The 57671-nt window shown below is 60.3% G+C and carries 47 protein-coding genes (1 of these 47 only partly in view); 30 read left to right on the top strand and 17 right to left on the bottom strand.

The genetic code is table 11. From position 1 onward, the window contains the following. Window positions 1–8 precede the first annotated feature (8 nt). The gene (locus DK871_RS08620; RefSeq protein WP_161904690.1) at window positions 9–827 is read right to left on the bottom strand and encodes a response regulator; all 819 of its coding nucleotides are present in this window, start codon (window positions 825–827) and stop codon (window positions 9–11) included. Between the two features lie 383 nt (window positions 828–1210). On the opposite strand from DK871_RS08620, the gene DK871_RS08615 reads away from it, so the two are divergent. The 9 genes from DK871_RS08615 to DK871_RS08575 all read left to right on the top strand — a co-directional run bounded on the left by DK871_RS08615 (window position 1211) and on the right by DK871_RS08575 (window position 9546). Further along, complete coding sequence (locus tag DK871_RS08615; RefSeq protein WP_161904689.1) at window positions 1211–1834, top strand: DUF1120 domain-containing protein; 624 nt, start codon at window positions 1211–1213, stop codon at window positions 1832–1834. 14 nt (window positions 1835–1848) lie between these two features. Beyond that, the gene (locus DK871_RS08610) at window positions 1849–2487 is read left to right on the top strand and encodes a DUF1120 domain-containing protein (protein WP_161904688.1); all 639 of its coding nucleotides are present in this window, start codon (window positions 1849–1851) and stop codon (window positions 2485–2487) included. A 33-nt stretch (window positions 2488–2520) separates the two neighbouring features. Continuing rightward, window positions 2521–3141 (top strand): DUF1120 domain-containing protein, encoded by a 621-nt coding sequence (locus DK871_RS08605; RefSeq protein WP_161904687.1) that lies wholly within the window; start codon window positions 2521–2523, stop codon window positions 3139–3141. Window positions 3142–3152: 11 nt separating this feature from the next. Then, window positions 3153–3779, top strand: coding sequence for a DUF1120 domain-containing protein (locus tag DK871_RS08600; RefSeq protein ID WP_161904686.1), 627 nt, complete (start codon window positions 3153–3155; stop codon window positions 3777–3779). Window positions 3780–3782: 3 nt separating this feature from the next. Next, window positions 3783–4433, top strand: a complete 651-nt coding sequence (locus DK871_RS08595; protein WP_161904685.1) for a DUF1120 domain-containing protein — start codon at window positions 3783–3785, stop codon at window positions 4431–4433. A 32-nt stretch (window positions 4434–4465) separates the two neighbouring features. After that, on the top strand, window positions 4466–5170 hold the full coding sequence (locus DK871_RS08590; RefSeq protein ID WP_161904684.1) for a fimbria/pilus chaperone family protein: 705 nt from the start codon (window positions 4466–4468) through the stop codon (window positions 5168–5170). Between the two features lie 119 nt (window positions 5171–5289). Further along, complete coding sequence (locus DK871_RS08585; protein ID WP_178116033.1) at window positions 5290–7725, top strand: fimbria/pilus outer membrane usher protein; 2436 nt, start codon at window positions 5290–5292, stop codon at window positions 7723–7725. 11 nt (window positions 7726–7736) lie between these two features. Then, entirely contained in the window at window positions 7737–8876 is a 1140-nt protein-coding gene (locus tag DK871_RS08580; protein ID WP_178116032.1) for a DUF1120 domain-containing protein, read from the top strand. A gap of 25 nt (window positions 8877–8901) precedes the next feature. After that, window positions 8902–9546, top strand: a complete 645-nt coding sequence (locus tag DK871_RS08575; protein ID WP_161904683.1) for a DUF1120 domain-containing protein — start codon at window positions 8902–8904, stop codon at window positions 9544–9546. Here the strand turns inward: DK871_RS08575 and DK871_RS08570 are convergent. Together DK871_RS08570 and DK871_RS08565 are read right to left on the bottom strand one after the other, a co-directional pair. After that, on the bottom strand, window positions 9543–10808 hold the full coding sequence (locus DK871_RS08570; RefSeq protein WP_161904682.1) for a CynX/NimT family MFS transporter: 1266 nt from the start codon (window positions 10806–10808) through the stop codon (window positions 9543–9545). The genes DK871_RS08575 and DK871_RS08570 overlap by 4 nt on opposite strands. Further along, a complete protein-coding gene (locus tag DK871_RS08565) occupies window positions 10798–11457 on the bottom strand; it encodes a FadR/GntR family transcriptional regulator (RefSeq protein ID WP_161904681.1) in 660 nt (219 codons plus the stop codon). The genes DK871_RS08570 and DK871_RS08565 overlap by 11 nt, the downstream gene beginning before the upstream one ends. Window positions 11458–11616: 159 nt before the next feature. Here DK871_RS08565 and DK871_RS08560 point away from each other — a divergent pair, with 159 nt between their 5' ends. Both DK871_RS08560 and DK871_RS08555 read left to right on the top strand, forming a co-directional pair. Further along, window positions 11617–11928 (top strand): type II toxin-antitoxin system MqsR family toxin, encoded by a 312-nt coding sequence (locus tag DK871_RS08560; protein WP_161904680.1) that lies wholly within the window; start codon window positions 11617–11619, stop codon window positions 11926–11928. Beyond that, a complete protein-coding gene (locus DK871_RS08555; protein WP_161904679.1) occupies window positions 11925–12413 on the top strand; it encodes a type II toxin-antitoxin system MqsA family antitoxin in 489 nt (162 codons plus the stop codon). Before DK871_RS08560 ends, DK871_RS08555 begins: the two co-directional genes overlap by 4 nt. Window positions 12414–12580: 167 nt before the next feature. Here DK871_RS08555 and DK871_RS08550 read toward each other — a convergent pair whose 3' ends face one another. From DK871_RS08550 to DK871_RS08535, 4 genes are all read right to left on the bottom strand, one after another. Next, complete coding sequence (locus tag DK871_RS08550; RefSeq protein WP_003188759.1) at window positions 12581–13345, bottom strand: amino acid ABC transporter ATP-binding protein; 765 nt, start codon at window positions 13343–13345, stop codon at window positions 12581–12583. Between the two features lie 10 nt (window positions 13346–13355). Continuing rightward, a complete protein-coding gene (locus DK871_RS08545) occupies window positions 13356–14453 on the bottom strand; it encodes an amino acid ABC transporter permease (protein WP_161904678.1) in 1098 nt (365 codons plus the stop codon). 10 nt (window positions 14454–14463) lie between these two features. Continuing rightward, window positions 14464–15645 carry an amino acid ABC transporter permease gene (locus tag DK871_RS08540; protein WP_161904677.1) on the bottom strand — a complete coding sequence of 394 codons (1182 nt, stop codon included), beginning with the start codon at window positions 15643–15645 and terminating at the stop codon, window positions 14464–14466. A gap of 72 nt (window positions 15646–15717) precedes the next feature. Then, on the bottom strand, window positions 15718–16749 hold the full coding sequence (locus DK871_RS08535) for an amino acid ABC transporter substrate-binding protein (protein ID WP_057701502.1): 1032 nt from the start codon (window positions 16747–16749) through the stop codon (window positions 15718–15720). Between the two features lie 346 nt (window positions 16750–17095). Here DK871_RS08535 and DK871_RS08530 point away from each other — a divergent pair, with 346 nt between their 5' ends. Both DK871_RS08530 and rhlB read left to right on the top strand, forming a co-directional pair. Then, on the top strand, window positions 17096–17752 hold the full coding sequence (locus DK871_RS08530; protein WP_161904676.1) for an alpha/beta hydrolase: 657 nt from the start codon (window positions 17096–17098) through the stop codon (window positions 17750–17752). Window positions 17753–17847: 95 nt separating this feature from the next. Beyond that, complete coding sequence (gene rhlB / locus DK871_RS08525; protein WP_161904675.1) at window positions 17848–19314, top strand: ATP-dependent RNA helicase RhlB; 1467 nt, start codon at window positions 17848–17850, stop codon at window positions 19312–19314. Window positions 19315–19374: 60 nt separating this feature from the next. Here the strand turns inward: rhlB and DK871_RS08520 are convergent, their stop codons facing one another. The 8 genes from DK871_RS08520 to DK871_RS08485 form a co-directional block, all read right to left on the bottom strand. Beyond that, window positions 19375–24123, bottom strand: coding sequence for an RHS repeat domain-containing protein (locus DK871_RS08520; RefSeq protein WP_161904674.1), 4749 nt, complete (start codon window positions 24121–24123; stop codon window positions 19375–19377). Window positions 24124–24168: 45 nt separating this feature from the next. Then, window positions 24169–26190 carry a hypothetical protein gene (locus tag DK871_RS08515; protein WP_161904673.1) on the bottom strand — a complete coding sequence of 674 codons (2022 nt, stop codon included), beginning with the start codon at window positions 26188–26190 and terminating at the stop codon, window positions 24169–24171. 131 nt (window positions 26191–26321) lie between these two features. Beyond that, complete coding sequence (gene moaE / locus DK871_RS08510) at window positions 26322–26774, bottom strand: molybdopterin synthase catalytic subunit MoaE (RefSeq protein WP_161904672.1); 453 nt, start codon at window positions 26772–26774, stop codon at window positions 26322–26324. Window positions 26775–26776: 2 nt separating this feature from the next. Beyond that, entirely contained in the window at window positions 26777–27019 is a 243-nt protein-coding gene (gene moaD / locus DK871_RS08505; RefSeq protein WP_161904671.1) for a molybdopterin converting factor subunit 1, read from the bottom strand. Beyond that, window positions 27016–27489, bottom strand: coding sequence for a cyclic pyranopterin monophosphate synthase MoaC (moaC, locus tag DK871_RS08500; RefSeq protein ID WP_003188747.1), 474 nt, complete (start codon window positions 27487–27489; stop codon window positions 27016–27018). The genes moaD and moaC overlap by 4 nt, the downstream gene beginning before the upstream one ends. Before the next feature lie 182 nt (window positions 27490–27671). Beyond that, complete coding sequence (locus DK871_RS08495; protein ID WP_161904670.1) at window positions 27672–31400, bottom strand: autotransporter domain-containing protein; 3729 nt, start codon at window positions 31398–31400, stop codon at window positions 27672–27674. Window positions 31401–31697: 297 nt separating this feature from the next. Then, on the bottom strand, window positions 31698–33092 hold the full coding sequence (locus tag DK871_RS08490) for a PhoH family protein (RefSeq protein WP_003188745.1): 1395 nt from the start codon (window positions 33090–33092) through the stop codon (window positions 31698–31700). A gap of 340 nt (window positions 33093–33432) precedes the next feature. After that, window positions 33433–34557, bottom strand: a complete 1125-nt coding sequence (locus DK871_RS08485) for a polysaccharide deacetylase family protein (protein ID WP_161904669.1) — start codon at window positions 34555–34557, stop codon at window positions 33433–33435. Window positions 34558–34799: 242 nt separating this feature from the next. Here DK871_RS08485 and yaaA point away from each other — a divergent pair, with 242 nt between their 5' ends. The 15 genes from yaaA (at window position 34800) to DK871_RS08410 (ending at window position 54515) form a co-directional block, all read left to right on the top strand. Further along, window positions 34800–35579 (top strand): peroxide stress protein YaaA, encoded by a 780-nt coding sequence (yaaA, locus tag DK871_RS08480; protein ID WP_161904668.1) that lies wholly within the window; start codon window positions 34800–34802, stop codon window positions 35577–35579. Window positions 35580–36458: 879 nt separating this feature from the next. Then, a complete protein-coding gene (locus DK871_RS08475; protein WP_032893483.1) occupies window positions 36459–37775 on the top strand; it encodes a nucleotide sugar dehydrogenase in 1317 nt (438 codons plus the stop codon). Window positions 37776–37858: 83 nt separating this feature from the next. Next, on the top strand, window positions 37859–39340 hold the full coding sequence (alg8, locus tag DK871_RS08470) for a mannuronan synthase (RefSeq protein WP_003188740.1): 1482 nt from the start codon (window positions 37859–37861) through the stop codon (window positions 39338–39340). Window positions 39341–39377: 37 nt separating this feature from the next. Next, the gene (locus DK871_RS08465; protein ID WP_161904667.1) at window positions 39378–40544 is read left to right on the top strand and encodes an alginate biosynthesis protein Alg44; all 1167 of its coding nucleotides are present in this window, start codon (window positions 39378–39380) and stop codon (window positions 40542–40544) included. Window positions 40545–40552: 8 nt separating this feature from the next. After that, window positions 40553–42073, top strand: a complete 1521-nt coding sequence (algK, locus tag DK871_RS08460) for an alginate biosynthesis TPR repeat lipoprotein AlgK (protein WP_375139732.1) — start codon at window positions 40553–40555, stop codon at window positions 42071–42073. Beyond that, entirely contained in the window at window positions 42070–43560 is a 1491-nt protein-coding gene (locus DK871_RS08455; protein WP_161904666.1) for an alginate export family protein, read from the top strand. The genes algK and DK871_RS08455 overlap by 4 nt, the downstream gene beginning before the upstream one ends. Further along, entirely contained in the window at window positions 43560–45128 is a 1569-nt protein-coding gene (algG, locus tag DK871_RS08450) for a mannuronan 5-epimerase AlgG (protein WP_161904665.1), read from the top strand. The genes DK871_RS08455 and algG overlap by 1 nt, the downstream gene beginning before the upstream one ends. A gap of 11 nt (window positions 45129–45139) precedes the next feature. Continuing rightward, on the top strand, window positions 45140–46588 hold the full coding sequence (locus tag DK871_RS08445) for an alginate O-acetyltransferase (RefSeq protein ID WP_161904664.1): 1449 nt from the start codon (window positions 45140–45142) through the stop codon (window positions 46586–46588). Window positions 46589–46596: 8 nt separating this feature from the next. Continuing rightward, window positions 46597–47706 carry a mannuronate-specific alginate lyase gene (locus DK871_RS08440; protein WP_161904663.1) on the top strand — a complete coding sequence of 370 codons (1110 nt, stop codon included), beginning with the start codon at window positions 46597–46599 and terminating at the stop codon, window positions 47704–47706. A gap of 214 nt (window positions 47707–47920) precedes the next feature. Beyond that, window positions 47921–49453 carry an MBOAT family protein gene (locus DK871_RS08435; RefSeq protein ID WP_161904662.1) on the top strand — a complete coding sequence of 511 codons (1533 nt, stop codon included), beginning with the start codon at window positions 47921–47923 and terminating at the stop codon, window positions 49451–49453. 11 nt (window positions 49454–49464) lie between these two features. Continuing rightward, complete coding sequence (locus DK871_RS08430; protein ID WP_161904661.1) at window positions 49465–50637, top strand: alginate O-acetyltransferase; 1173 nt, start codon at window positions 49465–49467, stop codon at window positions 50635–50637. Window positions 50638–50653: 16 nt separating this feature from the next. Beyond that, a complete protein-coding gene (locus tag DK871_RS08425) occupies window positions 50654–51310 on the top strand; it encodes an alginate O-acetyltransferase AlgF (RefSeq protein ID WP_003188726.1) in 657 nt (218 codons plus the stop codon). A gap of 187 nt (window positions 51311–51497) precedes the next feature. Continuing rightward, a complete protein-coding gene (locus DK871_RS08420) occupies window positions 51498–52949 on the top strand; it encodes a mannose-1-phosphate guanylyltransferase/mannose-6-phosphate isomerase (RefSeq protein WP_161904660.1) in 1452 nt (483 codons plus the stop codon). A 274-nt stretch (window positions 52950–53223) separates the two neighbouring features. Further along, complete coding sequence (locus tag DK871_RS08415; protein WP_032893495.1) at window positions 53224–53688, top strand: hypothetical protein; 465 nt, start codon at window positions 53224–53226, stop codon at window positions 53686–53688. A 14-nt stretch (window positions 53689–53702) separates the two neighbouring features. Continuing rightward, complete coding sequence (locus tag DK871_RS08410; protein WP_161904659.1) at window positions 53703–54515, top strand: SDR family oxidoreductase; 813 nt, start codon at window positions 53703–53705, stop codon at window positions 54513–54515. On the opposite strand, the gene DK871_RS08405 is transcribed toward DK871_RS08410, so the two are convergent. Continuing rightward, complete coding sequence (locus tag DK871_RS08405) at window positions 54512–55369, bottom strand: LysR family transcriptional regulator (RefSeq protein ID WP_161904658.1); 858 nt, start codon at window positions 55367–55369, stop codon at window positions 54512–54514. The genes DK871_RS08410 and DK871_RS08405 overlap by 4 nt on opposite strands. A 112-nt stretch (window positions 55370–55481) precedes the next feature. On the opposite strand from DK871_RS08405, the gene DK871_RS08400 reads away from it, so the two are divergent. Further along, window positions 55482–56669 (top strand): MFS transporter, encoded by a 1188-nt coding sequence (locus DK871_RS08400; RefSeq protein ID WP_161904657.1) that lies wholly within the window; start codon window positions 55482–55484, stop codon window positions 56667–56669. Continuing rightward, window positions 56662–57063, top strand: a complete 402-nt coding sequence (locus DK871_RS08395; RefSeq protein WP_014716994.1) for a nuclear transport factor 2 family protein — start codon at window positions 56662–56664, stop codon at window positions 57061–57063. Before DK871_RS08400 ends, DK871_RS08395 begins: the two co-directional genes overlap by 8 nt. A gap of 101 nt (window positions 57064–57164) precedes the next feature. On the opposite strand, the gene DK871_RS08390 is transcribed toward DK871_RS08395, so the two are convergent. Further along, window positions 57165–57671: the 3' portion of an HlyD family secretion protein gene (locus tag DK871_RS08390; RefSeq protein WP_044270477.1), read on the bottom strand. It continues 354 nt past the right edge of the window; 507 of the gene's 861 nt are visible here — the last part of the coding sequence; its start codon lies off the right edge, out of view; it ends in the stop codon at window positions 57165–57167.

Below are 57671 nucleotides of genomic sequence, written 5' to 3'. Positions count from 1 at the left end.
AGCATTCTTCACAACTCCGACAGATACTCCAGATAAGCGCACAGCCGTGCTTCAAAGACTTCCAGTTGCACCTTGTGCCTAGCGACACCCTCGGCCTGGACCTGCTCGATCAAGCTCACGGCACTGGATTCCAACCCCGTGCCGCCCAGAAATACCAGGCTGCCCACCAGCCGATGCAGACGCTCGGCAGTCAATGGCGCATTCAACGTCACACGGGCATGACGCAACACCCGCTGGTCTTCCCAGGCCTCCATCAACAGGGTTTCCAGCATTTGGTCGACGACCCGGTCGCTGCCAAACGTGCTCACAAGCGTGGCACGGGTGGGCCAGTTCGTCACCGCAGCAGCAGCGTATGGCTCGACATAACAGCCCTCGCCGCCCGGCAACCAGCGCACCAGCACGGCGTGCAGTTGTTCAAGGGTCAGGGGTTTGAGCAGCCAGGCATCCATGCCGGCCCGGCGGCAACGTTGGGGGCTGTCGTTTTGCAGGTTGGCGGTCAAGGCAATGATGGGCACCCGCTTCAACCCCTGCTCGCGCTCATGCTGGCGAATCGCACGAGTCATGCTGTAACCGTCCATGAAGGGCATCCGGCAATCACTGATCACCAGGTCGAAGGGCCTACTGGTAAAAGCGTCCAACCCCATGAAGCCATCGGTGACCAACGCGTGTCCGAGCCCCAGTTTTTGCAGCAGCCAACCCAGCAACAGGCGATAGGCTGAATGATCCTCCACGACCAGAACATTCAAGTACTGCCAATGAGGCGGGGGAGAAAAAGGCGGTTTGACTGTCCGGCTCGCTCCTGCGGTTGAACCTCCTGGCGAACCCATCAGTACCTCTTTGTGGTTATTAGTTCGGCAGCCATCCGGGGCACTGATACAGCAATGCCAGGCGCACCCTTTTGATTGTTATCGGCTTTAAACCTATAACCTTTTGAATGGCTTTACGCCGATACAACAACTACGAAAAATGCCGCGAAAATCTACCGTCCCGCTCTGCGCTTACACCGCAACCCGCCAATGTCGTATTAGTTGTATTTCCCCCTCGCAGCCCCCTCGCTAAATTGTGCCCACCCCAAAAGAGGGACGGATTGCCACTCCCCGGCACCGCAAAAAACACTGAGACCGCCGCCACGCCAACCACTCGCCCACACAGGGCCGAGCGCTGACCTGTACGCGTTTCTATCTGCCAGACTGCAATGGAACAATTGGAAATGAAGACCCCTGTATCCCTGTTGAGCAGTGCCCTGCTGCTCGCCATGACATCTTCGGTGTTCGCCGCCAGCAGCGTCGATCTGAGCGTCAAAGGGTTGATCACGCCCAGCGCTTGTACACCCAGCCTGCCAGGCGATGTCGACTTCGGAAAAATCGCAGCAAAAGACCTGAATCTCGACAAAACCACCTCGCTTGAGCGCAAGACCCTGCCACTGAGCGTCAACTGCGAGGCAGCAACCCTGTTCGCCATCCAGCCCATCGACAATCGAGCCGGCTCAGCCATTTACGGCAAAACCTTTGGCCTGGGCATGATCAACGAAAACCAGAAGCTGGGCATGTATCAGTTGGGCTTTGGCAACCCTGTCGCCGAAACCCCGTCCACTCTGCTGGCCATGTACGACGCCGACGGTCTGTGGCAAACGCTTTACCCGGACGACGGCATCGCGCCCAACGACCTGGTGGCCCTGGGCAGTCGCGCTGAAAGCGGTTGGGCGCCGCACCCGATCAAGGATGCGCTCATGGATGTGACGCTCTACACAGTGATTGCACCGGCAAAAGACCTGACATTGACCGACGACGTAGCGATCGACGGATCCGCGACCTTTGAAGTCAAGTACCTGTAATGGACGCTTGCATCATGAAAACCTCCCTGTCCCTGTTGAGCGGTGCCCTGTTGCTTACAATGGTGCCCTCGGTGTTTGCCGCCAGTAGCGTCGACCTGAGCGTCAAGGGCCTGATCACACCCAGTGCCTGCACCCCCACGCTGGCCCAGGGCGGCGTCGCCGACTACGGAAAGATCGCCGCCAAGGATCTGCGTGAATACCAATCCACGCCCCTGCCGGCTACCACCCTGCAACTCAATGTGAGCTGCGAGGCCGCGACGCTGTTTGCACTCAACGGTGTGGATAACCGCGCCGGTTCCTCAGACAGTCCCGACGATTACTCCTATGGCCTGGGGGTCATCAACGACACAGAGCGGGTCGGCAACTTTGTCATCATTCTCAGGGATTACCTCGCAGACAGCCTGCCAGTGAGCAAGTTGGTCTCAAGAGACAACGGCGCCACCTGGAACGAGAACAGTGAGGATGCCATCTGGATGCGCGGCCGACTCACTGCCTTCGGTAACAACGCCAACGGAAACTGGGCGCCCATCGCGATCAAGACACTGAACAGCAACCTGGTGGTACACCCCTTTATCGCCGCGTCCAGTGGGCTGACTCTTACCCAGGAACAGCCCATCGATGGCTCTGCCACCCTGGAAGTGGTGTACCTCTAACCCTTCATCTTCGCACTAAGGACGGTTCAAACGATGACTTACCTGCGCGCTGTTCCCTTGGCCGCCTTCTTGTTGGGCACCTCATCTTTCACCCTGGCCGCCAGCAGCCAGGACCTCACGGTCAAGGGCATCATCACGCCCAGCGCTTGCGCACCCACAGTCTCCAGTGGCGGCACGGTTGACTTCGGCAAGGTCTCGGTCAAAGACCTCAATACCGATACCTACACCGACCTGCCCCGGGAAACCCTGCTGCTGAGCGTGCGTTGCGAAGGCCCGACGTTTTTTACCCTGAACACCATCGACAACCGTGCCGGCACCACCGCCAGCCATTTCAGCTGGCATGGCCTGGGCATGACACCCAACGATGAAAAAGTCGGCGATGCCGGGCTTGGCCTGTACATGCCAGTGGCTGATGGTACCGCGGTACGCACCATCACCTCCCGGGATGGCGGCGTGACCTGGATGCCTTCGGTCATGCTCAGCCACACCTTGCTGACGGCGGTCGCCGACAACGACGGCCTGGCGCCGATTGCGGTGCAGGAGCTGGACGCCGAAATACGCCTGATCACCCACATCGCCCCCGCCAGCAACCTCACCCTGACCGACGAAGTGCCCATCGACGGCCACGCCACCGTGCAAGTCAATTACCTCTAAGGAGCCTCCCGATGAAAACCCGATTGACCACCCTGGCCGCCAGCGTACTGCTGCTCAACTCGGCCACCACCTTCGCCGCGTCCAGCGTAGACCTGGCCGTCAAGGGCCTGATCGTGCCCAGTGCCTGTACGCCGAGCCTGTCCGCCGGGGGCGTGATCGACCACGGCAAGATTTCCGCCAAAGATCTGAAACCGGACAACCCGACAAGCATCGGCAACCATACCCTGGTCCTGGACGTCAATTGTGACGCGCCGATCCAGTTTGCCCTGCACTCGATCGATAACCGTGCATCCTCAAGTGTCTCTACCTCTTCGAGTTACGGCCTGGGCTTTATCAACGACACCCAGAAACTCGGTGGATACCAGATCGGGTTTGCTAATCCACTTGCCGAGGATGGCGTAGTGGTGCAACCCATTGCTTCGCTTGACCAAGGGAATACTTGGTACAAAGAGAATTCCTGGGATCCGAACCTGTACATGGCGGTTGCCGCAATGGATGACGACAGCCAGCCACTGGCGGTCAAAGACCTGCGGGTAGATCTGCAGGTGAATACCTTCATCATGGGCACTGCGGGCCTGGACCTCAGCAATGAGGTAACCATCGACGGCTCCGCCACCCTTGAAGTGAAGTACCTGTAACCCATGGCAGCCCATCCCTTGAACGCCGGCAGGCATGGGCTGCGCCTGGCGTGGCCCGTGCTTTGCCTGGCCGCGATGGCCAGTGCCCACGGGGCGTCGGCCGTCGACCTCAGGGTCACCGGCCGAATTACCCCGGACGCCTGCCATATCGAGCTGGGCCATGAAGGCAACGTCGATCACGGCAAGATTCCTGCCCACAGCCTCAACGCCGACGAGTTCACCGTGCTGCCTGTCAAGGTGCTCGATCTGCGTGTGCAATGCGCCAGGCCCATGCTGTTTGCGCTGGTCGGTATCGATAACCGCGCCGACTCCTCGTCGGCACCCGATTATTTCTACGGCTTGGGCAGGAACATCCACGTCCCCGAAGAGCGCCTGGGTTCTGTGGCGTTGGCCTATCGCAACGCGGTAGGCGATGCGCAGGCCATGCAGGTCATGGCTTCCAGCGACAACGGTGAAACCTGGTCACAGGAGCCCAATGCCTACCCACGGGCCTACATGGCCTTTGCGCCAGTCGGGGACCGCCAACCGGACTTCATCGGCCAGTTGACCGTCCAGGTTCAGGTGAGCACCGCCATCAACTTTTCCCAGTACCTGACCCTGGACCAGGAAGTCCCACTCGACGGCGCCATCGTCCTGGACCTGCGCTACCTCTGACCGATCCCTTTTTTGGCTAATGGAAACCCGTCATGACGACGATATTCTCAAACACCGCTGTCGGCCTCATTGCCTTGCTCTTGGTACTCGGCGAGCGCGTAAAAGCCGATGGCATGGTCCCGGACACCTCCGTGGTGATCGTGCATGAAGCCGAAGGCGAAGCGTCCGTGTCGGTGACCAACACCGACAGCCAGCTCGCCCTGCTGCATGTCACCCTGCAGGATATTCCGGAAGACACCGAGCCGCTGTTGGTAGTGACCCCGCCACTGTCGCGGGTCGAAACGTCCAAATCCCAACTGGTGCGTTTCATCCTGCAAAACCAGAAGCCGTTACTCACCCAACGGCTTAAACGCGCAGTGTTCGAAGGCATGCCCCAGGGCCGCGCCGCCACGGCCGCCGGGCATGCCCGCGTGGGCGTGACCGTGCGCCAGAACCTGCCGGTGATCGTGCACCCCAAGGGCCTGGCACCCAACCGCACGCCCTGGACCGACCTGACCTGGACACTGCGCGACGGCCAGTTGCAAGTGCGCAACGACACGCCGTATGTGGTGCGTCTGGCGCAGGAGCTGTTACTGCTGCCAGGCGACGGCAAGGCCCTGCTGCCGCGTACGTATGTGCTGCCCGGCGAAGCCTTGAGCGTGCCGGCCAGCAGCAGCCAGGCCAAGACGGTCAGGCTGCAGCCGGCCACGGTGTACGGGTTTGCGGTCAAGGCTTACGACGCACCGATCAGCTTCTGACGGAACACCCCAGGCGGCGTACCACCCTGCGCCGCCTGAGTAATGAAGTGACGGCTTATTGATCGTCACCAGAACGCCCGGCCCACAAGGCCTGTGCGTTCACTACTCGAGTACCTTGCGTGAAAACAGTATTGAGTTACCGTGACGGCGAAGCCGTGCCCGATCCCCTTGCCAGCCCTGCCCTGGCGCTGGTGTTGCTGCTGTGCGCGCTCATACCGGCCAAGGTGTGCGCCGAAGATTCCAGCCCGTCCGGCTTCGATGCACAGACCTTGCAACAACGCGGCATTGACCCACAGCTGGCCAGCCTGTTGCTGGCCGCACCGCGTTACGCGGCCGGGCAGCAGACCGTCAACCTGCGCGTCAACGGCCAGCGCCGTGGCCGGCTGGCGGTGAACTTCGATCAGCAAGGCAATCTGTGCTTTGACCGCGCCTTGCTGGACGCCGCCAATCTGATGCCGCCCGCTGAAGTCCAGGGCTGCGATGATTTTCTTGCGCGCTACCCGCAAACCCTGGTGGAGCCAGACCCGGCGACACTGACGGTGTCGCTGGTGGTGCCCACCGACGCCCTGCGCCCCGTGCAGCAGGATATCTCCGGCTACGAAACCGGCGGGTTTGCCGGCCTGCTTAACTACGACCTCAGCGGCTTTTACAACCGCTTCGGCGATGACGCCAGCCGCTTTGGTTCGGCCAATACCGAGGTGGGGTTCAATGCCGGCGACTGGATCGTGCGCAGCCGCCAGGTGCAGACCTGGCAGGATGGCCTGTCACGCAGCACCCATCTGGAAGCCTATGCCCAACGCACCTTCGCCAGTCAGCAAGCGGTGCTGCAGGCCGGGCAAATCAACCTGTACAACCCGGTGCTGTCCGGCGCGCAGATCACCGGCGTGCAGGTGCTCACCGAGCACGCCCTACAAGAACAGGGCCAGGGCGCGCTGATCCAGGGTATCGCCAACAGCCCGGCCCAGGTGGAGGTACGCCAGAACGGCGCGTTGATTCATTCCACCGTGGTGCCTGCCGGGCCCTTTACCCTCACCGATGTGCGGCGCTTGAACACGCGCTCGGACGTTGAAGTCACGGTCAAGGAGAGCGTCGGCGGTGAGCGACGTTTTACCGTGCCTGCGGCCATGCTCGGGCTCGGGTTGCCAGCCCCGGGTTACTCCGTGGCAGCGGGCCGAGTGCGTAATGTGGGCGATGCCAAAGGCGAGGATCCGTGGGTAGTCAGTGGCGGCTGGACCGGTGCCCTGCACCCGCAATTGACCCTCGGCACGGGCGTGCTGGCGGCCAGTCAATACCGTTCGGTGGGCGCCAGCCTGGGCTGGTTGCCGTGGCTGGACAGCCAGATCCAACTGTCCACGCAAGTGTCCAACAGCCAGGCGCGGGAAAAGGTCTCCGGCGTGCAGACCGATCTGTCCTGGTCCCAGCGCCTGGGTGAGCAGTGGTCGATCAGCGCCGCCAATTCCTGGCGCAGCATCGGCTATCGCGAACTCGAAGAAAGCACTTACGCGCGCGACGACAACAACCGGGATTCGCGCTACCGCGACCAGCAAAGCCTCAACTTGGGCTGGTCCCATCCACGCCTGGGTGCGTTCAGCGCCGGGGTTTCGCGCTCGGCCAATTTTGCCGGCGACAGCAGCAGCCGTGCGCTGGCCTCGTGGGGCACGAGCATCGGGGCAGTGTCGTTGTCGGCCAGTGCCGAGTGGCAAATGGGCGGCCGCCAGCAGCAGGACAACGCGGTGTACCTGAATATCAGCGTACCGCTGGGCGAGAGTCGCCGGCTGCGCAGCTGGGTGCGCAACTCCGGTGGCGAGAACCGCACCGGCCTGGGCATCACGGAACAAATCGACGACCAACTCAGCTACCGCGTCAGCGCCGAGCACGACAGCAGCGACCATCAAGTGGAAACCACCCTGGGCATCTCCGCGCTGCCACGCTACAGCCAGCTGGATGTCAGTTACAGCCGCTCCGACGCGGAGCGTTCCAGCTATCAAGGCGGTGCGCGCGGCGGTGTGGTGCTGCATGGCGACGGCGTGACCTTTTCCCCCTATCCGGTGCGCGACACCTTCGCGCTGGTGTCGGTGGGCGACATGAGCGGCATCAAGCTCAGCACTCCCAGCGGCCCGGTGTGGACCGACTGGCAAGGCCAGGCCGTGGTACCGCAAGTCGCCGCCTACGGGCGCAGCCCGGTGGAAGTGCAAACGCGCTCATTGCCGCGCAACGCCGATATCAACAACGGCCTGGCCATGATTACGGCCGGCCGTGGCGCCGTGGACCGCGTCGAGTTTGGTGTCGGCCTGACCCGTCGCCTGCTGCTCACCGTCAGCACCGACCAGGGCGCGCCGCTGCCGGCGGGCGCCTCGGTCAGCAGTGACGAGGGCGAGTTCATCACCCTGGTGCAGGAAGGCAGCCAGGTGTTTCTACCCAATGTGCTGGGCCAATCGACGCTGTGGATAACTACGCCCCAGGGCAGTCGTTGCCAATTGCGTTATTCGCTGCCGGAAAAAGCCGACCACTCGGTGTACTTCGAAACCGCCCCCGCACGCTGTCACGCACCTTGAGGATTCCCGCCATGCCCCTTGCAAGCTGTTTGCGTCAACTGTGCCTGGGGCTGTTGATCGGCGCCGCCGGCACAGCCCAGGCTTTTGAAGAATGCCAACTGAACGTCAGTGAACCCTTGCTGGATTTGGGCCTGATGAGCCGCCTGGCCCAGAACGACAGCGCACCGCAACACCTGCTCGGCGAGCGTCGACTGAGTGTGACCGTCAGTTGCCCCCAGGCCGAAGACCTCAGCCTGTTCTACCGTGCGCAAGCCGCCAGCCCGCAGCGCTGGCAGTTTACCGAGCACGGCAGCTATGCCATTGACGTCAGTAATGCCCTGCTCGACGGCCGCGCGGTCGAGTTGGGTTCGCTGCCCGCCGTGGGGCAGGCGCCCGTCGCCACTGGCAGCGTCCTGCAATGGCGACCCGACCACGGCATCGCACCGGTCGAGCAGGGCACGGTGCTCAGCGGTAAAACCCTGGCACTGCAAATGACCCTGCGTGCCTGGGCCGACCCTGCCGCCACCCAAGTGCGCGATGCCACCACCTGGGAAGTCTCCGGCATGCTGTACGGCGCCCACCATGGGCGCTACCGGGAACTGACACTGCGCGCGCACTTCGCGCCCATCGCCTGCCTGCCGAGCTTGTCCGACCAAGGCGTGGTGGACTACGGCACCCTGTACGCCAAAGACCTCAACGCCAGCACTGAAACACCGCTGCCCACCCGCACACTGCACCTGAGCGTGACCTGCGACGCGCCCATCCGCTTCGCCCTGCGCATGAAGGACAACCGCGACGGCTCGGCCACCGGCGGCACCGATGAAACCGCCTATGGCCTGGACCTGGATGCCAGCCGCAACAAGATCGGGCGCTTTTACCTGACCATCGACCCGGCTGAATTCAGCGCCGATGCCTTCCCCAGCTTGTACCGCACCGACTCCACCAGCAATGGCGTGGCGTGGAGCAGTTCCACCGCCCGGCAAGTCCCCATGGCCGCCAACAGCATCATGGGCTTTACCGACAAAACCGGCGTCACCACCGGGCCGGTCGCTCTGCAGACCCTGACCGGCACCCTGCGCATCAAGACTTACCTGGCGCCGATGCAAACCCTGGACCTGCGAGACGTGGTGCGTATCAACGGTTCCGGCACGCTCGAAATCGTCTACCCCTGAGCCCTCAATACAAGGAGTCCACCCCATGAAAAGCCGCATCCTTTCCAGCCTGTTGCTACTGGCCTGCGCCCCCTCGGCGCTGGCCGCCTCGACGGTAGACCTGAGCGTCCACGGCCTGATCGTCCCCGCCGCCTGCTTGCCGCAGCTTTCCAGCGGAGGCCTGATCGACTACGGCAAGATCGCCCAACAAGATTTGAACCAAGAGACGGCCACGCGCCTGCCCGTCAAGACGTTGAATGTCGGCATCGTCTGCAATGGCCCCGTCCGATACGCCTTGCGCATGCGCGACAACCGTGACGGTTCGGCCATGGTCAATAGCGAGATTTACTACGGGCTGGGGTTCGATGCCAGCGGCAACCGTCTGGGGGTCTACTCGATGACCTTCGACCCACGGCAACTCCAGGCCAGCAACATCGCGCAGGTCTATGGTACCGAGTCCACCACGGGTGGCCTGGCGTGGCGCACGTCCAACCTGAACCCTATCGATATCGGCTCCAGAAGCTACCTGGGCTTTACCGCCGTGGAGGGCAGTGTCAGCGGGCCTACGGCCATTGGCATACTGGGGGGCAATGTGACGGTGCAGACCGTGATCAATGCCCGCCAGAACCTGGACCTGAGCGTGGAAACTGCGCTCGATGGCTCGGCCACGCTGGAAGTGGTGTATCTCTAGACCTTCTCGCTGGTGACCTGCACATAGCGCGCACGCCCGGCGCCCAGGCCGGCCACGATGGCACCCAGGCCGATCACCGCGAAGATCCAGCCAATGGCCGTCCAGCCGCCAGTCCAGTCATGCACCAGTCCCACCGCGAACGGCCCCATGGACGCCAGGGTGTAACCAATGCCCTGGGCCATGCTCGACAGGTTGGCCGCCACATGGGAATCGCGCGAGCGCAACACGATCAGGGTCAGCGCCAGGCTGAAGGTACCGCCCTGCCCCAGGCCCAGCACAATCGCCCAGCCCCACAGGCCCTCCAACGGTGCATACAGGCAACCGAACAGCCCGCCGAGGGTCAGCAGCATCACCACCACAATGGCCAGGCGCTGATCCTTGCCCCGCGTCGCCAGCCACGGTGCGGCCAGGGAGCTGAGCAGTTGCACGATGATCGAGCCCGACAGCGCCAACCCGGCTTCGGTCGCACTCAGTCCGCGGCCGATCAGGATCGACGGCAACCAGCCGAACACGATGTAGGCCAGGGACGATTGCAGGCCCATGTACAGGGTGACCTGCCAGGCCAGGGGATCGCGCAGCAAACCCTTCACACGATAGGCCACACGATGGGCGCCGTGCTTCTGCCCTATCTGGGGTAACCAGACCAGGGCCGCCACCAGGGCCGGCAGGATCCAGAAGCCCAGGCCGATTTTCCAACTGTCGCCAAAGGCGTGGCTCAGTGGCACGGAGGCACCGGCCGCCATGGCGGCGCCCAAGCACAACGCCATGGTGTAGACACCGGTCATGGCCCCGGCTTGCCTGGCAAAATCGCGCTTGACGATACCCGGCAGCAACACGCCGATGATGCCAATGCTCGCCCCGGCAACCAGGCTACCGAGGAACAACCCCACCTCACCGAACGAACTGCGCAGGATGATCCCGGCGGCCAGGGTCAACAGGATGCCGAGCACCACGCGCTCGGCACCGAAACGCCGTGCCAGCATCGGCGCGGTGGGTGCAAACAGGCCCAGGCACAGCACCGGCAAGGTGGTCAGTAAACCGGCCTGGGCGGCGGACAAGCCCAAACTGCTCGACACCTCTGCCAGCAACGGCGACAGGCTCGACAAGGCTGGGCGAAGGTTCAAGGCCACCAGGACCAGGCCCAGCAACAGCAGCCATGGCCGAACCACGCTCGGCGGCGCCTGCTGCACGCTGTCGTCGTCGGCTTCGGCGTCGATCAACAGTTCTTCGAGTTCGGTCTTGCGTGGGGCTTCAGGGTTCATTGATCAACTGCCGGCAGAGGGATTTGGCGCGGTCCGGGTCTTGTTGTTCCACCGCATCGAGCAGCGCTCCATGCAGGTCGAACACCGCCTGGCGTCGCGGTGAGCGCTTCAGGGTCTGGCGCAGTTGCGCGCCGACAATAGCGGAGAAGTAGTGGTACAGCTCGCTCAAGGCCGGGTTGTGCGCCGCATCCACCACGTGCTGGTGGAACACCAGGTCGGCGCTGATATAGGCCTCCAGGTCACCGTGATAACGCTCGGCGCTGAGAGCGAGCGCCTTGCGCAATGCCTCAAGGTCCGCTTCGGTACGCCGCAATGCCGCCAGGCCGATGGCCTCCACTTCCAGAATCTGGCGCGTCTCCTGCGCCTGCTCCAGCGTGCAGTGGGACAACGCCCGCATTGTGCCCAGTGGGTCGGTCATCGAACGCAAATAGCTACCGTCGCCCTGGCGGACTTCGATCAAACCCGAGAAGGCCAATACCCGCATGGCTTCACGCACGGTGTTCCGGCTGATCCCCAGCTCGGCGGACAACTCGGGCTCGGTGGGCAGGCGCTCGCCGATGGCCCATACGCCCTGGGAGATGCGCAGGCGCAGTTGCTCCAGGGCCTGGTCAACCAGGGAGCGTTTGATCAGCGGGGCGATGTCTGTCATGGGATTTGCGCTTTCGTCCAATCATAGGATGAATTTTCCTACAGGCTATTCGGAGTTGCCTACAAAGGCAACGCACTAGGGTTCTTAGACAGGAAAAGGAGCAGTATTTTCGATTGGTAAAATTACCCTTAGAGGGTAATTATTGGACCCAGGTGTCTTATGGAAAAGTACACACCTCATTACGATTTGGCCTTGATCAAGGCGCAAGTCATCCGGCTGGGCAACAGAGCCTTTACGGCAAGTGCACGGGAGAGCGCTCGACAACTTGAATTGAGCATCGGCCAGATGCGGTTGGCGGTCTGCGCCCTTGAAAAGCGAATGTTGTACAAATCAATGACAACCTATGCAGACCATCGGGTATGGCAGGACGTCTATCTGATCAAGATGTACGGTACGGAGATTTACATCAAGGTGACTTACCGCACAGGCGGCGAAGCTCCCGTAATCTCCTTCAAGGAGAAAACCTTATGAAAACCCAACAATGCGTGAATTGCGGAACCCATGATGGAATGCAGCATTTCGAAGGTCGCACCTTCTCCATCAACACGCGCGGCATGATCCGAGAGATTCCAAACATCGCAGGCTGGGAATGCCAGGTCTGTAAGGAAATCGAATTCGATCATGACGATGACAGCGCAGAGCGTTATTCCGATGCCTGTGATCAATTATTGATTGATGGCAGAAAAATCATCGCTGCCGAAATGAAGCGAATCCGTCGCAAGCTGCATCTCACTCAGAAGGAGGCGGTGAAGCTCTTGACTGTCCGCGGGCAAAATTCATTTTCTCGCTATGAAAGGGCTGAAATTTTCCCCCCTGAACCATTGTTTACACTGATGCGCTTACTGGATAAGCATCCGCATCTGCTGGCCGAGATTGAAGCGCTCAATGTCGGCGAAGACCTCAATCGCCTGCTCATTGCAAAAGATCAGCAACAACTTGCGGCCCAAGCCTCCTGAACCATGCCGTGTAGGAGCGAGCTTGCTCGCGAAAAACGTCAACGAGAACGCGTGTTTCCTGATTGAACGCGGCGCCTGTGAGTTTCTCGCGAGCAAGCCCGCTCCTACAAAAATCCTTGACTGAACGGCATTAGGCTACCAGGCCGGGTTTATTTTTTAACGCTCCATCAATGCAGTATCTGGCTCAAGAACAACCGGGTCCGCTCATTCTGCGGGTTATCAAAGAAGTCATTCGGCGCCGCCTGCTCAACGATCTCGCCCTTGTCCATGAAGATCACGCGGTTGGCCACGGTGCGGGCAAAGCCCATTTCGTGGGTCACGCACAACATGGTCATGCCGTCTTCGGCCAGGCCGATCATGGTGTCCAGTACCTCTTTGACCATCTCCGGGTCCAGCGCCGACGTCGGCTCATCGAACAGCATGATTTTGGGTTTCATGCACAGCGCGCGAGCGATTGCCACGCGCTGTTGCTGGCCACCTGAAAGCTGCCCCGGAAACTTGTGGGCCTGCTCCGGAATGCGCACACGCTCCAGGTAATGCATGGCGATTTCCTCGGCCTTGCGCTTGGGCATCTTGCGCACCCACATCGGCGCCAGCGTGCAGTTTTGCAGGATGGTCAAATGCGGGAACAGGTTGAAGTGCTGGAACACCATGCCGACTTCACGGCGGATCGCTTCGATCTGCTTGAGGTCGTTAGTCAGCTCCACGCCATCGACCACGATGCGGCCTTGCTGGTGCTCTTCCAGACGGTTGAGGCAGCGGATGGTGGTGGATTTGCCCGAGCCCGACGGGCCGCACAGCACGATGCGCTCGCCCTGCTTGACGTTGAGGTTGATGTCTTTCAACACGTGGAACTGGCCGTACCACTTGTTGACGCCCTGCATCTGGATAATGCCTTCAGGGCTCACAGGCTGTTTGATTGCTTCGCTCATCAAAAAACTCCTAACGCTTGTGGCCAGTGTCGAGCTTGCGTTCCAGATGCATGGAATAGCGCGACATACCAAAACAGAAAATCCAGAACACCAGGGCGGCGAACACGTAGCCTTCAGTGGCCATGCCCAACCATTTGGGGTCGGCGGCGGCTTGCTTGACGCTGTTGAGCAGGTCGAACAGGCCGATAATGATCACAAGGCTGGTGTCCTTGAACAGGGCGATGAAGGTGTTGACGATCCCAGGGATCACCAACTTCAAGGCCTGCGGCAAAATCACCAGGCCCATGCTGCGCCAGTAGCCCAGGCCCATCGCCGCAGCGGCTTCGTATTGCCCCTTGGGAATCGCCTGCAAACCACCGCGCACCACTTCGGCCACATAGGCCGACTGGAACAGGATCACACCGATCAGCGCCCGCAGCAGCTTGTCGAAGTTCATGCCCTCGGGCAGGAACAGCGGCAGCATCACCGACGACATGAACAGCACGGTGATCAACGGCACGCCGCGCCAGAACTCGATGAAGGTCACGCAGACCACCCGAATGGCCGGCATGTTCGAACGCCGTCCCAGCGCCAGCACAATGCCCAGCGGCAAGGCACCGGCGATGCCGACAGTGGCGATCACCAGGGTCAGCATCAGGCCGCCCCATTGGCTGGTCGCCACATTGCTCAGGCCGAACACGCCGCCGTGCAGCAAGCAATAGGCGATGATCGGGTACAACACCAGAAAGCCCAGGCCGTAGATCGCCTTGCGTGGGAAACGCGAAATGAACAACGGCGCCACGCCCACTACGGCCAGCCATACCGTCATGTCCACGCGCCAGCGCAGGTCGACGGGGTAATAGCCATACATGAACTGTCCGAAGCGCTGTTGGATAAACACCCAGCAGGCGCCCTCCTTGGTGCAGTCGGCGCGGGTGGTGCCCACCCAGTTGGCATCGAGGATGGCCCAGTGCAGGATCGGTGGCACCACCAGGTACACCAGGTAGATCGCCAGCAAGGTCAGCAGTGTATTGAGCCAGCTCGAGAACAAGTTGGCGCGCATCCAGGCCACCGGCCCGAAGACTTTGCTCGGCGGTGGCATGTCAGGTTTGAACGTATGCGTAGTCATGGGGGTGTCCTCACCGCTCGATCAGCGCAATGCGCTTGTTGTACCAGTTCATCAGCAGGGAAATGCTGATGCTGATCGCCAAGTACACGCTCATGGTGATGGCAATGACTTCAATGGCCTGGCCGGTCTGGTTGAGCACCGTGCCGGCAAACAGCGAAACCATTTCCGGGTAGCCAATACCGGCAGCCAACGACGAGTTTTTCGCCAGGTTCAGGTATTGGCTGGTCAGCGGCGGAATGATCACGCGCAACGCTTGCGGGATGATGACCTTGCGCAGCGTCGGCCCTGGGCGCAGGCCCAGCGAACGTGCCGCTTCGGTCTGGCCATGGCTGACGGACTTGATGCCCGAGCGCACGATCTCGGCAATGAACGCCGCGGTGTACACCGTCAACGCCAAGGTCAACGCCAGCAGTTCCGGGATCAGCACCCAGCCGCCGACGAAGTTGAAGCCAGCAAGCCTGGGCATTTCCCAATGCAGCGGCGTGCCGAAGATCAACACGCACAGCGTCGGGATCACCACCAGCAGCGCCAGGCCCGCCCAGAATTTATGGAAAGGAACCCCAGTCGCTTCAAAGCGCTTGTTGGCCCAGCGAGTCATCAGCACGATGGCAACGATAGCAACCACCAGGCTGGCGACAAACGGCCAGAACCCATCGGCCGCCAGCGCAGCAGGCATGTTCAGGCCACGACTGCTGACAAAGAAGGTGTCACCGAAGTTATGGCTGTTGCGCGGCCCTGGCATGGTCAGGAACACCGCGAAGTACCAGAACAGGATTTGCAGCAGCGGCGGAATGTTGCGAAATACCTCCACGTACACCGTCGCCAGCTTGTTGATCATCCAGTTGGGCGACAAGCGCGCCACGCCGATGATGAAGCCGAGCAGCGTTGCGAGCACCACACCGATGACGGTCACCAGCAAAGTGTTTAGCAAGCCGATCACAAACACCCGGGCATAGCTGTCCGATTCGGTGTAGTCGATCAAGTGCTGCGCGATGCCGAAGCCGGCACTGCGCTCAAGAAAGTCGAAACCCGAGGTGATGCCCCGGTGTTGCAGGTTAGTCTGGGTGTTATGGAACAGGTACCAGCCCAGCGAGACCACCGCCACGATCGTGATGATCTGGAACAGCCACGCACGCACTTTGGGGTCGCTGAAGCTGAGCTTCTGCTTGGGTGCGCCGATTTGATTTTGCATGAAGTGCCCCGAAAATAATGGAACAGAACATCACCCGGCAGTTGGCCTACCGGGTGACAGAACCATCAGCGATCAGCGCACAGGGGGTGCGTATTGAATGCCGCCGTTGTTCCACAGGGCGTTCAGGCCACGGTCGATTTCCAATGGCGTGCTCTTGCCCAGGTTGCGCTCGAACATCTCGCCGTAGTTACCCACTTGCTTGACGATCTGTACTACCCAGTCCTTCTTCACTTTCAGGTCTTTGCCGTACTCGCCGTCGGCACCGAGCAGACGCGCAACGTCTGGGTTCTTGGTGGCCTTGGCTTCAGCTTCGACGTTTTTGGAGGTCACACCGGCCTCTTCCGCGTTGAGCATGGCGTAGCCCACCCAGCGCACGATGGCCAGCCACTCGTCGTCGCCATTACGCACGACCGGGCCCAGGGGCTCCTTGGAAATGGTTTCTGGCAGCACCACGTAGTCTTTCGGCGAAGCCAGCTTGCTGCGCTGGGCGAACAGCTGGGATTTGTCGGAGGTCAGTACGTCGCAACGCCCGGACTCCAGCGACTTGGCGCTTTCATCGGAGGTGTCGAAGGTGATCGGGGTGTATTTGAGGTTGTTGGCGCGGAAGTAGTCGGAAACGTTCAGCTCGGTGGTGGTACCGGCCTGGATGCAGATGGTTGCACCGTCCAGTTCCTTGGCGCTCTTGACGCCCAGCTTGTTGTTCACCAGAAAACCGATGCCGTCGTAGTAGGTAATGAAGCCCGGGAATTTCAGGCCCATGCCCGCGTCGCGGGAACTGGTCATGGTGGTGTTGCGCGACAGGATGTCGACTTCGCCTGACTGAAGCGCGGTGAAACGCTCCTTGGCGTTCAACTGGCTGAACTTGACCTTGGTGGCATCGCCAAACACGGCAGCCGCCACAGCTCGGCAATAGTCAGCGTCGATCCCGAGGATCTTGCCGCTGGCATCCGGCACCGAGAAACCCGGCAGGCCGTCACTCACACCGCACTGCACAAAGCCTTTTTTCTGCACGGCGTCCAGGGTGGCGCCCGCCTGGGCAAAACCACTGACACCCAGTACAGCCGCCGCAGTGACGATGGCCAGGGTGGATTTCAATACCTTCATTACAAACCTCCAATTGCTCTTGTTGTGTCGGAGCTCCAACCTCAGCGCACCCTTATGAGGCGATATCGACCCGTGTTGGTTTTTTTTGGGGCCAAGCAGCATGAGGTTTTTGCGGTAATTCCAGTTGCTTTCCCACGAGCGGCACTCACTGATAGTGTTACCGTCCTAGGAGAGTTCTGACATCGAGATACACATAGCAAGGCGCGTACCAGAGTCTTGGCCGAGTGGCTGCAACTGCGGTTCAATGGCAAAAGATTCAGCCTTGCGACATTCTCTTAACAGATCAACCTGTCGCGCACCGTTCCGACGCACCTAATCGGAGCGCCCGCACATCTATGGAGCAAACATGACCGAACCCTTGATTCTTCAGCCTGCCAAGCTCGCAGACGCCTGCGTTATCTGGCTGCATGGCCTGGGCGCCGATCGCTACGACTTCTTGCCGGTGGCCGAAGCGCTGCAGGAAACCTTGCTGAGCACCCGCTTTGTTTTGCCCCAGGCCCCCACGCGTCCGGTGACGATTAATGGCGGCTACGAGATGCCGAGCTGGTATGACATCAAGGCCATGAGCCCGGCCCGGTCGATCAGCCTGGAAGAACTGGAAGAGTCGGCCCGGATGGTCACCGATTTGATCAAGGAGCAAAAAAGCAGCGGAATAGACGCCTCGCGGATTTTCCTCGCCGGTTTTTCCCAGGGCGGCGCAGTGGTTTTCCACACCGCGTTTACCAAATGGCAGGGAGCCTTGGGTGGCGTGATCGCCCTCTCCACGTATGCGCCGACCTTCAGCGACGAGCTGGAATTGTCCGCCAGCCAGCAACGCATCCCCACGCTCTGCCTGCACGGCCAGTACGATGACGTGGTGCAGAACGCCATGGGCCGCAGCGCCTACGAGCACCTGAAGGACCGTGGTGTCACCGTGACATGGCAGGAATACCCAATGGGCCACGAAGTGTTACCCCAAGAGATACACGATATCGGCACCTGGCTGACTGAACGCCTGCGCTGAACCCCGTGTTTATGTAGCCGTATGACAGACGCACTACGCCGCGCCCGATTCTTGCATTACACTGGCCGGCGTACATTCCTTAATCAATTAATGAGATGACCGTGCTCAAAGCACTCAAGAAGATGTTCGGCAAAAGCGAGGCTGAGCCGCTCGCGCCTGTTCCCAGTGCACCTGCCCCCAAGCCCGGCAACCGTAATGACGGTCAACAGCCCGGCCGGAACGCGCCCGCCGCCTCACCGAACAAAACCACGGTGACGCCGCCTGAACAGGTAAAGCCTGCCGAGCCCGCCCCGACGCCTGTGGCCAAGCCCCGTCGCGAACGTGCGCCCAAGCCGCCCGTAGCCCCATGGAAACTCGAAGACTTCGTCGTCGAACCCCAGGAAGGCAAGACCCGCTTCCACGATTTCAAACTGGCCCCGGAACTGATGCACGCCCTCCAGGACCTGGGGTTCCCGTACTGCACGCCGATCCAGGCGCAAGTACTGGGCTTCACCCTCGCGGGCAAAGACGCCATCGGCCGCGCCCAGACCGGCACCGGCAAGACCGCCGCGTTCCTGATCTCGATCATCACCCAACTGCTGCAAACGCCGCCGCCCAAAGAGCGTTACATGGGTGAACCCCGTGCGCTGATCATCGCCCCGACCCGTGAGCTGGTGGTGCAGATCGCCAAGGACGCCGCCGACCTGACCAAGTACACCGGCCTCAACGTCATGACGTTCGTGGGCGGCATGGACTTCGACAAGCAGCTCAAGCACCTTGAAGCCCGCCATTGCGACATCCTCGTCGCCACCCCGGGCCGCCTGCTCGACTTCAACCAGCGCGGCGACGTGCACCTAGACATGGTCGAAGTGATGGTGCTGGACGAAGCCGACCGCATGCTCGACATGGGCTTTATCCCGCAAGTACGCCAGATCATTCGCCAGACCCCGCCGAAAACCGAGCGCCAGACCCTGCTGTTCTCCGCGACCTTCACCGAAGACGTGATGAACCTCGCCAAGCAGTGGACCACAGACCCGTCCATCGTCGAGATCGAAGCACTCAACGTCGCCAGCGAAAACGTCGAGCAGCATATCTACGCCGTCGCCGGTGCCGACAAGTACAAACTGCTCTACAACCTGGTCAACGATAACGGCTGGGAGCGCGTGATGGTGTTCGCCAACCGCAAGGACGAAGTGCGCCGCATCGAAGAACGCCTGGTGCGCGACGGCGTCAACGCCGCGCAACTGTCGGGCGACGTGCCGCAGCACAAGCGCATCAAGACCCTGGAAGGCTTCCGTGAAGGCAAGATCCGCGTGCTGGTAGCCACCGACGTGGCCGGTCGTGGTATTCACATCGACGGCATCAGCCACGTGATCAACTTCACCCTGCCGGAAGTGCCGGACGACTACGTACACCGCATCGGCCGTACCGGGCGTGCGGGGGCTGCGGGTGTGTCGATCAGCTTTGCGGGGGAAGATGACTCGTACCAGTTGCCGTCGATCGAGGCGTTGCTGGGGCGCAAGATCAGCTGTGAAACGCCGCCGACGCATTTGTTGCGGGCGGTGGAGCGCAAGCGGCCTTAAGCAGCCCATGCCAGTCAGCGCGCCTGACTGGCATTTTTCAGCCTCGGCACACATTCCTGATCAATCACTGCGGCCCGAGTCACTCAGCACAGACTGACGAATACGCATTGCCTCCCGTCGAAACGCTTCATAGAACTGAAAGCTGCTTCCCGGCATGCCCATGAGCCCCAGGTTCATGGGTTGCGGCTGTGGTTGCTGCTGTAAGTGTGACTGCTCGTCATCGGCCTGCGGCGCAGCTTGTACGCTTTCGACTCGGGCAGCCAGGCCCCGGCCGAAGTTGGTCCATCTGAGCACCGAGCGGGTACCGCCGAATACTTTACTGGCAGTAGTGACCCCTGTCTTGGCTGTGAACGCGTAGGACAGCCCTGTCGCGTTCTTACCTGCCGCAACGAGCCCGATCCCAGCGGGGCTGGAGAAAAAGCCGGTGGTCTTTTCAGAGGCCTTGAGCGCCGCGACTTTAAAGGCATTAATCCCCGTTGTGGCAGAAAGGCCTAAGCTGGCCGCCACCCCCACCGTGGAAAACGCGAAAGATGCCCACCCCAGATTCTTGATGTGCTGCGAACGATCCCAGCCCATCTGCTTGTCAACCGCTTCGATACTCAGCCCTGTAATACCCAGCGTGCCGCCTATGCTGCTAGCTGAAGTAGCGACCACTGCCAGCACCTTGCCCGCCATCACCAACCCTGTGATTGTTTTTGAGGCGAGCGCCACCGCCAGCCCGGTTGCGGCAAAATTGAACGCCGCCAATGACAGGGCCAGCGCAACTCCCGTGAGCACCCAAGACAGCCATTTTGGAAAAAGCCCACTAGGGTCGATGAGATTGATCGGGTTACCGGCACAGTAGGCGTAGCTGTTGATCCCACCCTCGTCAAAAGGCGCCAACGGATCAGCCGAGAGAAACACCATCAAGCGCGGGTCGTATGTACGCTTCTCCAAAGGGTACAGACCGACCGCGGCATCCAGCCGCTCGCCGTTAAACGCTGGCAACTGCAGGTCTGCCATCGAACGCACATTACCGTCCTGCGCCACAACGTTGCCCTCGCCATAAGGGGCGTAATGGCGCTGCACAGGCGCCTGCCCCGGTGCCACTACGCCGCGCACGGTTCCAGCCCCATCATTGAGATGCAGTTGCAGCCCTTCGACGCCACCGGTGCGCGCCTGTACTTGGCCCGCCGCGTTGACATAACGCAGCGTTCTACTGCCCTCCACCAGCGTATCCAGGCGATCCCCCGCATAGGCCATGACCACCGGCGTTTCGTTACCACGCATCGCCACCACTTGGCGAGACTCGGCATCGTACTGGTAGCTGCACTGCAGCGAGCCTGCTTGCACATGGGTCAACTGGTCGAAGCCGTTATACGTGTAGCTTCGCCCCGCCGGCGCCCCGGTCAAATTACCCGCCGCATCATAGGTCAAGGCATCATCCTGGAGCGGGTTGGAGTGGGTCACACGGGTCAGGCGAGTGGGGTCGGCGTCGGTGAAAAACCGTTCGCTGATGTCCTGCGTGCCGTCGGCGAAAGAGGTCACGACGCGGGTGATGTTATCCAGGCTGTCGAAACTGAATTGTTGCCCTGTGATGTTCCGTGCCAGGGAATCCTGGGGGTACTCACGCCCCTCGCAACGATAAGTCGTGAGTCGCAAGAAGGCATCATAGGTAAACGTCTCGCCAATCACCAATTGCGCGGCTGCATCACGCACAGAACGGCTGGCCAACAAGCTATTGGGGTGATAGGTGCAGCTCATCACTTGCAGCAATGCACCGTTTTGCTCAAAGCGCCGCTGCGCCTCCCGCCCCAAAGCGTCGTAGCTCACCCGCGTGATCACCTCGGTACCCACATGGCGAGTGGTCAGCACCTCAGGCCGTGCAAACGCGTCATAACTCTGTTCAACGACCACCGTCCCGGCCGTCATCTTGCAAAACCGGCCCTGGGTGTCATATTCAAACTCGCTACGCTGCCCATCATCGGCCGTGCGATGCAACATACGCCCACCGATTGAATGACCATACTGTGTGGTCAGTGGTACGCCGAGAACCGTCTGTACCTCTTTTTCCAGGTAACCGTTCACATCATGGAATAACTCATGTTTGAACGTGCCACTCTCTGAACAGGTCGGTTGAGCGCTGATCGGATCATGCCGATACTGCCTGTCCGGATGCCCCGCCATTTGGACCGTGCTCGGCGTGCCCAACTCCTTGTCGTAGGCCCATTGCTGGCGATGCCCGGCACCCGAAACAACGGCGACAGGTTCAGTCCAATCCGTCTCATAGAGCCAAGTGGTAGCGGGCGCCGTTCCTCTGGATTGGGCAGTCAAGCGGCCCAGGCTGTCGTAGGTGCGCGACCCCACCTGCTTGCCATCGATGCTGATTGAATTCACCAGTGGCTCGCTGACGCCAGGCGCGTAGGTCATTGTGCGCTGCCGTGCCGGGCTGCCATCCGATGGCGTTTGGACGGTGGTCACCACGCGGTCGAACAGGTCATAGGTGTAATCGGTGCGATGCTTGTCCACGTCCACGCGTGACAAGCAGTGCCCCAAGCCGTCATAAGTGCGTGACTCCACTTCGGTGACCTGCCCGAGGGCATCCACCCGGTTCACCCGAAACGGCTGATGATGAGCGTTCAGATAAGCCTCCAGCCGCTCGCCACCTTCGACGCCTGTTACATGCAGGTGCAGCCTTGGATCATACTCATCGATTGTCACGCTGCCATCGGCACGGCTTACACGGGAGGCGTTGCCCCACGCGTTATAAGCGTAGCGCGTGGTCAATACCCGCTCGCCATCGGGCAGATAATCAATCTGCGTGCGCTCCACCGTTTGCCCAAGGGCGTCGTAACGCCAGGTGCCGAGGGGCTGCTCCTTTGTTCCGCCCTCCAGCAACAGCGCCTGCGCAACCTGCCGCCCCGCCCCATCGTAATAAGTGATGGTGCTACGGCCTTGCGCATCCGTGGTCACTAGATGGGCGCGTTGCGTAGGCGTTGCATAGCGATAAACAAAACGGCGCCCGGCCTCCTCCGGCTTACCTGGCGAAGCCGTCTGCGCTGTCAACCGCCCCGCGACGTCGTAGGTGCTGACCTGCGTTGCCCCACCGTCCCGGCTCATCGACAGCAGGCGCCGAGTAGTCAACGACACAATGCTCAACGAGTCGAGCCAATGCCCCTCGCGCCCGCGCAAGCGGCGGGTTTGCGACAGGGTGTCAGCACTTTGGGTATAAGCATGTTCGGTGACCAGGGTAAGCCCCTCAAGGGTGCTGGAGTCGGTGCGCAACCGGCCATGCAGGGCCAGGTTGGCAGGCGTGTCGTAGTAGGTTTTTTGCACGCTCGCGCGCCCCACCTGGGTGCTCGACAGCTCCAGCACAAAGTAGCCGCCTGTGGGCGCCGGCAGCGAGGTGCAGGTAACGTCAGTCACGCGCACTGCGGGCGTGCCGCCTGCAGGAATGATTCGCTCCTGCTTCATAAAACGCTGGAATAGCCGATGGGGATCGGCGGGGCACCGACCTTGCTCGCCATCCACCGGGTAATAGTCATATTCGGTTTTAACGCCCGACGCCTCGCTGCGGCTAAGCTCGTTGCCGAACGCATCGGTTTCGATCGTGACCACCTCTTGCCGTGCCGTTCCTCCCGCAACCCGCTCATAGGACTTGACGATGCGCCTTGGCAGTTGGAAGTTGGGCGGCTGATCAGCGAACAACCCAGGCCGCAGGTTGTATTCGATCTGCGTGCTGGCCAGGGTGCCTTCGCGCCGTACAAGCTCCTGGGTCAACAAGTGATATTTGTTGTAGGTCGTGCGGGTAACACTCAGCACAGCATTATTGGCAGCGCTGTCGATGCAGGTCTCTTCCGTCCAGTAGTCATAATCGCTGCCGATCAGGTACAGGTTGTCCTCGCCCTCACGAAAGCCGCCGGAGAAGGGAAAGCCGGTAAAATTGCGCCCTGGGCTGTAACTGTAGGTTCGCGACATTCCGGGCTGAAAGGCGCCAGGGGTCTGGACCCAGCTGGTCACTCGGGGAATGTATTGACCATTGGCATACTGATGACCGTTTTCGGCGTAGTTGATCAGTTCATCGCCGCCCATCGGCGAGCGCACGCGATTGATTGCAATCATGCCGTTGCGAAAGGCGCGCCCATACTCCAATACAAAGCCCGTGGTCGGCGGTAGCTCAAGGCTGTCGTAGGGGGCGCTGAAACCGGTCAGACGCGCATTGGACTGGCTAAAGACAATACGCGCATAACGCCCCCCATCCACCCGTGTGTCCGTCCTCACCAGGCGCCCGTTGGAATACGTCAACAATAACAACGCCTGCTGATCATTATCCAAAATGCGCTCAAGAGAGCCGCCCGACGCGTACTCCCATTTCCAACGTTCACCGTTTTCAAACTGGATGGCATCAATACGATAAGGCATGGTGCTGCCAGTGCGCTTCAACACCTCGATGGTGCCATCCTTGTAAATGACATGAAGCGTCGTGGCGTCCGTTCGCTTGACCACCAGGTCTTCAAGCTTGCGATCCTTGATCAGCAGCGTGCCCCCCACCTCAGGCAGGCTCTGTGTCTTGAATTGTTCCCCGGTAAGCAGTGTGAGGCGTGAACGAGCGCTATCGTACTCGGTGTTGCTGATACGCCAACCGAAGCCATAAACACCCGACGTGTTATTCATCATGGAGAATGACAGCGAGACCGTTCTGCTCACCTCCAGTGGGCCCTGCGGGTATAGGGTAGCCAGTTGGATTCGGCAACCGTATTGGCCGGTGCGCGGGTCTACCTCGCCACCAAAGTAAGAGCCGAAATTAAAGGCTTGAGAGTAAATATCCATATTAAACACCGAGGACCAGTAAAATCATACAAAGTACTTGCGCGTCTATCCATCCACTAACTTAAGACGATCGCCATCATGGTGCTGCTCCAATCTAAACACATGCTCACAGCCAAAATTATCCCAAAGACGCCATTTACTTTCTGAATCAGCAGACTTATCGAAAGGCATCGACACATAAGCCCTAACAGCACGCATTATTGTAGAACGCCGACTAAACCTGACAATTTTTTCACTACCCGATACTGCACCGACAAAAATATCATCAAGCGAAACTACTGGGTCGACAACATCCTTATTCATGACGACTCCACCTTTCCGATAGTACCCAGTACTCCGCCTATAAAAATAAGAGGTTTGAAAGTTCAACCCTTCATTCCTAATTACCAACGGCGCATCAAACCCTCTATTCACCAGAAAGCGCAGCCCATCAGGGGGCGCCCAATAGTACACATCCATATCATAGTACTCATCATGATAGGCACCGTCATCAATGTACTCAGTAAGGTCCCGCACATACAACCGATAAGGCATTACCGGACGAATTGTTACGAACGAATCGAATGGAACATCCCCTTCACGAGAATTAGTTGTATAGATTACGCCGTTGATATTAACAGACGCCATGAACCTATGTTCTTCGATGGGAATATTCGGATCAAAACGCAAATAGCGCTCGATTACCTCTATTCGCCGTTGAGCGTGCCCAACCTCGACCTGTTTATATTGATCCGATATTGTGTTATCAATGCGCGTATTCCACCGACCGGTATCGTAGATATTTTTCTGCTGATCACAATTCCAACCAGAAGGAAGAGGTTCATTACTATTTGGAGAATATCGCGTTACTGTCACGCTCTTGCGCTCTGTATCAGACAACCTGACAGGCATCGAACTACCATCAGGCAGTATCAACTCAACGATGATTTCAATAACAACCTTGCATTGATGACGGCCGTTGGCGTACAGATCGCTCGTGACGACTTCGCCACTGGCCAACATAATCTTAAAGTGAGTTATCTTGAGCTTCCGAGGTATTTCCTTCCCCTTCAATACAAAAAAAGGAATTTCAGGAAGCCCGATGGGGTTATTGACCCTCATCACCGAAAAGGTGTGTTCATTCCCATAGTTATCCAGCAACCGCCACACACTTTCCATATCGCGGTTTTCGGCAGGCAACGTGGATATTAACCTGATCGCACGCATAAGCGTCGGTCTTTCATTAAACCGGACAGGCAGATTAGGCGATGGCGCGGGCAGGCCGTGGTGAATTTCATCCAGATTAAGAGAGGCATCCAGATAATCTTTATTGATAAAGGTCCCAACCCGACTGGGTTTACTGCTGTCCATAGGCGAATGCCAAGTCAGTACGCTCTGAAAGTTCTCTCCCTCACCGGGTAAACCCAGCACTTCATCAAAGCCTAAATTTTTTACAATCGACAAGCCTTGCGGAAGCATCCAATAGTAAACATGTACCGACGTAAAATAAGGGTGACCTAAAGTGCAGGCAAAAAGATCTATATGGTTTTCAAGTTCAGCCGCATCCAGTTCAATGGGACGCACAGGGTGGAGGGTAATAGATGAATCAACACTCTGCGTTTTGGCGCAATCCCAAGTGGTATAAACCACCCCTTCGATCATGACACGCGCCATAAATACCGCCGACCCAATAGGTACGTCCGGATCGCAACGCAGATAGCGCTTGGTACTTTCGCCGGGTGAATGACCACAGGGCTTTGCCTGCTCAATGCGCTGCTCGTGTTCTGGCGCCTTGCCTCGCCAAAGTCCGAGCGTGAATTCGTTTCTTTGCTCGTCGCAGTGCCATCCATGCATGAGTGTCGAAGTGTAGTTTTCTGACCACTCGACAACCGTGACACTGGCGCGCTCTTCATCCGTCAACGGCGCTTGAACCCACTCACCCTTAGCATCGATAACTTCTTTAACAACATCAATAATGACTTCGTATTGATGACGGCCGTTGGCGTAAAGTCCATCCGCCACCCCCGACCAGGCGGCGCGCCGGATGCCGAACCCCGCCAAACGACAGTTGCTAGTATGCGCGACCATGTCCCTTCCCCTTCGATAAGCCCTGTAGACGAGACCATCAGAACTTGCGAGGGGATATGAAACAACTGTCAGATCTGACAGTTTTTTAGATTCATTTTAACTATTAACAACGATTCAGAGCATCGAAAGACTCAGGCTTTCCAGCGCCCAGCCGCCGCATGATCACTGTCACGCCCCTCCACCCAACGTGGCCCGTCAGACGTGTTCTCCTTCTTCCAAAACGGCGCCCGCGTCTTCAAGTAATCCATCACAAACGCACAGGCATCAAACGCCGCCTGCCGGTGCGCACTGGCCGCCCCCACAAACACAATCGGCTCACCCGGTTCCAGGGCGCCAATACGATGCAGCACTTCCAGCTTAAGCAACGGCCAGCGCTGCTCGGCTTCCACGGCGATCTTGGCCAGGGCCTTTTCGGTCATGCCGGGGTAGTGTTCCAGAAACATCCCCGACACCTCGCGCCCGTCATTGAAGTCGCGTACATAGCCGACAAAGCTCACCACCGCGCCCACGCCCACGTTGGCCGCGTGCATGGCGTTGACTTCGGCACCCGGATCAAAGGCCTCGACCTGTACACGAATGGCCATGCTCAGCCTCCGGTCACGGGTGGGAAGAAGGCGACTTCATCGCCTGGTTGCAGCGGTTCTTCGAGTGCGCACAGCTCTTGGTTACGGGCGCACATCAAGCTGGTTTCGTTGAGCACTTCAAAATCCGGCTCACCTGCCAACGCTTGGCGCACGGCATCGACCGTGGCGAAGTCGCCTTCCATCTCCAAAGAATCCAGGCCAATCGCTTCGGCGTAGCGCGCAAAAAACAGCACGTTGATACTCATTGTTCATCCGCCTTGAAATGCCCACTCTTACCGCCCAGCTTTTCCAGCAGGCGAATACTTTCGATGGTCATGCCGCGATCCACCGCCTTGCACATGTCGTAGATCGTCAGCGCGGCGACGCTGGCGGCGGTCAGGGCTTCCATCTCCACGCCGGTCTGTCCGGAGAGCTTGCAGCGCGCCACGATACGAACCGCGTCGGCACCGTCGGCACTCAGCTCGACCTTGACGCCGGTGAGCATCAACGGGTGGCACAGGGGGATCAAGTCACTGGTTTTTTTCGCTGCCTGGATCCCGGCAATGCGGGCCACGGCAAACACGTCGCCCTTGGGGTGGGCGCCGTCGACAATCATTTGCAGGGTGGCGGGCAACATGCGCACCCGCGCTTGGGCCACCGCCTCACGGAACGTCACGGCTTTGTCGGTGACGTCGACCATATGGGCGCGACCTTGGGAATCGAGATGAGTTAGCACAGGGATACTCCTGATCAGGAGCAGCGATTGTAAACCTGTGGGTCAAAATTTGCGCAGGGCTGTTTATCCCATCCTTGTAGAAGCGAGCTTGCTCGCGAAAAACTCACAGACGCCGCGTTTACCCAGGGTGTACGCGTTATCGTTGACGTTTTTCGCGAGCAAGCTCGCTCCTACATTCAAGGTTAGAACCGGAAGGTAAACCCGGCATTGATCCCGTTGTTGTTACCCCGGTTGGAAAGCAAGCCGCTGTAGTTCAACGACACCAGGGTGTCCCTGGTCAGCGCCATTTCGGCACTGGCCTTGATCACCGCGCCATCCCTGGCCACAGGCACGCTGTTGACGGCGAAGGCCGTGTCACTGCCGGCGAACTTCAGAGAAGCTTCACGATCGGTATCACCAAACTGGTGCTCCCAACCCAGCTCACCGCGCAGGGTCACCGCCGAGGTGGACGTGAGCGGCAACTGAGTGTGGCCACGCACGCCCAGCGTGGAAAGCGTCGCGTCCTGGCTTTGCTGGCTGGCATGCAAGGCAGCAGCGCCGCCTTTCTCCTTGAACGAGTCGCTTTGATAGTTCAGGTACGTGAGGTTGGCGAAGGGTTCAAGCACGTTCCATTGGGTGTAACCGATCTCGGCAAATACCTGGTCGGTGCGCGCGTTGTAGTCGGCCTTGGCATGGTCCGACTGATTGGCATAGGCCACCCGTCGCGAAGTGTCCAGACGGTGCCAGGTGCTGGCACCGCCCAGGCGCAGGGCAATCGCCTCGAAGCGTTTGCCGCCATAGACCGACAGGTGATAGTTATCGCTATCCGCCGACGTCGACTGGCCGTTGAGGTGGCTTTGGGTATAACCGGTCGCCGCACCCACGCGCCAGCCGTCGTTCACCTCGGTGTCCAGGCCCAGCAGTACGCCGCTGGTGGACGAGGAGTAGCCGCTGGCGTTGTTGTCACCGCTGACGTTGTTGCGCCCCCCGAGTAGCTGTACCCAGCCGCCGTTGTCACGGGTATCGATCTGCGCACTGGAGTCCAGGGACTGGGCCTGTTGCAGACGAGCGTTGACCGCTTCACGCAGGTAGCGGCTATCAGCCATTTGCGCTGCGGCCACGTCCGAATGCAGTTGCCCTGACAGTTGCTTGAAACCCTCCCGCGCCTGAGCGACGGAATCCGACGCCAGCAGGCTTTCGTAGACCGGGCTGCCAGCGCCCAGTGTCTCGGCCACCGTCGCCACCGCACGTTCGTTGCGGGTTTGCGCGACACTGGCGAAAGTGGTCTGGTTGCGGGCTATCGCCAGGGTCAGCTGGTTCGGTTGATAGTTGAGCGCAGTGCCGATGAACAGGTAGTTAGGCGCAAACGCCGCAAACTGCCCCTGGATACCTTGGCTCGCGCTGAGGATAGTGAACTGCTGGCCCAGCAAGCTGCGCGCCTCGGTGGCGGTCAACAGATTGGGGCTGTTCTCCAGGGACACGTTCACCACACCGCCGTTGAGAGTCGCCACCCCGCTGCTCTGCAACTGGTCGCTGCGGCCATCGGCCCCGACTTCGACGGCATACACCGAACCCGGATTGAACGTGACATCGCCGGTGCGCAGCGTGCCTATCGAATGCCCCGGGGCCACTCGCCCACCGTTGTTGACAGTCAACGCGCCCACAGTGCCGTTACCGGCCAGGGTGCCGCCCAATGTGGTCATCACGCCGTTATCGGCATTGCGCGTGCCCACGGCGCTGCCGTCTACCGTCACGGCAGAGGTCAACGCGCCGTCCACCGACAATTTGCCACCGCGTACCCAGGTGCTGCCCGAATAGCTGTTCTGGCCTTCCAGCACCAACTCGCCATCCCCCGACTTGACCAGGCTACCCACGTAGGTGCTGCCAGTGAGCTGGTCCTGGCCGCGGGTGAGTGTCGCCTGCTCCCGGGCATGACCGATGTCGTATTCGAACTGGTCGTCGGCCGAGGCATTGGCGGGCAGACCATTGAGCCAGCCTTTCTGCGCTTTAGTGGCGGCCCAGCTCGCCTGTTCGGCGGCGTCCTCTACGCGACGGGCGCGAATGGCCTCATCGGAAATCGGGTTGGCCCATATATCACGGGTACCGCTGGGCAAAGCCACTGCCACCGCACCGAGGAACTGCCCCGGCCCTTGCATGGCTTTTTGCAGGTTGGGCAAGCCCCAACCACTGACCACACCTGGCACTTGTGGCGTACCCGGCGGCGCATCGTGCACCGGTTGCAGGTTGTCGTAGGTGCGGCCTCCGGTCAGCTCGCCAACCGGCGTGTCCGGGCCATCCGGGGCTTGCAGGCTGGAGGTGGTCAGCAACACGTCCCGCGCCTGGCTGGGCGTCATATAGGGGAAGCGCTGCATCACCAACGCCAGAGCCCCGGAAACGCTCGGCGCGGCGGCCGAGGTGCCGTTGGCATTGGGGATAATTTCGCCCTCGGGGCCGGCGGACGGGATGCCCGACACGCCCATCACACACCACCACTTGGACGTACCGCAGCGGTTGTAGACCTGGGCACTGGTCTCGTCGTAGCCAGTGATGGAGAGGAACTTAGCTTCGATATCCGGCTTGAAAAACGGCAGGTTCGCATTGGTGTCCGGGTTGGCACCGTGGCTGTCGTTGCCCGCCGAGATGATCTGGATGAACGTGTTTTGCCGGGCCGCATCAGCCATGGCGTCCATCCAGGTTTTGTGCCCGGCGTGGGCCTTGTCCCAGAACGGGCGATAGGCGGCGGTCATATCCCGTAGGTTTTGCGCGGCGCTGTCGCCGACATTGCCGAAGTGGTTCTCCACGTCATCGCGCGAGCTCTGCCCCCAGCTCTGGTTGACGATCGCCACGTTCTTCGCGGCCAGGGCGTTGTAGCTGGCCATGAATGCGTTGTAGTCGAGGTCGTTGGAGCCTTGGTAGCGGTCGTTATCGCTGCCGCCAGTGTTGGCCACAAACAGATTGGCGTCGAAGGCAATGCCGTGCATACCCGTGCCGTTGCGGTTGGCGGCCAGCACCCCGGACATCTCCGTGCCATGCCCGTCGTTGAATGCGGGGTCGTATTCCCCAGGGATACTGAAAGGCTCACCCTGCTTGAACTCGCCGCTGGGCACTTCAAGGCGGTAACGCGGATGGGTGGCGTAGTACTCGCCCGTGGAGGTCACCGCCTGCACCCGGTCCTGGCCCTGGGCATTCTTGCCCTGGAACTCGGAGTGTTCGGTGAGGATGCCTGAATCCAGCACGCCGACATTCACTCCCTTGCCGGTGATGCCCAAGGCATAGGCGTAATACGCGTTGGTGCGGTCCAGGCCGGAATTGACCTGGGCTTCCGGGGTCTTCCAGGTTTGCGCGTTGGCGCTCCAGTCACGGGTTGCGCCAGCCCAGGAAAGGCCTGCGTTCAATTGCCCGCTCAGGTTGCTGCTCACGCCCGGCTCGACGTAGGTGTAAGGCTTGGCGGCCGGCAGGTTGGCGATAATGGCCTTGGAGAAATCGAGGATATTGGTAGTGTAGCGGCCGCTGTTGCTGAACAGCCGGCTGCGGTAGTAATCCAGGCGCGAGGCGTAGTCCAGTGGCCGACGGGTGTCGCCGAGCATGGCGCCAATGGTGAGGTTTTCGGGTTGCAGCTCATAGTTTTGCTTGAGGGCCGAATCGAACTTGCCGGACTGGGCCGCGAAATCCTTGGCAGCAAGATCGACAATATCGGGGTAGGCAAACCTGAGGTTTTTGTACACGGCCGTCTCAGGGCCGAATGAGGCGACGGCTGTCCTGAACGCCGATTCCAATACCAGCGGGGTGTAAGGGTTGTCGTCTGCCCTGGTCATGGAACCGTGGCCCAGCCATAAGGCTAGGCCGAGTGCTATGGGTGTGAGGGGTGCGGTCTTGAAACGGGGGGTGCGATTGCGTTGCGACACAATGAAGCCATTACCTGCTACGTCCATTTTCCTTTCCCTTTGGATATATGCGTCATCAATGAGCGGTGTTTCGGGCTTTTGTAATAGGCAGGGTCACGGTGAAAACCCTGGGCAGGTTTTCCAAGCGTTCGTCGAATCAAGGAGGTGGTGTTCCGACGGGGGTGTTGCAGTGTTTTTATAGTTTTTACCGCGAGAAAAAATGTAACAAAATAATTACAGACACCACAAGCACCCAGGACGCGTTAACGCAGGCAAATGTCGCACAAAACAAAAACCCCGGACTTCGTGAAAAATCCGGGGTTTTTCGTCGCAGCTTCGCTGTAATTACAGATGAGACTCGGCGTATTCAGCCAGAATCGAACGGGGTACCCCTTGCAGCGCAATGTGCACGCCGTTCGGGAAGTCTTTGAAGCGTTCCGTCAGGTAAGTCAGCCCGGAGCTGGTCGCGGACAGGTAAGGGGTGTCGATCTGCGCCAGGTTGCCCAGGCACACCACTTTGGAACCGGCGCCGGCACGGGTGATGATGGTTTTCATCTGGTGCGGCGTAAGGTTCTGGCATTCATCGATCAGAATCAGGCTTTGCTGGAAGCTGCGACCTCGGATGTAGTTGAGGGATTTGAACTGCAACGGCACTTTGCTGAGGATGTAGTCGACGCTGCCATGGGTGTTTTCGTCATCCATGTGCAAGGCTTCGAGGTTGTCGGTAATCGCCCCCAGCCACGGCTCCATTTTTTCCGCCTCGGTACCGGGCAGAAAACCGATTTCCTGGTCCAGGCCCTGCACGCTGCGGGTGGCGATGATGCGGCGATAGCGTTTAGTGACCATGGTCTGTTCGATGGCCGCAGCCAGGGCCAGGATGGTTTTGCCCGAACCTGCGGCGCCGGTCAGGTTGACCAGGTGGATGTCCGGGTCGAGCAGCGCGTAGAGCGCCAGGCTCTGGTAGATATCACGCGGTTTAAGGCCCCAGGCTTCCTGGTGCAACAGGGGCTCCTGATGCAGGTCGAGAATCAGTAGCTTGTCGACCTGGATCTCTTTGATCCAGCCCACGAAGCCCTGTTCATCGACGATAAACTCATTGATATGCACGGCCGGCAGGTTGTCGATCAGCTGTACCTGATGCCAGGTGCGGCCGTGGTCCTGACGGGTTTCGACCTTGCTCACACGGTCCCAGAACGAGCCGGTCATCATGTGATAACCACGGGACAACATCGACACGTCGTCGACCAGTTGGTCAGTGCTGTAGTCCTCGGCAGCGATCCCACACGCTCGTGCCTTGAGGCGCATATTGATGTCTTTGGTCACCAGCACCACGCGCAGGTCCTTGTCGCGCGCATGCAGGTCGATCAATTGGTTGATGATTTTGTTGTCGTTCAGGTTTTCCGGCAGCAGGCTGTTGGGCTCGCTGCGCTTGCTCATCAGGATCGACAGCAAGCCCTTCGGGCCGCCTTTGCCACGCTGGATCGGTACGCCGACCTCGACGTCCTCGGGCGAGGCTTCACCCAGGGTCTTGTCGATCAGGCGGATGGCCTGGCGGCATTCGGCGGCAACGCTGTGGTGGCCGCTTTTGAGTTTGTCGAGCTCCTCAAGCACGATCATCGGGATGGCGACGTGGTGTTCTTCGAAGTTCAGCAGTGCGTTTGGATCGTGGATCAATACATTGGTATCAAGCACATAAAGGATTGGCTGGTCGGAAGAAGGGTTACGTCCATGATCATCCATACTCGGTCACCTTTGTGGGAGCCATTCGACGCAATACCTGGGCGGTGCTGCGCCTCGATTCGACCACCGATTGCACCTTGAGTAAGGTCAAGTGCAGTGCCCACAGGAGGAGTCTTGGAAGACGCCACCTGTGCTGCAGGTTTCGGCGATCTGACTTCGTAATACCGCAAAACCCATGACAGGAAAAAGCACTTTGACGCTTTTTTGAAGTTTATTTTTCAGGATGACGAATAGCACTAGCCGAGTGCCATGTACCCCGTTAAAGTCGGAAGTCCGCCTGCATCGAAATGTCGCAGCAAATCGCCCCGAAAGCACCCCATCCCCAGCAAAGCCGGGCACTTCATCGAAATGCCTCGCGGCACTCCTGCCAACCCAAGCCACTCTGCGCCGTCGCCTGCAACACCATCGGCAATGCCACCCGCGCCTTGTCCTGAGTGTCGTGAAACACGATCACGCCTTTGCGCCACAGCAGCATCAACGTCAGCACCCGTTGCGCCGACTCATCGGCCTTGAGCTTGCCCGGCTCGTCCTGGGAATCGATATCCCATAACGCCACTTGCAAGCCCTGTTGCTGAAAGAAGCCCTGGCTGTCCGCACGGCGTTGCCCATACGGTGGGCGGAACAAGGGCACATAGTTTTCCGGCATCAGGTTCTGTACCAGCCCGGCACTGCGGGTGATGGAGCTTTGCCAGTCGACCCAATGGCTGTGGGAGCGGTACTGCCAGCCCTGCAGGCCCACGCACTGCCCTTGGTACAGCGCCTGCACATCGGCGGCGGAACTGCGCTCCACACGAGTTTGCAAGCTGCTGCCAAGGACAAAGAACGTCGCGTTCATCTTTTGCTTGCGCAGGTAATCGGTGAGCCAGTCGGTATTGCCGCTGACAGGTGCAGGGCCACCGTCGAAGGTCAGCAAAAACATCCGGTCATTGAGTTCATCACCGTTGCGCTCATGATCGCCAAAGCGCGCCACTTCACTGCTGATCTGCGGAAACAGCGCAGCCTTGCGCAACAACTCGTCCAGATAGCGCTCGTGGAAGTGCCGGCTGGGGGCGGCCCAGCCTATATAGAAAGAGTTGTCACCGACCTCGAACTTGCCGGCCTGCTCACGCAGGTCGTCCATGCTTTCCACCAGGTAGCAGAACGAGGCGTCTTCTTCGCAGCTCTGCTGGGCGAACGTGTAGTTCTCCAACAGCCGTTGCCAGAGCTGGCGACGCAGGTCGTCGATGGCAGCCAGGTTGATGATCTTCAACCCCAGGCGTTGCTTGAGCGCGGTTTCGTCCAGGGCTTCGCTGGCGAGCAGGCCGTGGGCGAACATCAGGATCTCCGCACGCGAAGCCACATCGAACAGCGCCGGGCTGACGAGTTTTTCCGGCCAGGTACCACGGTCCAGGCTGGCGACATCCACCGGCGCGGCCTGGGCATTCAGGCACAGCAGGCAAGCCGACAATAAAAGCGCTAATCGCACACGGGGTCTCCCTCTGCAGAGTTACCGCCCATCATAGCGGACTGCCCCGCCTTTATTGTGTAGGAGCGAGCTTGCTCGCGAAAAACGTCTGGGCACCGCGCTTATTCAGCCTACCAGCGTTATCGTTGACGACTTTCGCGAGCAAGCTCGCTCCTACACAAAACCTGGGCCTATTGGCTTGATAGGTGGAGTCGAACGCTCCAACCCCCTAGAATCCCCCCACGATTCCAGGAGCCAACTTCATGCTGATGGTGATTTCCCCCGCCAAAACCCTCGACTTCGAGTCCAAGCCGGTCACTGCGCGCTTCACCCAGCCGCAGTACCTGGACCACTCCCAGGAACTGATCGAGCAACTGCGCGAGCTGAGCCCGGCGCAAATCAGTGAGCTGATGCACGTCTCCGACAAAATCGGTGGCCTCAACGCCGCGCGCTTCGGCAGCTGGACGCCGGCTTTCACCCCGGCCAACGCCAAGCAGGCGCTGCTGGCGTTCAAGGGCGACGTGTATACCGGCCTGAATGCCGAGATCTTCAGCGATGCCGATTTCAGCTACGCCCAGGACCACCTGCGCATGCTCTCGGGGCTCTACGGCTTGCTGCGCCCGTTGGACTTGATGATGCCGTACCGCCTGGAGATGGGCACCAAGCTGGCCAATGCCCGTGGCAAAGACCTCTACGCTTTCTGGGGTACGCGCATCAGCGAGTGGTTGAATGAAGCACTGGCCGAGCAAGGCGACGACGTGCTGCTCAACCTGGCGTCCAATGAGTATTTTTCGGCGGTCAAGCGCACGGCCTTGAAGGCGCGGATTATCAATACCGAGTTCAAGGACCTGAAGAACGGCCAGTACAAGATCATCAGCTTCTACGCCAAAAAGGCCCGGGGCATGATGAGCCGGTTTGTGATTGAAGAACGCATCAACGACCCGGCGAAGCTCAAGCAGTTCGATGTGCAGGGTTACCGCTTCAATGCGGAGCAGTCCAAGCCGGACAACCTGGTGTTTTTGCGCGATCACGCACCGGAATAAGGCCTGTACAGCCACCAACATCAACTGTGGGAGCTGGCTTGCCTGCGATATTGGTGGGTCAGCCTACTCATATGTTGCTGATACACCGCTATCGCAGGCAAGCCAGCTCCCACCTTTTTTGTCTGCATTTCAGCCCTGAAATCGTCATTTATTTGGCGTCAAAAAATATTCTGACACATCCCTAACAATTTCTTCACTCGACACCCGTCGGTTTTTTCCGTAGTGGCACCACTTTTTTTTAACGGTAGTGGCACAAAACTATCCTCTCGCACCAACTCCCCATAACTACTGGCCTAAATAGCAAGTGCTATCAATATAGTACCAGTGCCATCTTTTCTAATATTTCAAAAAATTTCCGGAAAGGGGATGAGCGGCCCGGAACTTCGTCCTGAAGCACCGCTCATACCACCGGTAACGAAATTCTCTGTTTACGTAAGAGATGACTTACATACCGACCAATGGAAGTAGCCAAGTTGTCATAAAGCACTTTGGCTCGAGGGTCATATCATCAACTGATTGAGTTGAGGGCGGCGATAAGGACTCATTGCCAACCCCCTAAAGGCCAAGGCAGCGCTGACCTAAATGAGCCAGTGTTAACACCCAAGGCATTGATATCAAAAGGCTTCTTGCCTGTATCAAAGCCCTGCGGCACTGGCGCCGGCCCCTTCCGCCACGGAAAGCCGGCTGCATTTCAGGGCAAGCCCCAATAACAAGGCCACGTTGCGCACAACTTGAGTGCAATAGTTAGTCACTCGCTATTTAACATGCCTGCACGCGGTAAGTCGGCGTCTATTCGCCTAACTTTCGCGGCATCAGTGACGCTTGCAAACATGAACTCCGGCCATCTAATGGCATGATTTAAACATAGAGGTAATTGCGATGCGCATCAGCATATTTGGTTTGGGTTACGTTGGCGCCGTGTGCGCCGGTTGCCTGTCTGCCCGTGGCCATGAAGTGGTCGGCGTAGACATCTCCAAGGAAAAGATCGACCTGATCAATGCGGGTAAATCCCCCATCGTTGAACCAGGTCTGGGCGAACTGTTGAGCCAAGGCATCGCAACCGGTCGACTGCGCGGTACCACCAACTTCGCCGAAGCCATCCGCGACACCGACCTGTCGATGATCTGCGTGGGTACGCCGAGCAAGAAAAACGGCGACCTGGAGCTCAATTACATCGAATCGGTATGCCGTGAGATCGGTTTTGTGCTGCGCGACAAGACCACCCGCCACACCATCGTAGTGCGCAGCACCGTACTGCCAGGCACCGTGGCCAACGTGGTGATCCCGATCCTGGAAGACTGCTCCGGCAAGAAAGCCGGCGTTGATTTCGGCGTCGCGGTCAACCCGGAGTTCCTGCGTGAATCCACCGCGATCGCTGACTATGACCTGCCGCCGATGACCGTCATCGGTGAGTTCGACACCGCCTCCGGCGATGTCCTGCAGTCGCTGTACGAAGAACTCGATGCGCCGATCATCCGCAAGGACATCGCCGTCGCCGAAATGATCAAGTACACCTGCAACGTGTGGCACGCCACCAAAGTCACTTTCGCCAACGAGATCGGCAACATCGCCAAGGCTGTCGGCGTCGACGGTCGTGAAGTGATGGAAGTGGTCTGCCAGGACAAGACCCTCAACCTGTCCCAGTACTACATGCGCCCAGGCTTCGCCTTCGGTGGCTCGTGCCTGCCAAAAGACGTGCGCGCCCTCACCTACCGCGCCGGCTCCCTGGACGTGGAAGCACCGCTGCTCAACTCGCTGATGCGCAGCAACGAGTCCCAGGTACAGAACGCCTTCGACATCGTCTCCAGCCACGAAAAACGCAAAGTCGCCCTGCTGGGCCTGAGCTTCAAGGCCGGTACCGACGACCTGCGCGAAAGCCCGCTGGTAGAACTGGCAGAAATGCTGATCGGCAAGGGCTACGACCTGAGCATCTACGACAGCAACGTCGAATATGCCCGTGTACACGGCGCGAACAAGGACTACATCGAGGGCAAGATCCCCCACGTGTCGTCCCTGCTCAACTCGGATTTCGATGATGTGATCAACAACTCCGACGTGATCATCCTCGGTAACCGTGACGAGAAGTTCCGTGCCCTGGCGCATAACGCTCCGGAAGGCAAACAAGTGGTCGACCTGGTGGGCTTCATGTCCAAGGCCACCAGCGTGAGCGGCCGTACCGAAGGTATTTGCTGGTAACAGCAACGGCAAGTTTCAGGCTGCAAGTGGCTTTATCCCCAGCGCTTGCAGCCTGAAGCCTCCTCACCTTGCGGATGACGCTTATGTCCAAGTTAAAACATGTATTTCTGCAATCGGCCGGCTGGCTGTTCTTTCTCAGCCTGCTGATGGGTCTCGCCCTGCTGTTGCCGGCGAGCACCTTCGATTCGCAATCGAAGAATTTTATTTTCCTGATTGGTGCCGTGGGTATCTGGCGCTACTCGATGGGCGCGACGCATTTCTTTCGCGGCATGCTGTTCCTGTACGTGGTGTACCCGCACCTGCGCCGCAAAGTGCGCAAGCTGGGCAAGGCCGCCGACCCGTCCCATGTGTTCCTGATGGTCACCAGTTTTCGTATCGACGCGCTGACCACCGCCCAGGTCTACAGCTCGGTGATTCGCGAAGCCATCGACTGCGGCTTCCCCACCACCGTGGTGTGCTCGCTGGTGGAAATGTCCGATGAGCTGCTGGTCAAGAGTCTCTGGGAAAAGCTCAACCCGCCGGCTCACGTCAAGCTCGACTTCGTGCGTATCGCCGGCACCGGCAAGCGCGACGGCCTGGCGTTTGGTTTCCGTGCCATCTCCCGCCACCTGCCGGACGACCGCGCCGTGGTGGCCGTGATCGATGGCGACACCGTGCTGGCCGAAGGTGTGGTACGCAAGACCGTGCCGTGGTTCCAGCTGTTCGGCAATGTCGGTGGCCTGACCACCAACGAATTCTGCGAAGTGCGCGGCGGCTACATCATGAGCGAATGGCACAAACTGCGCTTCGCCCAACGCCACATCAACATGTGCTCCATGGCCCTGTCCAAGCGCGTGCTGACCATGACCGGGCGCATGTCGGTGTTCCGTGCCAGCGTAGTCACCGACCCGGGCTTTATCGCCGACGTGGAAAGCGACTCGCTGCAACACTGGCGCCTGGGCCGCTTCAAGTTCCTCACCGGGGATGACAAGTCCAGCTGGTTCAGCCTGATGCGCCTGGGCTACGACACCTTCTACGTGCCGGATGCCGCGATCAACACCGTGGAACACCCGCCGGAAAAGAGCTTCATCAAGGCCAGCCGCAAACTGATGTTCCGCTGGTACGGCAACAACCTGCGCCAGAACTCCCGCGCGCTCGGCCTGGGCGTGCGTCGCCTCGGCCTGTTCACCAGCGTGGTGTTGTTCGACCAGCGCGTGTCGATGTGGACCTCCCTGCTCGGCCTGACCGTGGCGATGATCGCCACCTTCAAGTACGGCGGCGCGTTCATCCTCGCCTACCTGCTGTGGATCGGCATTACCCGCCTGATCCTCACCCTGCTGTTGTCGTGCTCTGGCCACAAGATCGGCCCGGCCTACCCGCTGATTCTCTATTACAACCAGATCATGGGCGCGTTGGTGAAGATCTACGTGTTCTTCCGCCTTGATCAACAGTCCTGGACCCGCCAGGACACCAAACTGACCCGCGATTTGGCCAGCTTTCAACGTTGGTTCAACACCTGGTCGTCTCGGACCATGACCTTCTCCGCCGGCAGCATCTTCGTTGCCGTGTTGCTGATGATGGTCTGACCCTGCCAAGCCTGAATTAACCTAGGAATTACACCCGATGAATAGCCAAGTAAACGCCAACGTTGTCCACGAATCCGAAGCCCAGCGCCAGCACGCCCGGGTGAAAATCCCGGCCAAGCTGCGCTTCTTCAACAGCGACCGCACGCCGACCGAGGCGAAGGTTATCGACCTGTCCGCCGGCGGCCTGGCCTTCACCGCCACCCAGCCACTCACCATCGGCCAAGTGCACAAAGGCCGCCTGCAGTTCGTGATCGATAACCTCGGCCTGGCCATGGACGTGGAGCTGCAAATCCGCTCCTACGACCGCCAGACCGGCCGCACCGGTTGCCAGTTCCAGAACCTCGATGCCCAGGATATTTCCACCCTGCGCCACCTGATCACCTCGCACCTGTCCGGCGACATCGTGACCATGGGCGACGTGCTCGCGACCCTGCAACGCGACAACTTCACCAAGGCACGCAAGGTCAAGGACGGCGGCAGCGGCATGACCGCGTTCGGTCGCCTGCGCGCCGTGACCTTCAGCCTGGCGATCTTTTTGGTGGGCCTGGCGGCCTTCGGTTTTGTGGTCAAGTCGCTTTACGGCATGTACTTCGTCAGCCACGCCCAGGCCGGCCTCGTCAGCGTACCGGGCATGAACGTGACCATGCCCCGTGACGGCACCGTGCAAAGCCTGCTCAAGGGTGATTCGGTAGCGGCCAAAGGCGCGCCACTGGCGACTTTCAGTACCAGCATGCTCGATGTCCTCAAGGGCCACCTGGATGAAGACCAGCTGCAACCGGCCAAGGTCGAGGAACTGTTCGGCAAGCAAATGACCGGCACCCTGACCTCGCCCTGCGATTGCGTGGTGGCCCAGCAACTGGTCGCCGACGGCCAGTACGCCAGCAAGGGTGATGTGATCTTCCAACTGGTGCCACGCGGCAGCCAGGCCAACGTGGAAGCGCGCTTCAGCTATCGCCAGTTCGGTGACGTGCGCCCAGGTACGCCGGTGAACTTCCAGGTCGCCGACGAAGAACAAGTGCGCACCGGCACCATCGTCAGCAGCACCAGCCTGAACAGCGCCGACCTGTCCTCCGACATCCGTGTGCAGATCAAGCCTGACGCACCGCTGGACAGCACCTACGCCGGCCGCCCGGTGGAAGTCACCAGCGACCGTGGCCCATCGCTGAACTGGCTGATCGACAAAGCCATGGCCCACGGTCTGTAAGCGAGGACATGCCTGTGACTCTTCCAAATACACCGTTGACCTATGTGGGAGCCGGGCTTGCCCGCGATGCAGGCGACTCGGTGCATCAGTTGCACCGCAGCGATGCCATCGCAGGCAAGCCAGCTCCCACCCAGAGCAGATTTCACTTGGCCTCTGCGTACTGCGCGCTGGCACTGGCCGTGAGCCTGGCCGGTTGCGCCGGCCTGCCCGACCAGCGCCTGGCCAATGAAGCGCTGAAACGCGGCGACACCGTCACCGCCCAGCACAATTACCAGCAACTGGCGGAACTGGGCTACAGCGAGGCCCAGGTGGGCCTGGCCGATATCCAGGTCGGCACCCGTGACCCAGCGCAAATCAAGCAGGCCGAAGCCACTTACCGTGCGGCGGCAGACACCTCGCCCCGCGCCCAGGCACGCCTGGGTCGCCTGTTGGTAGCCAAGCCCGGCGCCACCGAGGCCGAACACCATGAAGCCGAAAGCCTGCTGAAAAAAGCCTTTGCCAATGGCGAAGGCAATACCTTGATCCCGCTGGCGATGCTGTACCTGCAATACCCGCACAGTTTCCCCAACGTGAATGCCCAACAGCAGATCAGCCAATGGCAGGCAGCCGGTTACCCGGAAGCCGGCCTGGCCCAGGTGCTGCTGTATCGCACCCAGGGTACCTACGACCAGCATCTGGATGACGTGGAGCGCATCTGCAAAGCCGCGCTGAACACCACCGATATCTGCTACGTCGAACTGGCCACGGTCTATCAGAAAAAACAGCAGCCGGAACAACAGGCCGAGCTGCTCAAGCAAATGGAAGCAGGCGTAAGCCGTGGCAGCGTGACTGCACAGCGGGTCGACAGCGTCGCCCGCGTACTCGGCGATGCCACCCTCGGCACCCCGGACGAAAAAACCGCCCAGGCGTTGCTGGAAAAAATCGCCCCCGGCTACCCGGCGTCCTGGGTCAGCCTGGCGCAACTGCTCTACGACTTCCCCGAACTGGGCGACGTCGACCAGATGATGAAGTACCTCGACAACGGCCGCGCCGCCGACCAGCCACGCGCCGAATTGCTGCTGGGCAAGCTCTACTACGAAGGCAAGTGGGTGCCCGCCGATGCCAAGGCCGCCGAGGCGCATTTCGAAAAAGCCGTGGGCCGTGAAGTGGCCGCCGATTACTACCTCGGCCAGATCTACCGCCGTGGCTACCTGGGCAAGGTTTACCCGCAAAAAGCCTTGGACCACCTGCTGACCGCCGCGCGCAACGGCCAGAACAGTGCCGATTTCGCCATTGCCCAACTGTTTTCCCAAGGCAAGGGCACCAAGCCCGACCCATTGAACGCCTATGTCTTCAGCCAGTTGGCCAAGGCCCAGGACACGCCAGAAGCCAATGACCTGGCCACCCAGCTCGAAGCGCCGCTGACCCCTGCGCAACGCGCCGAAGGCCAACGCCTGGTGCAACAGGAACTGGCCGCCCGCGGCACCCTGGCCCAAAGCACGCTGCAACTGCACGCCCTGCAAGAAGAAGACGGCGAGGAATCCCTATGAAGCTCAACCCATTCGTGAAGGCCGGCATCGGCCTGTCCTTCGCCCTGCTGTGGTCGTGCCCGACCCTGGCCGCGCTCACCGAAGCCAGGAACTTTGGCCTGGAAGTCAAAGCCACCGCGCAGTCTGAAGATGACCGCGACCTCGGCACCCAGAAAGGCGGCGACGTCAACGGCATCGGCCTCGACCTGCGCCCCTGGATCTACGGCGAAAGCGGCGCGTGGAGCGCCTACGCCATGGGCCAGGCAGTGGTGTCCAGCGACATCATCGAGACCGACACCCTGCAACAGTCGGCCGATGACACCACCGAGCAGCAGTCGAGCAACGACGACCGCAAGGCCAAGAAAAACTACCTGGCCCTGCGGGAGTTCTGGGTCGGCTACAGCGGCTTCACGCCCTACCCCGGCGAGATCCTTAAGTTCGGCCGCCAGCGCCTGCGCAATGACGACGGCCAATGGCGCGACACCAACATCGAAGCGCTGAACTGGACCTTCGATACCACCTTGCTCAAGGCCAATGTCGGCGCCGCCGAACGTTTCAGCGAATACCGCACCGACCTCAAGGAGCTGTCGCCGGTCGACAAAGACCGCCAGCACTTCTACGCCGACGCCGCCTACCAGTGGACGCCGGGCCAGTGGATCGGCGTGCGCGGCCACCACACCCATGACGACGGCAAGCTCGACTACGCAGAACCGGGTGTGGCCAGCGACCCGTTGGATAAGCGCGAAAACGGCGACCTGACCTGGCTGGGCATCGAAGCCAACAGCGATGCCTATAACTGGCGCAACACCAACACCGTCAACTACTGGGCGAGCATCACCGGCATGCGCGGCGACCGCGACAAGGTCAACGCCTTGAACGCCGACGGCACACGCCCCACCAGCGCCAAGCGCAGCGATGACCTGAGCGGCTGGGCCACTGACATCGGCGTGCGCCTGCGCCTGGACCCGCAGTGGCAAGTCGGCGCGGCCTATTCGCGCGCCAGTGCCGAGTACGAGCAGAACGGCCTGCAAAGCAACCGTTCGAACTGGACCGGCACCCAGTCCCGCGTGCATCGCTTCGGTGAAGCCTTTCGCGGCGAGATGAACAACATGCAGTCCATGAGCCTGTTCGGTTCCTGGCAGCTACGCGAGGACTACGACGCCAGCCTGGTGTACCACAAGTTCTGGCGCGTGGACGGCAACAAGCCGGTGGGCAGCAACGGTATCAACGCGGTGCAGAACAACACCGATGACGTCACCGGCGCGATCCTCTCCAGCACCTCCCTGCCCCTTGAAGACGGCAAGAAAGATCTTGGCCAAGAGATGGACCTGGTGGTCACCAAGTACTTCAAGAAAGGCTTGCTGCCTGCGGCGCTGAGCCAGTCGATCGACGAGCCTTCAGCCCTGGTGCGTTTGCGTGCCGGTGTGTTCAAGCCCGGCGATGCCTATGGCAGCCAGGTCGACTCCTACATGCACCGCGCGTTTGTCGACGTGGTCTGGAAATTCTGATGGGAGCCTGCGCCATGAATGCTCAAAGCCTACTCGTCGCGGCAATGCTGATGGCCAGCGCCACAGCGTTCGCCGATACGGCGGCCAAGGCGCCGACCATCGCCAAGGAACTGCAACAGGCCAAGACCTACACCATTTCCAGCCCGCCCACTGCGCCGCTGGAAATGGCCAAGCCGGCGCTGCCCGACCTGTCGGGCTATACCGCTGCGGCGATGGAAAAGAAAATCGTCAGAAGCAAGCCGGGCAAAATCAGCCTCCGCCGCATGATGCAGGAAGACGCGCTCAAAGACTTTATCGGCGGCGATAACAAAATGGCCGAATGGGTGGTGCGCCAGCACGGCATTCCCCAGGCGATTTTCGTCGACGACGGCTACCTGAACCTCAAGGACCTGCTGGGCAAGGTGCCCAAGCAGTACTTCAGCGAAACGTCGCCGGGGGTGTTCCTGGCCAAGTTGCCGATCGTGGTGGGCCGTAAGGGCATCCTCGATATCGACAAAAACACCCAGGAACTGCGCCTGTCCCAGCAAGCCGGTTCGTTTTTGATCAACGACGGTCAACTGTTCGTGCGCGATACCAAGATCACCGGCTGGGACGAAAAAGCCAACGGCCCGGCGCTGTTCAAGTCGGCCAAGGAGTTCCGCCCGTTCTTGCTGGCCTGGGGCGGCACCGAAACCTATGTCGCCAACAGCAAGATGGCCAGCTTCGGCTATGCCAACAGTAAGTCGTACGGAGTGAGTATTTCCCAGTACACGCCGAACATGGCCAAGGTGCTCAAGCGCCCTGAGCCGACCGGCTGGATCATCGATTCCGAGTTCTCGGACATGTGGTACGGCTTTTACTGCTACGAGACCACAGGCTTTGTGATCAAGGGCAATACCTACAAAGACAACATCGTCTACGGCATTGACCCCCATGACCGTTCCCACGGCCTGATCATCGCGGACAACACCGTGTACGGCACCAAGAAGAAGCACGGCATCATCATTTCCCGGGAAGTGAACGACAGCTTCATCTTCAACAACCGCAGCTATGACAACAAGCTGTCGGGCCTGGTGATCGACCGTAACAGCGTGAACAACCTGATCGCCGACAACGAGATCTACCGCAACCACACCGACGGCATCACCCTGTATGAGAGCGGTGACAACCTGCTGTGGGGCAACAAGGTGATCAGCAACCGTCGCCACGGGATCCGCGTGCGTAACAGCGTGAACATCAAGCTCTACGAAAACACCTCGATGGCCAACGGGCTGACCGGCGTGTACGGCCACATCAAGGACTTGACCGACACCGACCGCGACATCGCCCTCGACCCGTTCGACGCCCAGGTGTCGCTGATCGTGGTTGGCGGTGAACTGGCGGGTAACGGCAGCGGGCCGCTGTCCATCGATTCACCCTTGAGTATCGAGCTGTATCGCGTGTCGATGCTGGCGCCGACCAAAGCCAGCGGCATCAGCTTCTCCGGCATCCTGGGTGACCGCCAGGAAGAAATTCTCGACCTGCTGGTGCGCCAGCAGAAAGCCGTGCTGATCGACCCCGTCGAACGCCAGACCGAATTGCAGGACTGAGGATGACCCTTATGCACCCACACATGATCAAACTGCTGAGCCTCTCAGGTCTGACCCTCGGCCTGCTGGCGGCCAGCCAGGGCGTACGTGCCGATGAGGTCAAAGCCCCGACCTTCACCGCCGAGCCGTGCTGCAGCCTGTGCCCGGCCGCCCACGACGCGAAGAACTACACCACGCGCTACCAGCAGAACTTCACCACCCTGGTACAAGCCCAGGGCGACTGGCTGTTCCGTACCCAGGAAGACCTGCGCACCGAATTCGACACCACCCCGGCCGGCTACAAGCGCATGCAGCAGTTGCACGATGCGTTCAAGAGCAAGGGCGTGGAACTGGTGGTGGTCTACCAGCCAACCCGTGGTTTGGTGAACCGCAACAAGCTCAACCCGGCGGAGAAAGCCTCGTTCGACTTCGACAAAGCCCTGGGCAACTACAAGACCATGCTCGGCCGCTTCGCCAAGATGGGCTACGTGGTACCAGACCTGTCACCGCTGACCAACGAGCAACTGCCGGATGAATTGCCGGCCCACGACTTCTACTTCCGTGGCGACCAGCACTGGACCCCGTACGGCGCCCAGCGCACCGCGAAAATCGTCGCGGCCAAGGTCAAGCAGATGCCGGAATATGCCGAGATTCCCAAGCGTGAATTCGAGACCAAGCGCTCGGGCCGCATGGGCAAGACCGGCACCCTGCACAACATGGCCGGGCAACTGTGTGGCACCAGCTACGCGATCCAGTACATGGACCAGTTCACCACCGAGCCCAAGGGCGAAGCCGGTGACGGCGACCTGTTCGGCGATTCGGGCAACCCGCAGATCACTCTGGTGGGCACCAGCCACAGTGGCAAGAACTACAACTTCGCCGGCTTCCTGGAAGAAGAAATCGGCGCCGACATCCTCAACGTCGCCTTCCCCGGCGGTGGCCTGGAAGGCTCGATGCTGCAGTACCTGGGCAGTGATGAATTCCAGAAGAGCCCACCGAAGATTCTGATCTGGGAGTTCTCGCCGCTGTACCGCCTCGACCAGGAAACCATCTACCGCCAGATGATGGCGCTGCTGGACAACGGCTGCGAAGGCAAGACCGCGCAGATGTCGGCCAGCGCCACGCTCAAACCCGGCAAAAACGAACTGATGGTCAACAGCGCCAACAAAGACCTGCGCAACGCCAACCATCAGGTGGATATCCGCTTCGCCGACCCGTCGGTGAAAACCTTGCAAGCCACCCTCTGGTACATGAACGGGCGCCACGAGGACATCAAGATCGAGAAACCCGAAACATCCGATACAGACGGGCGTTTCGCCTTTGAACTGCGCACCGATGAAGACTGGGCCTCGCAGAACTTGCTGGCCGTGGAGGTGCAGGGCCCTGAAGCGGGCGCTGCGGCGCAGAAGGTTGAAGCGAAAATTTGCACACGCAACGTATTTCCAAGCGGCGGCCAGCAGACCGCCCAACTCGGAAAGTGAGGTTACCTATGCAAAAGTTATTGCTCCCTGGCCTGCTGGGCCTGGCCATGTTCGCAGGTTCCGTCAATGCGGCGGCGCCACTGCGTCCGCCCCAGGGCTATTTCGCACCGATCGAAGCGTTCAAGACCGGCGACTTCAAGGAAAACTGCGACGCCATGCCCACGCCCTACACCGGGCCGTTGCAGTTTCGCAGCAAATACGAAGGCTCCGACAAGGCCCGTTCCACCCTGAATGTGCAGTCGGAAAAAGCCTTTCGCGACAGTACCGCCGACATCACCAAGCTGGAAAAAGACACCAGCAAGCGCGTGATGCAGTTCATGCGTGACGGTCGCCCGCAGCAGCTTGAATGCACCCTGAACTGGCTGGTGTCATGGGCCAAGGCCGATGCGTTGATGTCCAAGGACTTCAACCACACCGGCAAATCGATGCGCAAATGGGCATTGGGCAGCATGGCCTCGGCTTATGTGCGCCTGAAGTTCTCCGAGTCGCAACCGCTGGCCAAGTACCCGCAGCAAGCCCAGCAAATCGAAGCCTGGTTCAACAAGCTGGCCGACCAGGTGGTGAGCGACTGGGACAACCTGCCCCTGGAAAAAACCAACAACCACTCCTACTGGGCCGCCTGGTCGGTGATGGCAACGTCCATCGCCACCAACCGTCGCGACCTGTTTGATTGGGCAGTGAAAGAATACAAGGTCGGCGTGAACCAGGTCGATGACCAAGGCTTCCTGCCGAACGAATTGAAGCGTCAACAACGCGCCCTGTCGTACCACAACTACGCGCTGCCGCCGCTGTCGATGATCGCCAGCTTTGCCCTGGTCAACGGCGTGGACCTGCGCCAGGAAAACAACAGCGCGCTCAAGCGCCTGGGTGACAAGGTGCTGGCCGGGGTGAAAGACCCGGACATCTTCGAGCAAAAGAACGGCAAAGAGCAGGACATGAAGGACCTCAAGGAAGACATGAAATTTGCCTGGCTTGAGCCCTTCTGCACCCTCTACACCTGCGCCCCGGATGTGATCGAACGCAAGCATGGCATGCAACCGTTCAAGACCTTCCGCCTGGGTGGTGACCTGACCAAGGTCTACGACCCGGCGCATGAAAAAGGCAACAAAGGCTCCTGACAAAACACTACCTGAACTGTAGGAGCGAGCTTGCTCGCGAAGAACCCGCAGGCACCGCGATTCATCAGGTGCCCAGCGTCATCGTTAACGACCTTCGCGAGCAAGCTCGCTCCTACAGGGGTCGGGTGTGAATGTAATACAACCTCCCCCGAAATCGTGGGGGGTTTGGGGGGGCTCTGGCCCTTGACTGTTGGTTAAACATGGAGAGATCGGGATGGTTTTCTCGTCCAATGTGTTCCTGTTTCTGTTCTTGCCGATCTTCCTCGGCTTGTACTATTTGAGCGGGCAACGCTATCGCAATCTGCTGCTGCTGATTGCCAGCTACGTGTTCTACGCCTGGTGGCGAGTGGACTTCCTGGCGCTGTTCGCGGCCGTCACGCTGTGGAACTACTGGATCGGCCTCAAGGTCGGTGCCGCGGGCGTTCGCACCAAGCCGGCGCAGCGCTGGCTGTTGCTCGGCGTGGCGGTTGACCTGTGCATCCTCGGCTACTTCAAGTACGCCAACTTCGGTGTCGACAGCATCAACGTGATGATGAAGTCGGCGGGCCTGGAGCCGTTCATCCTCACCCACGTGCTGTTGCCGATCGGGATCTCGTTCTACATCTTCGAGTCCATCAGCTACATCATCGACGTGTACCGTGGTGACACGCCGGCAACCCGCAACCTAATCGACTTCGCGGCGTTCGTGGCGATCTTCCCGCACCTGATCGCCGGCCCCGTGCTGCGCTTTCGTGACCTGGCCGACCAGTTCAACAACCGCACCCACACCCTGGATAAATTCTCCGAGGGCTGCACGCGGTTCATGCAGGGTTTCATCAAGAAGGTCTTTATTGCCGACACCCTGGCGGTGGTGGCCGACCATTGCTTCGCCCTGCAAAACCCCACCACGGGCGATGCCTGGCTCGGCGCGCTGGCCTACACCGCGCAACTGTATTTTGACTTCTCCGGCTACAGCGACATGGCCATTGGCCTGGGCTTGATGATGGGTTTTCGCTTCATGGAAAACTTCAAGCAGCCCTACATCAGCCAGTCGATCACCGAGTTCTGGCGGCGCTGGCACATCAGCCTGTCCACCTGGCTGCGTGACTACCTGTACATCACCCTGGGCGGCAACCGTAAAGGCACGCTGACCACCTACCGCAACCTGTTCCTGACCATGCTGCTCGGTGGCCTATGGCACGGCGCGAACATCACCTACATCGTGTGGGGCGCCTGGCACGGCATGTGGCTGGCGATTGAAAAAGCCATCGGCCTGAACACCGCGCCGCGCAGTTTCAATGTGCTGCGCTGGGCCTTCACCTTCCTGCTGGTGGTGATGGGCTGGGTGATCTTCCGCGCCGAGAACCTGCACGTCGCCGGGCGTATGTACGGTGCAATGTTCAGCTTTGGCGAGTGGTCGCTGTCGGAACTCAACCGCGCCAACCTCACCGGCCTGCAAGTGGCAACCCTGGTGGTGGCCTACGCAACGTTGGCGTTCTTTGGCCTGCGCGACTTCTACACCAACCGCCCTGCCGACAAGACCAAGCCAGCCGACCCAAGCCTGATCAAGGCCGTACCCGGCGACACCCCTGGCAGCATCCACGAGCCCGGTTTCAGCGTGGGCCGTGACGCTGCCGTGCAACCGGCCTACTGGACCGCTGACTGGCCACGCTACGCCATGCGCGCTGCGGTGCTGCTGCTGTTCGTGGCGTCGATTCTCAAACTGTCGGCGCAGAGTTTCTCGCCGTTCCTTTACTTCCAATTCTGAGGGAGCCGACCATGACCCGTTCATTACGCGTCCTCTACATCAGCCTGTTCCTGGTGCTGTTGCTGGCACTTGGCGCCTGGTCGCTGCGCAGTTTCTTTGGCTTCAGCACCAACGCCGATGCCACGGTGCTTAACGGTCGCTGGACCAAAGCCGTCGAGACTCACTACGACGACGAGTTCCCGATCAAGCGTCTGGGCACCAACCTGTGGGCGGCGCTGGACTACAAGCTGTTCAACGAAGGCCGCCCTGGCGTGGTGCTGGGCCGTGATCACTGGTTGTACAGCGACGAGGAGTTCAACCCCGCCGTCAACGAAGACCAGAACCTGCAAGGCAACTACGCGCTGGTCGAAGGCGTGCGCCAGAAGCTCAAGGCCCAGGGCATCCAACTGGTGATGGCGATCGTGCCGGCCAAGGTGCGCCTGTATCCGGAGCATCTGGGTGACGTAAAACCCGCCAGCGTGCACGCCAACCTGTACCAGGACTTCCATGCCCGAGTGGCGGCGGACAACATTCCGGCCCCGGACCTGCTCGGCCCGCTGCAACAGGCCAAGCTGAGTGGCAAGCAAGTGTTCCTGCGCACCGACACCCACTGGACCCCAGACGGTGCCGAAGTCGCCGCCAAGCAATTGGCCAAGGCGATTGCCGACAAGACCCCGCTGAGTGGCGAGCCGCAGCGTTTTGTCACCGAGGCCGAGAAAACCGAGCCGCATAAAGGCGACTTGCGTTTGTTCCTGCCCCTGGACCCGCTGTTCGAAAACCTGATGCCGCCTAAAGAGCCGCTGGAAAAACGCGTGACCCACCTGGCCGAAGAGAAAGGTGATGACGCACTGTTCAGCGACAGCGAAACCCCAGTGGCACTGGTGGGCACCAGCTACAGCGCCAACCCCAACTGGAACTTCGTCGGTGCGCTCAAGCAAGCCTTGCACAGTGACGTGGTCAGCTACGCCGAAGACGGCCACGGCCCGATCCTGCCGATGCTCAGCTACCTCAAAAGTGATGACTTCAAGAACAGCCCGCCGCAGGTGCTGATCTGGGAGTTTCCTGAACGTTATCTGCCCGTTAACAACGAAATCGGTGATGCCGACCCGGCCTGGGTTGCGCAGCTTAAACAAGCCGGTTCGCGCCAACAGAACATGGCAAGCAACACATCCAAATCCGAGACGCCCGACCGGGCGCAAAACTGAAAGAGAGGTAACTCACATGACTTTCACTACTACTCCTCGTCGTCTCGCTAAAACCCTGGCTATCGCAGCGGGCTTGAGCGTCGTATCCCTATCGGCCTTCGCTGGCGGTGACGCCGCCCTGTACGGCCCGACTGCGCCAAAAGGCTCCAGCTTTGTGCGTATCTACAACGCCAGCAACCAGGAAGTCAGCGCCACCGTCGGCAGCACCAACCTCAGCGACGTTGCGCCACTGGCCAGCAGCGACTTCAGCTTCATGCCCGGCGGTGACTACAGCGCCAAGGTCGGCAGCCAGACCCTGCCGGTCAAGCTGGCCGCCGACCACTACTACACCTTGGTCAACAGCGGCAGCGGCCAGCCGCAGTTGATTGAAGAACCGCCGTTCAAGAACAAGCAGAAATCCCTGGTGCGCGTGCAGAACCTCAGCGACAAGGCCCTGACCCTGAAAACCGCCGACGGCAAGACCGATGTGGTCAAGTCGGTGGCTGCCAAGGGCCGTGGCGAGCGTGAGATCAACCCGGTGAAAGTGAGCCTGGCGTTGTATGACGGTGACAAGAAAGTCGGCGATGTGAAGCCGGTGGCGTTGGAACGCGGTGAAGCGGCGGTGCTGTATGTCACCGGCTCAGGCTCGAGCCTGTCGCCAGTGTGGGTGAAACGCCCGGTATCGACCCGCTAACGATTTCCCTGAGTTGACACGCCCCCTTGTGGGAGCTGGCTTGCCTGCGATGGCGGTCTTATAGGCGCCATCGCAGGCAAGCCAGCTCCCACACTGACCGGGTTTCAACTCAGGACCGAGACAAAAACAAGAGTGAAACGACAAACCTTCGTAGCTCTGACCCAAACTGATTCAAGGAGAAACACCCATGATCCCAGTAATCCTTTCCGGTGGTAGCGGCTCACGTCTTTGGCCGCTTTCCCGTAAACAGTTCCCCAAGCAGTTCCTGGCTCTGACCGGCGAGCACACCTTGTTCCAGCAAACCCTGGAACGCCTGGTGTTCGAAGGCATGGACGCCCCTATCGTGGTGTGCAACAAAGACCACCGTTTCATCGTCAACGAGCAACTGAGCGCACGCAAGCTCGAGTGCCAGCGCATCCTGATGGAACCGTTCGGCCGCAATACTGCGCCGGCCGTGGCCCTGACCGCGATGATGCTGGTCAACGAAGGCCGTGACGACTTGATGCTGGTGCTGCCCGCCGACCACGTGATCGATGACCAGAAAGCCCTGCAACGCGCCCTGGCCCTGGCCACCGTGGCCGCCGAGCGTGGCGAGATGGTGCTGTTCGGCGTGCCAGCCACCCGCCCGGAAACCGGCTACGGCTACATCAAGTCCACCAACGATTCGCTGCTGCCTGAAGGCGTGAGCCGCGTGCAGCAGTTCGTGGAAAAACCCGATGAAAAACGCGCGGTCGAGTTCGTCAAAAGCGGCGGCTACTTCTGGAACAGCGGCATGTTCCTGTTCCGCGCCAGTCGCTTCCTCGAAGAACTGAAAAAGCACGATCCGGACATCTACGACACCTGCGTGCTGACCCTGGAGCGCAGCGAGCAGACCGCCGACACCGTAACCTTCGACGACGCCACCTTCGCCTGCTGCCCGGACAACTCCATCGACTACGCCGTGATGGAAAAAACCCAGCGCGCCTGCGTAGTGCCCTTGAGTGCCGGCTGGAGTGACGTAGGTTGCTGGGCCTCGCTGTGGGCGGTCAACGATAAAGACGCCAACGGCAACGTGAGCAAAGGCGATGTGGTGATCCAGGACAGCCGCAACTGCATGGTGCATGGCAACGGCAAACTGGTATCGGTGATCGGCCTGGACAACATCGTGGTGGTGGAAACCAAGGACGCGATGATGATTGCCCACAAGGACAAGGTCCAGGGCGTCAAGCAGATGGTCAACACCCTCAACGAGCAAGGCCGCAGCGAAACCCAGAACCACTGCGAAGTCTATCGCCCGTGGGGTTCCTACGACTCGGTGGACATGGGCGGGCGCTTCCAGGTCAAGCACATCTCGGTCAAGCCGGGCGCGTGCCTGTCGCTGCAGATGCACCACCACCGCGCCGAACACTGGATCGTGGTCAGCGGCACCGCCGAAGTCACCTGTGACGAGAACGTGTTCCTGCTCTGCGAAAACCAGTCCACCTACATCCCCATCGCCTCGGTGCACCGCCTGCGCAACCCGGGCAAGATCCCGCTGGAGATCATCGAAGTGCAATCGGGCAGCTACCTGGGCGAGGACGATATCGAGCGCTTCGAAGATATCTACGGGCGCTCGACACCGGTTGAACGTGGTGTATCGGTGAAAACTATCGCGCAGTAAAACAGTCGTACAAGAAGCCCTCACCCAGCCCATTGCGTCCCCTATCCGCAGTGGGTTGGGTGGGGGCTTTTTCTTTGGGGTTTGTGGTGGCTGTACAGGCCTCATCGCAGGCAAGCCAGCTCCCACAGTTGACCGCGCCCTCACTTTAGAATGCGGTCGAATGTGGGAGCTGGCTTGCCTGCGATGGCGTCCGCCCGGCCAACACAATGCTCAAGCTAACCAATCCCACCTAAGCTTAAGTTAGGATGCTGGTTCCCTATTCGAGGTGGTCTCCATGTTCTTCGGCGTTCTCCTGATCATCACCTGGCTGGTCCTGCTGCTGCGCTACCCGGCCAAGGCTTTGCCAGTATCGCTGGCCGCCGCCGTCGGCCTGGGGTTTGTAGCAGTGTGGGTGGTATGGCTGGACAACCGCGAAGCGTCGCAACTGGCGCGCCTTGAGCTGCGCATCACCTACGCGCCGCAAGACTGCCCCGCCGACCGACCGCTCAAACTGACCCTCAACAACGGCAACGACGTACCGCTCACCGAACTGCGCTGGCGCGTCGCCGCCTATGCACCGGGCGATACGGTCAACCTGGCCGACAACGTCTACGCCGCCCCACGCTATCGCGGCCCCGGCGAGCTACAGGCGGGCGCAACCTGGGATGACTGCCTGCCCACCCCGCCGCTGCGCCCCGGATATCGCCCACAAACCCTGGAATTTCGCGCCGAGCACCTGCAAGGCAGTTTCTCGGACTGACAAAGGATGGACCCATGCCCAACGTACTGATCACCGGTTGTTCCAGCGGCATCGGCCGCGCCCTCGCCGATGCGTTCAAAGCCGCAGGCTTCGAGGTATGGGCCAGCGCCCGCCAACCCGATGACGTCGCCGCGCTTACTGCCGCAGGCTTTAATGCCCTACAACTGGACGTCAACGACAGCGCTGCCCTGCAACGCTTGTCGGAACAGTGGGGCGAGCTGGATGTGCTGATCAACAACGCCGGCTATGGTGCCATGGGCCCGTTGCTCGACGGCGGCACAGAGGCGATGCAGCGCCAGTTCGAAACCAATGTGTTTTCCATCGTCGGCGTAACCCAGGCGTTGTTCCCTGCGTTGCGTCGCAGCAAGGGCCTGGTGGTGAATATCGGCAGCGTTTCCGGCGTCTTGGTGACGCCGTTCGCCGGCGCCTACTGCGCGTCCAAAGCCGCTGTGCATGCGTTGAGCGACGCCCTGCGCATGGAGCTGACACCGTTTGGCGTGCGGGTGATGGAAGTGCAGCCTGGTGCAATCAATACCCACTTTGCAAAGAATGCCGGCGCCCAGGCCGAATTGCTGATCAACGAACAGTCGCCATGGTGGCCACTGCGCGAAGGCATTCGTGCACGCAGCCAAGCGTCCCAGGACAAGCCAACCCCGGCCAGTGAATTTGCCGCGGATGTGCTCAAGGCCGTGCAAAAAACGCAGCCACCGCGCCTGTTGCGCTCGGGCAACGGCAGCCGGGCGTTGCCGTTGATGGCGGCGCTGTTGCCCAAGGGCGTGTTGGAGAAGGTGTTGAGAAAGCGCTTTGGCTTGGGCGGTACGCTCTAAGGCTTCATAAAATCAATAAACGCCCGCACCTTCAGCGGCAAATGCCGCGTATCCGGATACATCGCGTAGACCCCTTGCGGGGCAAAGCGATGGTCCGCCAACACGCGTGCCAAGCGTCCCGCATCAAGATCTTCCTGCACCAGCCACTGCGGCAGAACCGCCACACCGTGGCCGCGCACGGCAAACGCCTGGAGGACCGCCGCGCTGTCGGCCACCAAGGCTGACGGGCCGGCTCGATAAGAGTGTTCGAGACCCGCCGGGTCGGTCACGCTCAATTCGCTCAAGCGGCCATGGCCCAGCCTGGGTACCTGCTCTAACTCCTCCAGGGTCTGCACCCTGGCAAACTGCGGCGCCGCGACGGCAAACACCTCGAAGGTCGACAACTGCACGGCGCGGTGGTTGGAGTCCATCAAGCGCCCCAGCCGAATTGCCACGTCAAAACGCTCGGAGATCAGATCGGCGTGGGTGGAGGATGTGGATAAGTGGATATTCAGGTCCGGGTGCAGGCGGCGAAAGGCTTCCACCGCCGGGCCGACCACGGCCAGGGCATATTCGACGGTGGTGGTGATGCGCAGGGTGCCCTTGAGCTGGGCATGTTCGCTGCGGGCTTCGTCTACCGCCAGCCGGGCCTCTTCGAGCATACGCGTGCAGCGCAGGTAGAAGCGTTCGCCGGCATCGGTGAGCGCCAATTGACGCGTGTTGCGGGTCAGCAGGGTGACGCCGAGTTCCGCCTCCAGGCGCTTGAGGTTGAAGCTGACCACGGCGCGGGTCTGGCCGAGCAGATCCGCCGCGGCGGTGAGCGAACCGGCCTCGACCACGGCCTTGAAGGTGTCAAAACGGTCCAGGCTGACCATGATTGGACGCCCTCCTTTGTCAAAATATTTTTGACAAACTAGCAGGCAAACCGGCGTATCCCAAACCCTGCGTGCGGCCTACCCTGCCGGCTTCACTCGCAGGAACGCGTTCATGACCTATCGCTCGAAAGTCGCCTGGATCTTTTTATTGGGTTTTGCCCTGGACCTGGTGAACATGTTTGTCGCCACCGTCGCCTACCCGGACATCGCCCGCGAGCTGCACGCCTCGGTCACGCAACTGGCGTGGGTCAGCAACGCCTACATGCTCGGGCTGACCCTGATCATTCCCTTGAGTGTGTGGTTGGCGGCGATGATGGGCGAACGCACGCTGATCGCCACCAGCCTGCTGCTGTTTGCCGGCGCCTCGGTGATGGTGGGCCAGGCCGGTTCCATCGAGGCGTTGATAGGCTGGCGCGCGGTGCAAGGGCTCGGTGGCGGCTTGCTGATTCCCGTGGGCCAGGCCATGGCTTACCGGCACTTCCCGACCGCCGAGCGCAGCCAGCTGACGGCGCGGGTGATGTCGGTGGCGTTGCTGGTGCCGGCGTTATCGCCAGCCTTGGGTGGGGTAATTGTCGACAGTGTGTCCTGGCGCTGGATTTTCTACGCCAACCTGCCCCTGGCCCTGATCACCCTGCTGCTGGCCTTGCTGTGGATAAAACCCGACGCGCCCACCCGCGTGCGTCCGCCTTTGGACCTGAGCAGCATTTTCAAACAGGTTGCCAGTCCGATGCTGCGCGTGGCGATGCTCGTCTACCTGTGTATCCCCGGGGTGTTTATCGGTACCAGCCTGATCGCCATCCTTTATGTGCGCAGCCTGGGCTATGACGCCACGCAAACCGGCGCGCTGATGTTGCCCTGGGCACTGGCCTCGGCAGTGGCAATCTACCTGAGCAAGAAACTCTTCAATCGCTGCGGCCCCAAACCCTTGCTGCTGGCGGGCATGGCGCTGCAATGCGTTGGCATCCTGTTGCTCAACGAGCCCGCGCTGATTATTGCGGCCTACGTCTTGATGGGCCTGGGCGGCAGCCTGTGCAGCAGCACCGCGCAAACCCTGGCCTTTCTGGATATTCCCGCCGAGCGCATGGGCCACGCCAGTGCCCTGTGGAATATCAACCGCCAAGTGAGCTTCTGCGTCGGCGCTGCCGTGCTCAGCGCAATGCTGTCGGCCTTGGATTCCTTCGCCATAACCTTCACGATGGCGGCAGCTCTTACCCTGTTGCCGCTTTTCGCAGTGTTGCGCCTGGATGCTTCCAGGTTTCGCATGCTGCTTCACCCTTGCAGCGAGCCCAAGCATGATTGACTACAGCGATTTTTTTGAAGAAGTGATCCAGACCCACGTCGAGATCGAGCAATGGTTTGCCGGGGTTGCGCCTCAGGGCACGCTGGAAAATCTGCTGGCGCGCTTCTCACCGGAGTTCAGCATGATCGCGCCCGCCACCGGTACGCGGGTCAACAGGGCGGGGGTCAATGCGTTGTTCACGCGCCTGGGCGGGATGCGCCCAGGATTGAAAATCACCCTGAGTGAAATGACCGGCATCGACCGCCATGCACGCGGCGCCACGGTGACGTATCGCGAGCATCAGATTGACGACAGCGGCACCCAGACCGACCGCCGCGCCACGGTGGTGTTTGAGAAACAGGCCAGTGGCGCGCTGCTGTGGCGGCACTTGCACGAGACCTTTATCAAAGCCTGACACGGTCAACTGTGGGAGCTGGCTTGCCTGCGATAGCGGTGTGTCAGCTACAAATACTTCAACTGACAGTCCGCTATCGCAGGCAAGCCAGCTCCCACAGTTTAGTTTTGTGTTGGGTTGACGATCACCGTGCAGGTAATCCCTGCCGCCAACAACACGCCTTCCGGCACTTCATCAATGTGAATCCGCACCGGCACACGCTGGGCCAACCGCACCCAGTTGAAGGTCGGGTTCACATCGGCGATCAGTTCACGGCTCTCGGGGTTGTCGCGGTCGTAGATGCCACGCGAGATGCTTTCCACATGGCCCTTCAAGGTCTCGCCGCTCATCAATTGCATATCGGCTGTGTCGCCTACCTTCACATGGGGCAGCTTGGTTTCTTCAAAGAAGCCATACACCCAGAACGAATTCATATCCACCACGGCCATCTTCGCCTCGCCAATACGCGCATAGTCGCCGCGATGCACGTTGAGGTTGGTGACATAGCCATCCACCGCCGCCAGCACTTGCGTGCGTTTCAAGTTGAGTTCGGCGGCCTCCAGTTGCGCCAGCGCGTGCTGATAATCGGCCAAGGCCGAGTCAGCGATGTTGCTGGCGTCGTCGCGGTT

It is taken from the genome of Pseudomonas sp. L13 (assembly GCF_009935965.1).
Lineage (GTDB): Bacteria > Pseudomonadota > Gammaproteobacteria > Pseudomonadales > Pseudomonadaceae > Aquipseudomonas > Aquipseudomonas lactis.
This window is presented reverse-complemented; position numbering and strand designations above follow the sequence as displayed.

Bases quoted from the DNA above. Each gene is read 5' to 3' on its own strand.
- DK871_RS08620 (WP_161904690.1), bottom strand. From the start codon at position 827: ATGGGTTCGCCAGGAGGTTCAACCGCAGGAGCGAGCCGGACAGTCAAA.
- DK871_RS08615 (WP_161904689.1), top strand. From the start codon at position 1,211: ATGAAGACCCCTGTATCCCTGTTGAGCAGTGCCCTGCTGCTCGCCATG.
- DK871_RS08610 (WP_161904688.1), top strand. From the start codon at position 1,849: ATGAAAACCTCCCTGTCCCTGTTGAGCGGTGCCCTGTTGCTTACAATG.
- DK871_RS08605 (WP_161904687.1), top strand. From the start codon at position 2,521: ATGACTTACCTGCGCGCTGTTCCCTTGGCCGCCTTCTTGTTGGGCACC.
- DK871_RS08600 (WP_161904686.1), top strand. From the start codon at position 3,153: ATGAAAACCCGATTGACCACCCTGGCCGCCAGCGTACTGCTGCTCAAC.
- DK871_RS08595 (WP_161904685.1), top strand. From the start codon at position 3,783: ATGGCAGCCCATCCCTTGAACGCCGGCAGGCATGGGCTGCGCCTGGCG.
- DK871_RS08590 (WP_161904684.1), top strand. From the start codon at position 4,466: ATGACGACGATATTCTCAAACACCGCTGTCGGCCTCATTGCCTTGCTC.
- DK871_RS08580 (WP_178116032.1), top strand. From the start codon at position 7,737: ATGCCCCTTGCAAGCTGTTTGCGTCAACTGTGCCTGGGGCTGTTGATC.
- DK871_RS08575 (WP_161904683.1), top strand. From the start codon at position 8,902: ATGAAAAGCCGCATCCTTTCCAGCCTGTTGCTACTGGCCTGCGCCCCC.
- DK871_RS08570 (WP_161904682.1), bottom strand. From the start codon at position 10,808: ATGAACCCTGAAGCCCCACGCAAGACCGAACTCGAAGAACTGTTGATC.
- DK871_RS08565 (WP_161904681.1), bottom strand. From the start codon at position 11,457: ATGACAGACATCGCCCCGCTGATCAAACGCTCCCTGGTTGACCAGGCC.
- DK871_RS08560 (WP_161904680.1), top strand. From the start codon at position 11,617: ATGGAAAAGTACACACCTCATTACGATTTGGCCTTGATCAAGGCGCAA.
- DK871_RS08555 (WP_161904679.1), top strand. From the start codon at position 11,925: ATGAAAACCCAACAATGCGTGAATTGCGGAACCCATGATGGAATGCAG.
- DK871_RS08550 (WP_003188759.1), bottom strand. From the start codon at position 13,345: ATGAGCGAAGCAATCAAACAGCCTGTGAGCCCTGAAGGCATTATCCAG.
- DK871_RS08545 (WP_161904678.1), bottom strand. From the start codon at position 14,453: ATGACTACGCATACGTTCAAACCTGACATGCCACCGCCGAGCAAAGTC.
- DK871_RS08540 (WP_161904677.1), bottom strand. From the start codon at position 15,645: ATGCAAAATCAAATCGGCGCACCCAAGCAGAAGCTCAGCTTCAGCGAC.
- DK871_RS08535 (WP_057701502.1), bottom strand. From the start codon at position 16,749: ATGAAGGTATTGAAATCCACCCTGGCCATCGTCACTGCGGCGGCTGTA.
- DK871_RS08530 (WP_161904676.1), top strand. From the start codon at position 17,096: ATGACCGAACCCTTGATTCTTCAGCCTGCCAAGCTCGCAGACGCCTGC.
- rhlB (WP_161904675.1), top strand. From the start codon at position 17,848: ATGACCGTGCTCAAAGCACTCAAGAAGATGTTCGGCAAAAGCGAGGCT.
- DK871_RS08520 (WP_161904674.1), bottom strand. From the start codon at position 24,123: ATGGATATTTACTCTCAAGCCTTTAATTTCGGCTCTTACTTTGGTGGC.
- DK871_RS08515 (WP_161904673.1), bottom strand. From the start codon at position 26,190: ATGGTCGCGCATACTAGCAACTGTCGTTTGGCGGGGTTCGGCATCCGG.
- moaE (WP_161904672.1), bottom strand. From the start codon at position 26,774: ATGGCCATTCGTGTACAGGTCGAGGCCTTTGATCCGGGTGCCGAAGTC.
- moaD (WP_161904671.1), bottom strand. From the start codon at position 27,019: ATGAGTATCAACGTGCTGTTTTTTGCGCGCTACGCCGAAGCGATTGGC.
- DK871_RS08495 (WP_161904670.1), bottom strand. From the start codon at position 31,400: ATGGACGTAGCAGGTAATGGCTTCATTGTGTCGCAACGCAATCGCACC.
- DK871_RS08490 (WP_003188745.1), bottom strand. From the start codon at position 33,092: ATGGATGATCATGGACGTAACCCTTCTTCCGACCAGCCAATCCTTTAT.
- yaaA (WP_161904668.1), top strand. From the start codon at position 34,800: ATGCTGATGGTGATTTCCCCCGCCAAAACCCTCGACTTCGAGTCCAAG.
- DK871_RS08475 (WP_032893483.1), top strand. From the start codon at position 36,459: ATGCGCATCAGCATATTTGGTTTGGGTTACGTTGGCGCCGTGTGCGCC.
- alg8 (WP_003188740.1), top strand. From the start codon at position 37,859: ATGTCCAAGTTAAAACATGTATTTCTGCAATCGGCCGGCTGGCTGTTC.
- DK871_RS08465 (WP_161904667.1), top strand. From the start codon at position 39,378: ATGAATAGCCAAGTAAACGCCAACGTTGTCCACGAATCCGAAGCCCAG.
- algK (WP_375139732.1), top strand. From the start codon at position 40,553: ATGCCTGTGACTCTTCCAAATACACCGTTGACCTATGTGGGAGCCGGG.
- DK871_RS08455 (WP_161904666.1), top strand. From the start codon at position 42,070: ATGAAGCTCAACCCATTCGTGAAGGCCGGCATCGGCCTGTCCTTCGCC.
- algG (WP_161904665.1), top strand. From the start codon at position 43,560: ATGGGAGCCTGCGCCATGAATGCTCAAAGCCTACTCGTCGCGGCAATG.
- DK871_RS08445 (WP_161904664.1), top strand. From the start codon at position 45,140: ATGCACCCACACATGATCAAACTGCTGAGCCTCTCAGGTCTGACCCTC.
- DK871_RS08440 (WP_161904663.1), top strand. From the start codon at position 46,597: ATGCAAAAGTTATTGCTCCCTGGCCTGCTGGGCCTGGCCATGTTCGCA.
- DK871_RS08435 (WP_161904662.1), top strand. From the start codon at position 47,921: ATGGTTTTCTCGTCCAATGTGTTCCTGTTTCTGTTCTTGCCGATCTTC.
- DK871_RS08430 (WP_161904661.1), top strand. From the start codon at position 49,465: ATGACCCGTTCATTACGCGTCCTCTACATCAGCCTGTTCCTGGTGCTG.
- DK871_RS08425 (WP_003188726.1), top strand. From the start codon at position 50,654: ATGACTTTCACTACTACTCCTCGTCGTCTCGCTAAAACCCTGGCTATC.
- DK871_RS08420 (WP_161904660.1), top strand. From the start codon at position 51,498: ATGATCCCAGTAATCCTTTCCGGTGGTAGCGGCTCACGTCTTTGGCCG.
- DK871_RS08415 (WP_032893495.1), top strand. From the start codon at position 53,224: ATGTTCTTCGGCGTTCTCCTGATCATCACCTGGCTGGTCCTGCTGCTG.
- DK871_RS08410 (WP_161904659.1), top strand. From the start codon at position 53,703: ATGCCCAACGTACTGATCACCGGTTGTTCCAGCGGCATCGGCCGCGCC.
- DK871_RS08405 (WP_161904658.1), bottom strand. From the start codon at position 55,369: ATGGTCAGCCTGGACCGTTTTGACACCTTCAAGGCCGTGGTCGAGGCC.
- DK871_RS08400 (WP_161904657.1), top strand. From the start codon at position 55,482: ATGACCTATCGCTCGAAAGTCGCCTGGATCTTTTTATTGGGTTTTGCC.
- DK871_RS08395 (WP_014716994.1), top strand. From the start codon at position 56,662: ATGATTGACTACAGCGATTTTTTTGAAGAAGTGATCCAGACCCACGTC.